This window comes from Peptoniphilus rachelemmaiella, assembly GCF_943169845.1.
In the GTDB taxonomy this organism is placed as follows: Bacteria; Bacillota; Clostridia; order Tissierellales; family Peptoniphilaceae; genus Aedoeadaptatus; species Aedoeadaptatus rachelemmaiella.
The window spans coordinates 1-57,671 of sequence record NZ_CALPBW010000013.1; the positions used below are offsets into that span (position 1 = coordinate 1).

The 57,671-nt window shown below is 48.2% G+C and carries 55 protein-coding genes; 9 read left to right on the forward strand and 46 right to left on the reverse strand.

The window, feature by feature from the left end; all coding sequences use genetic code 11:
- Window positions 1-182, reverse strand: a 182-nt coding sequence (locus KO087_RS06500) for a hypothetical protein (protein WP_215508111.1), incomplete at its 3' end; no start/stop codon positions are given.
- Window positions 183-287: 105 nt separating this feature from the next.
- On the opposite strand from KO087_RS06500, the gene miaB reads away from it, so the two are divergent.
- The 5 genes from miaB to KO087_RS06525 are packed head-to-tail and all read left to right on the forward strand — an operon-like array spanning window position 288 to window position 8,173.
- Window positions 288-1,664, forward strand: a complete 1,377-nt coding sequence (gene miaB, locus KO087_RS06505; RefSeq protein WP_215508494.1) for a tRNA (N6-isopentenyl adenosine(37)-C2)-methylthiotransferase MiaB — start codon at window positions 288-290, stop codon at window positions 1,662-1,664.
- Entirely contained in the window at window positions 1,651-4,212 is a 2,562-nt protein-coding gene (mutS, locus tag KO087_RS06510; RefSeq protein ID WP_215508495.1) for a DNA mismatch repair protein MutS, read from the forward strand. Before miaB ends, mutS begins: the two co-directional genes overlap by 14 nt.
- On the forward strand, window positions 4,205-6,046 hold the full coding sequence (gene mutL / locus KO087_RS06515) for a DNA mismatch repair endonuclease MutL (RefSeq protein WP_215508496.1): 1,842 nt from the start codon (window positions 4,205-4,207) through the stop codon (window positions 6,044-6,046). Before mutS ends, mutL begins: the two co-directional genes overlap by 8 nt.
- Window positions 6,043-6,981: a tRNA (adenosine(37)-N6)-dimethylallyltransferase MiaA gene (miaA, locus tag KO087_RS06520; protein ID WP_215508497.1), complete on the forward strand. Its 939-nt coding sequence runs from the start codon at window positions 6,043-6,045 to the stop codon at window positions 6,979-6,981. The genes mutL and miaA overlap by 4 nt, the downstream gene beginning before the upstream one ends.
- Complete coding sequence (locus KO087_RS06525) at window positions 6,950-8,173, forward strand: methionine gamma-lyase family protein (RefSeq protein ID WP_215508498.1); 1,224 nt, start codon at window positions 6,950-6,952, stop codon at window positions 8,171-8,173. The genes miaA and KO087_RS06525 overlap by 32 nt, the downstream gene beginning before the upstream one ends.
- Before the next feature lie 49 nt (window positions 8,174-8,222).
- Here KO087_RS06525 and KO087_RS06530 read toward each other — a convergent pair whose 3' ends face one another.
- From KO087_RS06530 to lexA, 5 genes are all read right to left on the reverse strand, one after another.
- Window positions 8,223-8,843 (reverse strand): hypothetical protein, encoded by a 621-nt coding sequence (locus tag KO087_RS06530; protein ID WP_215508499.1) that lies wholly within the window; start codon window positions 8,841-8,843, stop codon window positions 8,223-8,225.
- Window positions 8,844-9,077: a helix-turn-helix transcriptional regulator gene (locus KO087_RS06535; protein ID WP_215508500.1), complete on the reverse strand. Its 234-nt coding sequence runs from the start codon at window positions 9,075-9,077 to the stop codon at window positions 8,844-8,846.
- Window positions 9,078-9,399: 322 nt separating this feature from the next.
- Window positions 9,400-10,329, reverse strand: a complete 930-nt coding sequence (locus KO087_RS06540) for a hypothetical protein (RefSeq protein ID WP_215508501.1) — start codon at window positions 10,327-10,329, stop codon at window positions 9,400-9,402.
- Window positions 10,330-10,357: 28 nt separating this feature from the next.
- Window positions 10,358-10,966, reverse strand: a complete 609-nt coding sequence (locus KO087_RS06545; RefSeq protein ID WP_215508502.1) for a helix-turn-helix domain-containing protein — start codon at window positions 10,964-10,966, stop codon at window positions 10,358-10,360.
- Between the two features lie 127 nt (window positions 10,967-11,093).
- Window positions 11,094-11,717 (reverse strand): transcriptional repressor LexA, encoded by a 624-nt coding sequence (gene lexA, locus KO087_RS06550; protein WP_215508503.1) that lies wholly within the window; start codon window positions 11,715-11,717, stop codon window positions 11,094-11,096.
- A gap of 174 nt (window positions 11,718-11,891) precedes the next feature.
- Here lexA and KO087_RS06555 point away from each other — a divergent pair, with 174 nt between their 5' ends.
- On the forward strand, window positions 11,892-12,245 hold the full coding sequence (locus KO087_RS06555) for a LysM peptidoglycan-binding domain-containing protein (RefSeq protein WP_215508504.1): 354 nt from the start codon (window positions 11,892-11,894) through the stop codon (window positions 12,243-12,245).
- A gap of 832 nt (window positions 12,246-13,077) precedes the next feature.
- On the opposite strand, the gene KO087_RS06560 is transcribed toward KO087_RS06555, so the two are convergent.
- The 31 genes from KO087_RS06560 to rpsB all read right to left on the reverse strand — a co-directional run bounded on the left by KO087_RS06560 (window position 13,078) and on the right by rpsB (window position 47,024).
- The gene (locus tag KO087_RS06560) at window positions 13,078-14,082 is read right to left on the reverse strand and encodes a tyrosine recombinase XerC (RefSeq protein ID WP_215508505.1); all 1,005 of its coding nucleotides are present in this window, start codon (window positions 14,080-14,082) and stop codon (window positions 13,078-13,080) included.
- A 63-nt stretch (window positions 14,083-14,145) separates the two neighbouring features.
- On the reverse strand, window positions 14,146-15,693 hold the full coding sequence (rny, locus tag KO087_RS06565) for a ribonuclease Y (RefSeq protein WP_215508506.1): 1,548 nt from the start codon (window positions 15,691-15,693) through the stop codon (window positions 14,146-14,148).
- Window positions 15,694-15,840: 147 nt separating this feature from the next.
- A complete protein-coding gene (locus KO087_RS06570) occupies window positions 15,841-16,506 on the reverse strand; it encodes a P-loop NTPase family protein (RefSeq protein ID WP_215508507.1) in 666 nt (221 codons plus the stop codon).
- A complete protein-coding gene (locus KO087_RS06575; protein ID WP_215508508.1) occupies window positions 16,503-16,742 on the reverse strand; it encodes a hypothetical protein in 240 nt (79 codons plus the stop codon). Before KO087_RS06575 ends, KO087_RS06570 begins: the two co-directional genes overlap by 4 nt.
- A gap of 1 nt (window position 16,743) precedes the next feature.
- Entirely contained in the window at window positions 16,744-18,183 is a 1,440-nt protein-coding gene (locus KO087_RS06580; RefSeq protein WP_215508509.1) for an AAA family ATPase, read from the reverse strand.
- Complete coding sequence (locus KO087_RS06585) at window positions 18,180-19,160, reverse strand: metallophosphoesterase family protein (RefSeq protein ID WP_215508510.1); 981 nt, start codon at window positions 19,158-19,160, stop codon at window positions 18,180-18,182. Before KO087_RS06585 ends, KO087_RS06580 begins: the two co-directional genes overlap by 4 nt.
- Before the next feature lie 3 nt (window positions 19,161-19,163).
- Window positions 19,164-20,201 carry a recombinase RecA gene (gene recA, locus KO087_RS06590; protein WP_215508511.1) on the reverse strand — a complete coding sequence of 346 codons (1,038 nt, stop codon included), beginning with the start codon at window positions 20,199-20,201 and terminating at the stop codon, window positions 19,164-19,166.
- Window positions 20,188-21,444, reverse strand: a complete 1,257-nt coding sequence (locus KO087_RS06595) for a competence/damage-inducible protein A (RefSeq protein ID WP_215508512.1) — start codon at window positions 21,442-21,444, stop codon at window positions 20,188-20,190. Before KO087_RS06595 ends, recA begins: the two co-directional genes overlap by 14 nt.
- 8 nt (window positions 21,445-21,452) lie before the next feature.
- A complete protein-coding gene (gene pgsA / locus KO087_RS06600; RefSeq protein WP_215508513.1) occupies window positions 21,453-21,986 on the reverse strand; it encodes a CDP-diacylglycerol--glycerol-3-phosphate 3-phosphatidyltransferase in 534 nt (177 codons plus the stop codon).
- Window positions 21,970-23,295: a 30S ribosomal protein S12 methylthiotransferase RimO gene (rimO, locus tag KO087_RS06605; RefSeq protein WP_215508514.1), complete on the reverse strand. Its 1,326-nt coding sequence runs from the start codon at window positions 23,293-23,295 to the stop codon at window positions 21,970-21,972. Before rimO ends, pgsA begins: the two co-directional genes overlap by 17 nt.
- The gene (locus tag KO087_RS06610; RefSeq protein WP_215508515.1) at window positions 23,292-25,478 is read right to left on the reverse strand and encodes a DNA translocase FtsK; all 2,187 of its coding nucleotides are present in this window, start codon (window positions 25,476-25,478) and stop codon (window positions 23,292-23,294) included. Before KO087_RS06610 ends, rimO begins: the two co-directional genes overlap by 4 nt.
- A 132-nt stretch (window positions 25,479-25,610) precedes the next feature.
- Window positions 25,611-26,054, reverse strand: coding sequence for a dUTP diphosphatase (dut, locus tag KO087_RS06615; RefSeq protein ID WP_215508516.1), 444 nt, complete (start codon window positions 26,052-26,054; stop codon window positions 25,611-25,613).
- A gap of 44 nt (window positions 26,055-26,098) precedes the next feature.
- On the reverse strand, window positions 26,099-28,225 hold the full coding sequence (locus KO087_RS06620) for a polyribonucleotide nucleotidyltransferase (protein ID WP_215508517.1): 2,127 nt from the start codon (window positions 28,223-28,225) through the stop codon (window positions 26,099-26,101).
- A 56-nt stretch (window positions 28,226-28,281) separates the two neighbouring features.
- The gene (rpsO, locus tag KO087_RS06625) at window positions 28,282-28,548 is read right to left on the reverse strand and encodes a 30S ribosomal protein S15 (RefSeq protein WP_108831746.1); all 267 of its coding nucleotides are present in this window, start codon (window positions 28,546-28,548) and stop codon (window positions 28,282-28,284) included.
- Window positions 28,549-28,646: 98 nt separating this feature from the next.
- Window positions 28,647-29,585, reverse strand: coding sequence for a bifunctional riboflavin kinase/FAD synthetase (locus KO087_RS06630; protein ID WP_215508518.1), 939 nt, complete (start codon window positions 29,583-29,585; stop codon window positions 28,647-28,649).
- A gap of 7 nt (window positions 29,586-29,592) precedes the next feature.
- Entirely contained in the window at window positions 29,593-30,468 is an 876-nt protein-coding gene (gene truB / locus KO087_RS06635) for a tRNA pseudouridine(55) synthase TruB (RefSeq protein WP_215508519.1), read from the reverse strand.
- On the reverse strand, window positions 30,465-31,451 hold the full coding sequence (locus tag KO087_RS06640) for a DHH family phosphoesterase (RefSeq protein WP_215508520.1): 987 nt from the start codon (window positions 31,449-31,451) through the stop codon (window positions 30,465-30,467). The genes truB and KO087_RS06640 overlap by 4 nt, the downstream gene beginning before the upstream one ends.
- A complete protein-coding gene (gene rbfA / locus KO087_RS06645; protein WP_215508521.1) occupies window positions 31,444-31,806 on the reverse strand; it encodes a 30S ribosome-binding factor RbfA in 363 nt (120 codons plus the stop codon). The genes KO087_RS06640 and rbfA overlap by 8 nt, the downstream gene beginning before the upstream one ends.
- Window positions 31,807-31,808: 2 nt before the next feature.
- The gene (infB, locus tag KO087_RS06650; RefSeq protein WP_215508522.1) at window positions 31,809-34,238 is read right to left on the reverse strand and encodes a translation initiation factor IF-2; all 2,430 of its coding nucleotides are present in this window, start codon (window positions 34,236-34,238) and stop codon (window positions 31,809-31,811) included.
- Between the two features lie 26 nt (window positions 34,239-34,264).
- The gene (rnpM, locus tag KO087_RS06655) at window positions 34,265-34,534 is read right to left on the reverse strand and encodes an RNase P modulator RnpM (RefSeq protein WP_215508523.1); all 270 of its coding nucleotides are present in this window, start codon (window positions 34,532-34,534) and stop codon (window positions 34,265-34,267) included.
- A gap of 21 nt (window positions 34,535-34,555) precedes the next feature.
- Window positions 34,556-35,842: a transcription termination factor NusA gene (gene nusA / locus KO087_RS06660; protein ID WP_215508524.1), complete on the reverse strand. Its 1,287-nt coding sequence runs from the start codon at window positions 35,840-35,842 to the stop codon at window positions 34,556-34,558.
- Window positions 35,843-35,859: 17 nt separating this feature from the next.
- The gene (gene rimP / locus KO087_RS06665; RefSeq protein ID WP_215508525.1) at window positions 35,860-36,321 is read right to left on the reverse strand and encodes a ribosome maturation factor RimP; all 462 of its coding nucleotides are present in this window, start codon (window positions 36,319-36,321) and stop codon (window positions 35,860-35,862) included.
- 73 nt (window positions 36,322-36,394) lie between these two features.
- A complete protein-coding gene (locus KO087_RS06670) occupies window positions 36,395-40,570 on the reverse strand; it encodes a PolC-type DNA polymerase III (RefSeq protein ID WP_215508526.1) in 4,176 nt (1,391 codons plus the stop codon).
- 35 nt (window positions 40,571-40,605) lie between these two features.
- Window positions 40,606-41,664 (reverse strand): flavodoxin-dependent (E)-4-hydroxy-3-methylbut-2-enyl-diphosphate synthase, encoded by a 1,059-nt coding sequence (gene ispG, locus KO087_RS06675; RefSeq protein WP_215508527.1) that lies wholly within the window; start codon window positions 41,662-41,664, stop codon window positions 40,606-40,608.
- Between the two features lie 8 nt (window positions 41,665-41,672).
- The gene (rseP, locus tag KO087_RS06680) at window positions 41,673-42,671 is read right to left on the reverse strand and encodes an RIP metalloprotease RseP (RefSeq protein WP_215508528.1); all 999 of its coding nucleotides are present in this window, start codon (window positions 42,669-42,671) and stop codon (window positions 41,673-41,675) included.
- A gap of 8 nt (window positions 42,672-42,679) precedes the next feature.
- The gene (locus tag KO087_RS06685) at window positions 42,680-43,450 is read right to left on the reverse strand and encodes a phosphatidate cytidylyltransferase (protein WP_215508529.1); all 771 of its coding nucleotides are present in this window, start codon (window positions 43,448-43,450) and stop codon (window positions 42,680-42,682) included.
- Window positions 43,451-44,164, reverse strand: coding sequence for an undecaprenyl pyrophosphate synthase (uppS, locus tag KO087_RS06690; RefSeq protein ID WP_215508530.1), 714 nt, complete (start codon window positions 44,162-44,164; stop codon window positions 43,451-43,453).
- Window positions 44,165-44,214: 50 nt separating this feature from the next.
- The gene (gene frr / locus KO087_RS06695) at window positions 44,215-44,775 is read right to left on the reverse strand and encodes a ribosome recycling factor (RefSeq protein ID WP_215508531.1); all 561 of its coding nucleotides are present in this window, start codon (window positions 44,773-44,775) and stop codon (window positions 44,215-44,217) included.
- A 12-nt stretch (window positions 44,776-44,787) separates the two neighbouring features.
- Entirely contained in the window at window positions 44,788-45,495 is a 708-nt protein-coding gene (gene pyrH / locus KO087_RS06700) for a UMP kinase (RefSeq protein ID WP_215508532.1), read from the reverse strand.
- 13 nt (window positions 45,496-45,508) lie between these two features.
- Window positions 45,509-46,153 (reverse strand): translation elongation factor Ts, encoded by a 645-nt coding sequence (tsf, locus tag KO087_RS06705; RefSeq protein WP_215508533.1) that lies wholly within the window; start codon window positions 46,151-46,153, stop codon window positions 45,509-45,511.
- Window positions 46,154-46,232: 79 nt separating this feature from the next.
- A complete protein-coding gene (gene rpsB / locus KO087_RS06710; RefSeq protein ID WP_215508534.1) occupies window positions 46,233-47,024 on the reverse strand; it encodes a 30S ribosomal protein S2 in 792 nt (263 codons plus the stop codon).
- A 186-nt stretch (window positions 47,025-47,210) separates the two neighbouring features.
- Here rpsB and KO087_RS06715 point away from each other — a divergent pair, with 186 nt between their 5' ends.
- A complete protein-coding gene (locus KO087_RS06715; protein WP_215508535.1) occupies window positions 47,211-48,437 on the forward strand; it encodes an aminopeptidase in 1,227 nt (408 codons plus the stop codon).
- 94 nt (window positions 48,438-48,531) lie between these two features.
- Here KO087_RS06715 and rpmF read toward each other — a convergent pair whose 3' ends face one another.
- The 3 genes from rpmF to KO087_RS06730 all read right to left on the reverse strand — a co-directional run bounded on the left by rpmF (window position 48,532) and on the right by KO087_RS06730 (window position 50,502).
- The gene (gene rpmF, locus KO087_RS06720; protein WP_077075207.1) at window positions 48,532-48,720 is read right to left on the reverse strand and encodes a 50S ribosomal protein L32; all 189 of its coding nucleotides are present in this window, start codon (window positions 48,718-48,720) and stop codon (window positions 48,532-48,534) included.
- A gap of 17 nt (window positions 48,721-48,737) precedes the next feature.
- Window positions 48,738-49,181, reverse strand: a complete 444-nt coding sequence (locus tag KO087_RS06725; RefSeq protein ID WP_215508536.1) for a YceD family protein — start codon at window positions 49,179-49,181, stop codon at window positions 48,738-48,740.
- A 130-nt stretch (window positions 49,182-49,311) separates the two neighbouring features.
- Window positions 49,312-50,502: an acetate kinase gene (locus KO087_RS06730; RefSeq protein WP_215508537.1), complete on the reverse strand. Its 1,191-nt coding sequence runs from the start codon at window positions 50,500-50,502 to the stop codon at window positions 49,312-49,314.
- A 92-nt stretch (window positions 50,503-50,594) separates the two neighbouring features.
- Between KO087_RS06730 and KO087_RS06735 the strand changes: the two genes are divergently transcribed.
- Window positions 50,595-51,713, forward strand: a complete 1,119-nt coding sequence (locus KO087_RS06735) for a nucleotidyltransferase family protein (protein ID WP_215508538.1) — start codon at window positions 50,595-50,597, stop codon at window positions 51,711-51,713.
- A 30-nt stretch (window positions 51,714-51,743) separates the two neighbouring features.
- Here KO087_RS06735 and KO087_RS06740 read toward each other — a convergent pair whose 3' ends face one another.
- Genes KO087_RS06740 through KO087_RS06765 form a run of 6 tightly spaced genes read right to left on the reverse strand, consistent with a single transcriptional unit; the run spans window position 51,744 to window position 57,330 of the window.
- Window positions 51,744-52,178 carry an ATP synthase subunit B family protein gene (locus KO087_RS06740; RefSeq protein ID WP_215508539.1) on the reverse strand — a complete coding sequence of 145 codons (435 nt, stop codon included), beginning with the start codon at window positions 52,176-52,178 and terminating at the stop codon, window positions 51,744-51,746.
- Between the two features lie 3 nt (window positions 52,179-52,181).
- A complete protein-coding gene (gene coaD, locus KO087_RS06745; RefSeq protein ID WP_215508540.1) occupies window positions 52,182-52,661 on the reverse strand; it encodes a pantetheine-phosphate adenylyltransferase in 480 nt (159 codons plus the stop codon).
- Window positions 52,662-52,664: 3 nt separating this feature from the next.
- Entirely contained in the window at window positions 52,665-53,219 is a 555-nt protein-coding gene (gene rsmD / locus KO087_RS06750; RefSeq protein WP_215508541.1) for a 16S rRNA (guanine(966)-N(2))-methyltransferase RsmD, read from the reverse strand.
- A gap of 45 nt (window positions 53,220-53,264) precedes the next feature.
- Complete coding sequence (recG, locus tag KO087_RS06755) at window positions 53,265-55,295, reverse strand: ATP-dependent DNA helicase RecG (RefSeq protein WP_215508542.1); 2,031 nt, start codon at window positions 55,293-55,295, stop codon at window positions 53,265-53,267.
- Window positions 55,296-55,332: 37 nt separating this feature from the next.
- Window positions 55,333-56,967, reverse strand: coding sequence for a DAK2 domain-containing protein (locus KO087_RS06760; RefSeq protein ID WP_215508543.1), 1,635 nt, complete (start codon window positions 56,965-56,967; stop codon window positions 55,333-55,335).
- A gap of 9 nt (window positions 56,968-56,976) precedes the next feature.
- The gene (locus KO087_RS06765; RefSeq protein WP_215508544.1) at window positions 56,977-57,330 is read right to left on the reverse strand and encodes an Asp23/Gls24 family envelope stress response protein; all 354 of its coding nucleotides are present in this window, start codon (window positions 57,328-57,330) and stop codon (window positions 56,977-56,979) included.
- Window positions 57,331-57,470: 140 nt separating this feature from the next.
- On the opposite strand from KO087_RS06765, the gene rpmB reads away from it, so the two are divergent.
- Entirely contained in the window at window positions 57,471-57,662 is a 192-nt protein-coding gene (rpmB, locus tag KO087_RS06770; protein ID WP_215508545.1) for a 50S ribosomal protein L28, read from the forward strand.
- Window positions 57,663-57,671: the final 9 nt, after the last annotated feature.

A 57,671-nucleotide genomic window follows, 5' to 3' on the forward strand; every position in this document is an offset into this window, starting at 1 on the left:
TTGCAATCAATGGTAATCAGGCGTCTTTCTTCTGAAACACCGGTGACCTCGACATCTTGGATTCCTAAAAGTAATGTGGTAATATTGTTTTGCACTTGTTTGCCCCCCTTTATTATTTTGTGGTGATTTAATTTTAGGTGATTAGGAAAACAAGTGCTATCTTTTTGCACAAAAATATCCATTAAGGAGGTTACTCCCCAATGGATATTATAGAGCCTTTTTTCATGCCCGAAAATTCAATTTCAACTATGGTATAATGGGAAGAACTGTGAATTAAAGGAGTAAGCATGGAAGAAAAATTTCAACAATTAATCGATCGTGTGAAAGACATTCACGGCGGTCAAACCTACGTCATCACCACCCACGGATGCCAAATGAACGAACACGATTCGGAAAAAATAAAAACATTATTAAATACCATGGGCTTTAAAGAGATCGATGAGGAAGAAGATGCGGATTTAGCGATCATCAACACCTGTTCCGTTCGCCACAGCGCGGAAGACAAAGTCATCGGGCATATCGGGCGCTTAAAGCACATAAAAAAGAAAAATAAAGACTTGAAAGTAGCCGTCTGCGGCTGCATGATGCAGCGAAAAGAATCCAGAGATAATGTGCTGAACACGTTTAATCACGTGGATATCGTCTTCGGCACGAACAACATCTACCGCTTGCCTCAGCTGATTTTACAAAGCGACGACAAAAAAAACGCCGTGGTGGATATTGACGAAAGCTATACGAATTTCGACAATCAAATTTATTCCCGAACGTCGGGAAATGCCGCTTACGTGAATATCGTCTACGGTTGCAATAATTTCTGTACCTACTGCATCGTGCCCTACACCCGCGGCCGCGAGGTCTCCAGAGAGCCCGAAGATATTTTAGACGAAATTAAAAATCTCGTAGCGGACGGGGTCAACGAAGTAACCCTTTTGGGTCAAAATGTGAACTCCTACGGAAAAAACTTAAAGGAAAAAATCACATTTGCCGAGCTTCTGCGCATGGTGCACGACGTGGAGGGGATCGAGCGCATCCACTTTACCACATCCCACCCGAAGGATATGTCCGATGATTTAATTGCCTGCTACAGGGATCTGCCGAAGCTCGCAAATTACCTCCACCTTCCCGTGCAATCCGGTTCGAATCGCGTGTTGAAGATGATGAACCGTCACTACACCAGGGAAGATTACTTTACATTGATCGACAAAGTGCGCGCCGTTCGTCCGGACATTTCCCTTTCCACGGATATTATGGTGGGTTTTCCCGGCGAGACGGAAGAAGATTTCGAAGATACGTTGGATTTAGTGAAGCGGGTAAAATACGACAATGCCTTCACCTTTATCTACTCCAGACGGGAAGGCACCCGCGCCGATCAAATGGAAAATCAAATACCGAAGGAAGTGAAGGACGCCCGGTTTCAGCGCCTTTTAGATGCGGTTTATGCCATTCAACGGGAAAAGTATGAAGCCCTGCACGGCACGGTGCAAGAGGTGCTTTTTGAATCGGCGAGTAAAAACGATCCGACGAAAATGAGCGGCCGAACCGCCGGATTTAAATTGGTCCACGCGCCCTACGATGCCGCATCTATCGGCAAGATGGTGCCGGTCAAGATCACGGGAGGCAATACATTCTCTTTAGAAGGAGAAATTGTTCATGGAAAGCAGTGAATTTGAAAAATTAACGCCGGCCATGCGCCACTACGTTGAAACAAAAAATAAAAACCCCGATGCCTTTTTATTTTATCGCCTCGGGGATTTTTACGAGCTCTTTTTTAAGGATGCCATCGTCGTTTCTGATCTGCTGGATTTAACGCTTACGAAAAAAAGCGGCGGACTGGATGAAAAAATTCCCATGTGCGGCGTGCCCTATCGCGTGGCCAATCAATATGTGAAGCGCTTGGTAAAAATGGGCTATTCCGTGAGCATTTGCGATCAGGTGGAAGACCCGAAACTAGCCAAGGGCCTGGTTAAGAGAGAAATTACCAAGGTCGTCACTCCCGGGACGTTTATTGACGAAGATGAAGGGGATGAAACCCGCATTCTGACCAGCATCGCCCAAGAGGGAAAGATCGTAGAGTTGGCACATTGCGATTATCCGGCGGGAAAAGTATATATGGATCGAAAAGTCTGCTGGGACAAGCGGGAAATCGAAAGCTTTCTCGAAAAACAGTTTTCTCTTTACCGCCCGGCGGAAATTCTCTACAGCCATACTTTCTCAAATAAGGCGACGATTCGAAAACTGGCGAAGCGCTACGATGTCTTAAAAAGCAGCGAAGTGTCTCGCGAGCACAGAGAAATTTTGGCGTCCTATGAAGAGCTGAATCGGAGCATCGATTACGACAGCCTTGCCCTCGCCAATCTTCTCGATTATTTGGAGGCGACCCAGTATCATCAACAGACCCACCTCCATATCTCCGCACGAGAGGATCACGATGCGGCCATGGACCTCTCAGAGACGACCATTCGAAATTTAGAGCTTGTAAACAATAATCATGACAATCAAAAGGAACACTCCCTCTACGCCATCTTGGATCACTGCAAGACGAGAATGGGAAGTCGCTACTTGCGCACGTCTATTTTGCGTCCTTTAATGGATGAAAAAACATTAAATGAACGCTACGATCGCATCGATTCCCTTCACGACGATCGAATTTTATTCGACGATTTGCAGGAGCAGCTGTCGGGAATCTACGACATCGACCGCCTGTCCATTTACATTGCCAATGAAACCATGACGCCAAAACAGATTGAGCGACTCGTAAAGAGTTTGGAGGCGGTGCAGCTGATTGTTCGGCTTCTTAAGAAGGCAGAGAACAAAGCGCTACTTAAAATTTTTGACGGTGTGGATCTTATGGAAGACATCTCGGATCAGTTGCGGGAAATTTTTATCGACGAACTTCCGGCAAATTATCGGGAGCAGCGCTTCATTGCTCATGGCGTGGACGAGGAGCTGGATCGACTTTTCGCTCTTTCTGAAAGCGGCAAGCAATGGATTTTGCAGCTGGAAGAAAAGGAGCGGGAAGCCAGCGGCATTAAGAATCTGCGGATTAAGTACAATAAAATACTGGGTTACTTTTTCGAGGTGTCGAAATCCTATGTGGATCAAGCGCCGGAGTATTTTATACGAAAACAAACCCTCGTGGGAAGCGAACGATTTTTCACCGAAGAGCTGAAAAATAGGGAAGAGGAAATCCTCCACGGCAAAGAGCGCGCACTCGATCGCCAATTGGAGCTTTTGGAGGCCATTCAAAAGCGCATCGCATCAAAACTCTCCGCCATTCAACACTTGTCCGAAGCCATACAGAAACTGGATGTGGCCTGTGCCCTGGCAGAGGTGGCGGAGCGTTACAATTACCGTCGCCCCCGCTTTAACGACGGCGGCGTACTCTTTATTAAAGACGGACGCCATCCCGTAGTGGAGCGCACCATCGAAGAGCCCTATATTCCCAACGACACCTACTTAGACGACGAGAAAGTTCTTCTTCAGATTATCACCGGGCCCAATATGGCAGGTAAATCCACCTACATGCGCCAAGTGGCTTTGATTCAGATTATGGCTCAAATCGGCTCATTTGTCCCGGCGGAAGAGGCGAATCTGCCCATGGTGGATCAAATCTTTACGCGGATCGGCGCCTCCGATTACCTGACGCGGGGTCAGTCTACTTTTATGGTCGAGATGACGGAGGTGGCGGAAATTTTGCGCCTCGCCACGGCGCGTTCCCTGATTCTCTTCGACGAAGTGGGGAGGGGCACCAGCACCTACGACGGCCTTTCCATCGCCTGGTCCATTATCGAATATATTTATAAAGACGTTCGCGCGAAGACCCTTTTTGCCACCCACTATTTCGAGCTCACGGAACTGGAAAATCGCTACGACGGCATTTTAAATGTGACCGTGGCCACGGAAGAGGTAGACGACGAAATCCGATTCTTAAGAAAAATTATCGTCGGCCAAAGCAATTACTCCTTCGGTATCGACGTAGCGAAGCTTGCTGGCGTAAAAGAAGAAGTCATCGAGCGGGCGCGAAATGTTCTCGATCATTTGGAATCCGACGGTCGGGGCAAAGCCGTAGAATCTGTAGGAAACGAAATCGTCGTCGCCGACAACGGACCGGATCCCTTGCGGGAAAAAATCCGCTCCATCGACATTAATCAAACGACGCCTCTAGAAGCCCTCATGCTTCTCGAGTCCTTAAAGGAGGATGCCGATGCGTGAAATTTATGCATTAAGCGATCAGACCATTTCTCAAATCGCCGCCGGTGAAATTATCGAAAATCCCGCCTCCATCATTAAGGAGCTGGTCGAAAATGCCATCGACGCAAATGCCGATCGAATCAGCATTCGTCTGTCGGATAATCTTTTAGACGAAATTCGCATCGCCGACAATGGCGACGGCATCGAAAAAAGCCAGATTACCAAGGCATTTTCCCGCCACGCCACATCGAAGCTCCGCACCATCTCCGATTTGGATATGATCACGAGCTTAGGCTTTCGCGGCGAGGCCTTGGCGAGTATCGCCCATATCAGCCAAATGGAATGCGTAACCAAGACCGCCAATAGCGACTTCGCCTATCGATTCACTGTGGAAAAAGGTGTCGTATCCCGAGGGGAGCCCGTGGGCGCTCCTGTAGGCACGACGATGATCGTGCGGGATATTTTTTACAACACGCCGGTGAGGAAAAAGTTTTTAAACACTACGACAAAAGAAATTCGCCGCATCGTCGAAGTGGTGGAACTATTGGCTCTGAGCCATCAGGACGTCTCCATCCACCTGTCCCGCAATCAAAAGACCCTGCTGCATTCGAAAGTTTCCGACGACAAGATCAATCATATCTATTCCATTCTCGGCAAGGACATTGCGAAAAATCTCCTGCCTATTTCCTTCGATACGGAATCCTACAAAATCGAGGGCTTTATCGGCAATAACTTGCTTCACCGTGCCACGCCGGATCGTGAGTTTTTATTCGTAAACGGCCGCGGCGTCAAGAGCAACGACATCGCCCGAGCCATTCGAAAAGTGTACCGTTCTTTAATTCCTTTGAACCATTACCCGGTCTATGTTCTTTACATTACCATTGATCCCATATTAATCGATGTGAACATTCACCCGCAAAAGCAAACCATTCGACTGTCTAATGAAAATCAACTGACGACGATTTTGCAGCGTTTGGTGGAAGAGAAACTTCTGCCTAAGCGGGAGATCCCTTCGATCGATGCCCTAAATGAAAATACTAAAGAAGGGGAAGCGCAGGTACCGGAAAAAACAATCTTTGAGCTGAGCAGAGAACGGAAGATCGAGAGAGAAAAGCCGAAAACACCGACTTTTGATTTTTCTGATCTCGCGCCTCTTGCGGCGGAAGACAGAAGAACGTACGGGGATAAAACAGAGCCTTTGCTCCCGGAACCCTTCGCCGATACATCAGCAATCAATGTGGATATGGCGCCGGAAAAAGCGAGGCCGCTGGATGTGAGCCTCTACCAATTTTTAGCCGTGGTGTTCAAAACCTATGTCCTGTTTGAAAACAAAAGGGATCACCGCGTCCTTATGGTAGATCAACACGCGGCCCACGAACGAATCCTTTACGAGCGCTACAGCAAACAAATTCGCGACCGCGCCGTAGCGACACAACTCTTGCTTGCACCCTTGACCATTCACTTAAGTCCCGAGGAAATGCACGCCGTAAATACCCACATCGCCGATTACGAACAGCTGGGCATTTTTCCCGAAGTCTTCGGCGAGCAGGACATCGTGATCCGGGAGGTCCCGGAGCATTTATTAATCGACGATTTTCGGCAATTCTTTTTGGACTCCATTCATCTACTGGACGAGGGCGTCAATGTGAAGGAGCAGAACATTTATAAAATCATGCGCCTCGCCTGCAGAAGCGCCATTAAAGCCGGAGATAGGATTTCCGAAGAAGAAGCTTATGCTCTTCTCGAGGAATTAAACGACGCGGATACGCCCTTTACTTGTCCGCACGGGCGGCCCACCATGATTCACGTGGAAAAGCGCGCCTTCGAAAAACTGTTTTTAAGGGAGGGACTATGAAGCCTTTGATTTTAATTACCGGGCCCACGGGTTCGGGGAAATCGGATCTTTCCGTGGCCCTCGCAAAAAAACTTCAAACGGAAATTATTTCCGCGGATTCCGTCCAGGTCTACCGCGGTTTTACTATCGGTAGCGGAAAAATCATGCCTCGGGAGACGGTGGGCATCATCCATCATCTAATCGACATAAAAGAGCCCGAGGAATTTTATTCCGCCGCCGATTTTTACGAGGCCGCCGCGCCGATTTTCGAAGATCTATGGCAAAGGGGAAAAATACCCATCGTCTGCGGAGGAACGGCCCTTTACATTCACAGCTTGATTTACGATTTGAATTTTTCTGAAAAACCCTCTTCCGAAAGTCGGAATCAGCTTAATCGCCTTTATGAAAAACATGGCCTGAGCTACATGGTGGATTTGTTGAAAGAAAAAGACGTGACCATGGCGGAGGCTGTGGATCTAAACAATCCCCGCCGGGTGATTCGCGCCCTTGAGCGGATCGAATCCGGCCACGTGGAAACAGAGCAACTTCGGAAAAAACGCAAAGGCATCGATCCTCTGTATATCGTTTTGGATTGGGCGCGGGAGGACCTCTATACGCGCATTAACCGCCGCGTGCTGAAAATGGTGGATGCCGGACTCTTTGATGAGGTGGATGAGCTCTATAAGGCCTATGGTAGTGGTGTAAAGCCCATGGGATCCATCGGCTACAAAGAAGTAGTGAAGTATTTAAAAGGGGAGTGGGATAAGGCCACCGCCATCGAAAAAATCCAGCAGCATTCCAGAAATTTTGCCAAGCGGCAAATGACCTGGTTTCGCAAGGAAGAAGACGCGGTGTTCATTCCCATGTCTGAACTAACGAAAGATGCGGCACTTGAGAAGATTTTAGAACTGGAGAGAGAAAAATATGGTAGAGATTGCGGATTTAAAGGCGATTGAAGGGAGCCTTCAAGAACCTTTCGCTGTCCTTGACGAAATATGTCTGTTTAATCAAGAAAAAGTATTAAAGGCCCTGCAGTCCGTGCGCTTGGCGTCGACAGATTTCAACTGGGCGACGGGATACGGCTACGGCGACGTAGGCAGAGAAAAGGTGGAGGCCGTTTACGCCGCCCTTTTTCGTACGGAAGATGCATTGGTGCGGCCCAATATGGTATCCGGCACCCACGCCATTGCCCTGGCCATTAAAGCCCTCACGAAAGCGGGAGATACCATCGCCTCCGTGTCCGGCTCTCCCTACGACACCTTGCATAAAGTCCTTGGCACCGCAGGGGATGCGCCGGGGAATTTAAGATCCCGCGGCATCGACTACAGAGAGCTTCCCTTAAAAGACGGCGCCATGGATTACGAGGCCATAAGCGATTTTGTATCCCATGACGCGGATCTCGTGATCATGCAGCGCTCCACCGGCTATTCCAATCGACGGGCCTTTACCGTCGATGAAATTAAGCGGGCGGTGGAAGAAATAAGAAAGAGCTATGACGGCATTATTTTTCTAGACAATTGCTACGGAGAATTTACGGAAAAAATCGAGCCCACGGAAATCGGCGTCGATGTCATGGCGGGCTCCCTCATTAAAAATCCCGGCGGCGGCCTGAGCCTTTCCGGCGGCTACGTAGTGGGAAGTGAAGAGAACATCGAACGGGTGGCGGCGGACCTGACGGCGCCCGGAATAGGCAAGGAATGCGGTCTTTCCTTCGGGCAAACCCGAAACACCTTAATGGGCCTGTTTCTCGCGCCTCATCGCGTGGCACAGTGTATTAAAGGCGCCATGCTTTTCGCCAAAACCTTCGAGACCATGGGCTATGACTGCGTTCCCGCGGCCACAGACCCGAGAAGCGACATCGTACAATCCATCGCCTTAGAGACGCCGGAGAATCTGATTCGCTTTTGCCGCGCCATCCAGGCCGCATCGCCGGTGGATTCCCACGTCACGCCTTATCCCTGGGACATGCCCGGCTACGAAGATCAGGTGATTATGGCGGCGGGCGGCTTTATCGAAGGCAGCAGCATTGAATTGTCCGCCGACGGGCCTATGCGCCCGCCTTACCGCGTGTATTTCCAAGGCGGCCTTACTTACGAACACATTAAGCTCGCCCTGATTCAGGTGCTCCAAGCACTAGAAGAAGCATAAAAAAACCCCGAGAACTTCCGATGGAGGGGAAGCTCGGGGTCATTTTTTATTACGAATAAACGGCGAGTAAGCGCTTAGATTCCAATTCAGTTAAAGGATTGATAAATTTCTTATTTACTTCTAACTCAAATTCAATACAATTATGATTATTTAATTCAAGACCATGATCTTTTCTAGATTTTTTTCCTTCCGACTTTGTAGATATTATTTCTTTTCCCCTAAATAAATCTAGAAAAGAAATAGCATTTGATGCATTATCTTTAACGTAAATTCCATATTCTCCATCATCCGGAATAGTAAACTTTACCTCATCTTCTGGGCTTTCTACCCTCTTTTTTATAGGAGCACCATAATCATTATAGCCCCAGCCAGCGTTAATGTCTTCGGCAGGCAAAATACCTACTTCTAAATCGTTTCCTTTTAAAGACTTTAACTTAATGACTACGATATCACCTTTTTTCCACTTTTCTCTAGCAAAAGTAGCTACACTTTCTTTTAACAAGCGGATTTGAAAATCCGTAGATCCTTTTGTATCTCTAGATTCTACTAAAAAATTCTTGCTTGAAAAGCATTTTGCATCGTTGCTTTTTTTCGCAGCCATTACCACATTCGGATTAAAAACTAATGCAAAAAGCAAAAGTGCTATTGAAAATTTTTTTATATTCTTCATTTAATTTCCTCCTATGCCTTTATGACACTGTTCACACTCAAACTTATCAAAATCAAATAGTGTATAAATACATGTATTTAGTTTGTTTGCAATTTCAATTGCCACTGAAATTGTAGCTTGAGCCTCTCCACGTTCCAAAAGACTAATGTATTGTCTTGTTACACTTAACTCATAGGCTAATTCTTGTTGAGTTAATCCTTTTTCTTTCCTAACTTGTTTTATTCTATTTCCCAAAGTATTTTGAACCTACCTATCTAACATTCTCAATTTAACCTTAATATAGCATATTCCTTTTTATGATGCAATTATATTTGCAAAATTATTAGAATTTATCAAAGTCCTCTTGTATAGCTACTTACCAACACTTGAACTCGTTTTTCGAATCGGCATCATAGCCCTGTAATAAACATCCCCCGGCGTAGCCGGGGGATGTTTATTCATGCTAAAGCGCACAACAAAAAGGAGCCTAGTTTTCACTAGACTCCCCAATGGTTGACATAGAACCAAAAAAATCCCCGAGATCTTCCGATGAATGGGAAGCTCGGGGATTTTTGTATTACGAATAGATCGAAAGCAGGCGCTGAAATTCTAGAATATCTGTGTAGCCCTTTTTTGTGCCGGAGCCTAAGTTGTAGCCATGCTTTTTGAGCCTTATATCGCGGCATAAGAGCTGCAGCTCATGGGGCGAGGGCAGTTGACCAAAGGTATACACGGGGACACCTTCTTTGACAGATTCCACCATAAAGTCCGTAATGATTAAATCGTAGGGCAATTGCGTCAATTGATTCATGTCGATGCGGTAGCCGTCGTACAATTCGGCATGAATTAAATTCGACGATCCCTTGTTGATTAAGTGGACCAGCGATTCGCCGTAGAAGGCGTCGTTTTGACAGACCACCAGTGCCTTAAGGGGTTCGCGTCCGTAAAAAAGCTGGGAAAGAAGATCCGGCCACAAACTGTAAAAAGCCAAAGTCAATTCGTCGATTCGGTAATCGCCGAACTCCGGAAACTCTGAAACAAATTCTTTAAAAATAGCCGTGACCTCGGTGTGGAGCTCGGGATTTGCCAAAGAAACATAGGCGAGAAGATAGGTCGATCTCTTGAGGAAAAACTCCTTTTTCTTAAAATTAGACAGGCGGTAGGTAAAGTAAGCCGCCAAGGAACGATACAATCCGTCGCGATCCTCTAATTGCAAATGAAATTGATCCAAAAAGCCGGGTAAACGGGACTCAAAAAAGGCTTCGCAGCGTTTAATGGATTGCAGCCGTTCGTCTAAAAGATCCGTATCGTCGAAGAGCATGGGATTTTCTTCCGCGTAAAAGATAGATAAGACGCTGATTAGAAGATCCACGGTGGAATCCACTTGTTGCTTCGGCATAACATCCTTCGCCAAATCATTGATGACGCTGTCCGTGGCCAGTCCTTTTGCCTTGGCGACTAAATCATCGCGGAAATTCTCCGTATGGATCGGATGCCCATTAAGCAAACGGAAAAAAGAGACGGCAATCGCTACTTTAATGTAAATGTGTTGCGCACAGGGAAGGGGAGAAGTGGAGATAATTATACATGCGTTGGGCGAATGTTTCTACGACATCTTCCCGTATCGTTCCGGTAAAGGGCCAGTCTCTGGGATGCAACATGGTCTCCATAAACATGTTCACGTAAAATTTCTGAATCTCCTCTTCCTCGCCTTGCAGTTTGAAATCAGAATAGGAAAAAGTGAGGTCATAAACGTCGGGCAATAGCTCGTTAAACTGTTGTACGTGGCGGTAAATAGAGGTCTCGCTGAAGCCCAATTCAAAAGCGAGATCGTTTTTTTTAATATTAGGTTCAAAAAAAGAGTTGAGAAGAATCTTATAGAGCAAAGATTCGCGAAGCAGCAATTTTTTCATGCCGATCAGGCCAAAATTCGAACGGAATTGCACGTAGAGCATGGTGCCGCTATAGTAAAAATCGGCGTAATCCTTGAACTTTTCCTCTATAATCTGAACATAGTTGCGCATCGTCTTTTTGGTGACGCCGATGACGACGGCCAGATCAGCCAATTGAATCCATTTATTTTGCGCTTTATAAAGAATGGTCAGAAGATCCATTAAATTCTTTTCCTGGTTTAAAATTAACATAAAGCCCCCTGTTTAAAGAGATCCTAGTCGTATTTATTCATTATAATATAAGGTTTAATATACGAAAAGCCGTAAAAATCAGCTAAAAGAAAACCTGCCGCCGAGTCGGACCCGACAGCAGGTTTATTTAAAACAGGCGATAAAGGCCGATGACGCGGCCCAACACCTTGAGATCATCCACGTAAATAGGCGCCATGGTGCTGTTTTCCGGCTGGAGACGGAAGCGGTGATTTTCTTCATCGCGATAGAAGGTCTTGATGGTGGCCTCGTCTTCAATGAGGGCCAGGATAATTTCCCCCTCATTGGCAGAAGAAGTGGGCTCGATTAACACTTGATCGCCGTCCAAAATGCCGGCTTCAATCATGCTCTCGCCCTGAACGGTTAAGAAGAAGAGATTGCGGTCTTTTACAAAATCCGTAGCTAAAGGCACCGTATCCGAAATATTTTCCGAGGCTAAAATAGGCAACCCGGCGGCGACGCGGCCGAGAATGGGAATGTCGGTGGTTTTCTTTTTCGCAGAAAGAAAATCGTCGTCTTGATGAATCACCTCGATGGCCCGATTAATGGTGGCGCCGCGGCGAATATAATTTTTCAGCTCCAGCTTTTCTAAATTGGAGTGAACAGTCGAGGTGCTTTTAATATTGCAACCATTGCAGATTTCACGAATAGAAGGGGGGTAGCCGTTGGAATCGATAAAGCGTTTAATGTAAAAGAGAATTTCCATTTCCCTTTTTTCAAGATCTTCATACATAGTTTATAATCGCTCCTTTTCATGGGGTACATTTAGTATATCAGAGACGAACAAACATTTCAAACATACATTCAAAAAAGCTTGACAGGAAACAATTGTTCAGATACAATTGGAACAAACGTACGAACATAGATTCAAACATACGACCGAACATTTAGTTCATGGAGGCATGAAATGAATAAACGAAAAACCATGAATCATCCCTGTCAAATAAAAAAACGCCCTTCTGCACGGGCCATTAAAAATAGAAAGCGTCTTCGCTTGCTGCCCATCATTCTACTTTTGTTAATGAGCATTATGGGAACCACCGTTCCGAAGAGCATGGGAAGCTATCAGGTGCGGGAAGCCTATTGTGTGAAGCCGGGAGATACCCTGTGGTCCATCGCATCGTCTTACGCCGACGAGGGAGACGATTTGCGCCTCATGATCCATCGCATGGTAGAAGCCAACGACTTAGCGGACAACTGCACCCTGAAGCCCGGAGAGACGATTTACGTCGTGTTGGATGAGCGCGAATTGGGAAATTAATTGCCCCTTAAGGATGCATGCAAATTAAGTTCCGCACATTCAGAGACGATGCTTTCGACGAATCCCTAGGATATAAAAGCAAATGGTAAAAGGACCGATCTTTTGCCATTTGCTTTTTTCGTGCATTTCTTGTGAATGAAAGAAGACAGAAGAGGCCCGCATAAAAGGATGGCGTATTAAACCAACAAATATTTAGTCACAAAACATAAATTTTGTGACTAAAGCAGGCTATTCAAAACAGAAGGAGCCCGAAGTTCGCTTTAAGGCATTTAAAGCGGCCACGTGATGTCCCTATGCATCCCTATGAATTTTCGATTTAAAGGCTTTAAATTTGATGCTGCGACTTTATTTTAAGCTAAGGATGGATCCTTTAGTCAGCCTTGATTATACTATAAAATATTCGCGTGCGTCTGCCTCAGTATGATCCGACAAACTTTCGCCGGCAATCTTTATTCATAAAGAGCCTCGCTTTTTAAATCAATCTTACTTCTCGACATTGGCCATCATGAGATACTTAACAAATTTTAAAACCTCCTCTACTTTATTGCAGAGGAGGTTTTTGCTTGACTAATCTCAGTTCAACGACGTATTGGCTTATCGTTTAATGGATCCGGACAAGGATGTCGTCGTTTCTTGAAATTGACGCCGTAGGATCGAACTAGCGGGCTTTTTATTCGTAAGGCATATGGATATGCCCGGCTAATAATAAAAACCGCTATTCGTTACCTGTAGGCCATGAAAAAATAAGTTCTATATTTCAAAGAATCGTTTTGTTAAAAAACGAGGCACCGAAAATAGATCGAATGTTCGAACATATGATTCTCCCAAAAAGCTACATCTTTTCTTTTTTTGCGTCCTCAAGCATCTTTTCCACATCTTCGATATTGGCCAGCGGGTTTTGGCTCATGGTGTGGCGAATATCTTCCATATTGACGTGGGTGTAGATTTGCGTCGTGGAAATGGATTCGTGACCGAGGATTTCCTGAAGGGACTTCAGGTCTTCGTCGCCGAATTGATACATCAAGGTGGCCGCCGTGTGGCGCAGTTTATGCACGGTGTATTTTTTCGTATCGAATCCCGCGTTTTTTAAATGTTTTTCCAACATATGCTGAATGGAGCGATTGCTCATGCGGCTTTTGCGCATACTTAAAAAGAGGGCTTCCTCCACTTCCAAGCCTTCGGCCTTTCGTTGCGCCAAGTAAGCGTCGATGGCGCGCTTAACCGTGTCGTTTAAATAGACCAGCCGCTCCTTGGAACCTTTCCCCCAAATGCGCAGGGTGCGGTCTTTGTTTAGGTCTTCCACATTTAATGACGCGAGCTCGCTAAGGCGCAGGCCGCAGTTTAAAAATAGGGTGGCGATGGCGTAGTCCCGGCGGCGAAAGATTTCTTTCTGCTTAAAATTTTGAATAAAATGCAAAAGCCGTACGGCCTCTTCCAATGTTAAGTAGACGGGAAGAGAGCGTTCGATTTTCGGCATGTCGATATTTTCCGTCGGGTTTTTATCCAAGACATCCACTTTGTAGGTCAAGTAATCGAAAAAAGAGCGCACGGAAGAAATTTTTCGGAATTTCGTTCGGCTGCTGTTTTGCCTTTCCCGATCCAAGTAGGAAATGTAGGCGTAAACATCGCCCTTATCGATCTGTTCTAAAAGGGCCTTATCCACCCCATCGATGTCCACGTCGTCTAGGGAATCTACAGCGAGGCCTTCTTTTCGAACGCGCATATAGCGCAGAAACTGCCGTATGTCGTAGTAATATTCTTTAATCGTGCCGTCGCTGCGTCCCTTGGCGGCACGCAGGTAATTTAAGTAGTCGTCCAGTATATTCGAGCGAATCATGTCTCACCTCGTAACTATCATAGCAAAGAAAACAAGAAAAAACCCGCCCGTAGGCAGGTTTTTTTATTTGGCGTATTCGATGGCGCGGGTTTCGCGGATCACATTGACTTTGATCTGACCGGGGAAATCAAGCTGTGCTTCGATTTCGTTGGCGATGTTTCTAGCCGTGGTCACCATGTGGGCCTCGTCGATTTCCTTGGGTTTTACGATAATACGCAATTCCCGACCGGCTTGTACGGCGTAGGATTTTTCGATGCCGTCGAAACCGGTGGCGATTTCTTCCAATTGTTCCAATCGTTTAATGTAGTTTTCGATGGTTTCACGTCGTGCACCGGGTCGAGCCGCACTAATGGCGTCGGCCGCCTGGACTAAGACGGATTCCAGAGAATCGAATTCCACGTCGCCGTGATGGGCTTCGATGCCGTTGATAACGGCTTCAGGCTCCTTGTAGCGCCGCGCAAGTTCCACACCTAATTCCACGTGGGGTCCTTCCACTTCGTGGTCGATGGATTTTCCTAAATCGTGGAGCAATCCGGCACGTCTCGCCAGTTTCGAATCGATACCGATTTCTTCGGCTAAGTAGCCGGCAATTTTCGATACTTCAACGGAGTGGCGCAGACAGTTTTGTCCAAAGCTGGTACGGAATTTCAAACGGCCCAAGTACTTCACCAGTTCAGGGTGAAGGCCGTGAACACCGGCTTCAAATGCCGCTTCCTCGCCGCTTTCCTTGATAATATCATCCACTTCCTGTCTCGCCTTTTCCACCGTGTCTTCGATGCGCGTCGGGTGGATTCTCCCGTCAAGAACGAGTTTTTCCAGCGTCAGGCGTGCAATTTCTCGGCGAATAGGATTAAAGGAAGAGACGACGACCGCTTCCGGCGTATCGTCGATGATTAAATCGACGCCGGTTAACGCTTCGATGGCGCGAATGTTTCGGCCTTCTCGACCGATAATGCGGCCTTTCATCTCGTCGTTGGGCAAGTTGACCACGGAGACCGTGGACTCGGCAACCTCGTCGGCGGCGATCCGTTGAATGGCGTGTACGATAACGTCTTGGGCGATTTTTTTGCTTTCGTCTTTGACGTAGCGTTCGTATTCACGAATCTTCACTGCCGATTCCTGTGTCAACTCATTTTCCAATTCGTTGAGAAGGATTTGCTTGGCTTCTTCTTTCGATAAGCCGGAGATCCGTTGAATTTCTTCGGACTTTTTGTCCACCAATTCGTCGATCAAATCTTCCTTCTCTTGAATACGTGCTTGTTGATCGAAAATTTGGCTTTCCTTTTTTTCCAAGGTAGCACTTTTCGATTGAAGCAGGTCTTCTTTAGAATTCAAACGATCTTCATAGCGCTGCAGTTCGATTTTTCGAGCATCACTTTCCTGTTGGACCGTATCCCGAAGCTTGTGAATTTCCTCTTTCGCTTGGAATAAAATATCGCGTTTATTGTTTTCGGCTTCACGTTCCGCATCAATAATGATATTCTTCGCTAGTTCTTCCGCATGGTTGAGCTTTCCTTCAGCCAATGATTTGCGTAAAAAATAACCAATAGCTACTCCGAGGATTCCAATTACCAATAATGCCCCTATAAAGGGTACTAAATAGGCGGGCATATGGAACACCTCCTTATTTAATTTTCATGATTCAGATGGTATAAACCACTTGTTTATTATATCATAATTTGAATCTTTTGTTTTGCTGATTTATGTTTGCACCATTCTTTGCAGTAAAAAAGGACCGCAATGGGCAGTCCCTTTGTGTCATGACGACGCTTCGGCCTCGGCAATGAGCTCGACGACGTCGCTTGTGCCGTTTCGTATGTCGACGCGAAAGGCCTTGTCACAGATATTTGTCAGGTAATCGTTGTGGGTGACCATGATAATTTGTCTGGAAAATAGGCGGGAACATTCCTTCACGAATTCCCCCATGTTGAAAATGTAGTCGTCGCTGATGTGCTTGCCCGGCTCGTCGAGAAAAAGGGGCCCGTCCATTTTCGGCTGGTGATTCTCCAAAAAGGCGATGCGAAGGGCCAGGCTTACAATATCCACTACGCCCCCGCCTCGGCTCATTTCCGGTTTTGTCTTTACCTTATAGTCGCCGTAATCGGATTCCACGAAAAACTCGGCGATGGGAAGCCCGCGCTTTTCGGAGAGATCCACAATAAATCGGGAGCTGTTTTGCATAATGTAGGCGATGGATTGGGTGACGATGTCTTCGATTTGGTGTGTGGCCTGATTTCTCGAGAAGTCGGCTGCTTTTTGGAGGAGAAAGACTACGCCGTTGAGCTTTTTTTCCTCCGCTTCCACTTCTTTGATCGCCACTCGTTTTTTTTCAACCTGTTCGAGAATGGAATCGCGAATGCCCTCCCGTCGGCTGACTTCCTTTGAAAAGCGTTCAAAGCGTTGGCAGGCCTCTTCGTAGGTCATGCCTGTTCCTCGGGCAGAAGTTTTTCCGCCTCGTCGAGCAGGCGAAGGATTTCGGATTCCATGCGCTTAATTTCGTCTTCCAAAGTGTCCGGATCGAATCCAAGGGCCTTGATCTTTTCATTTAATTCCTTTTCTTCACGCTCCAGCTCTTCCATTCGCCACTCGGCGCGCTTGCGCGTATCCTTGGCCTGTTCGTAGCGCTGATTTAATTCGCTGATCCGTTGTTCTAAATTCATCCTAATCCTCCAAACTATGTCTAATGGCGTGTAGGGCATCCCCGTCGATTGGTTGCTTACATAAGGGACAGGTGCCGGCTCCGGAAAGGCCGTTTAAATACGCGTCCATGGCCCGTTTATCTTTATCGATGAAACCTTCGATGTCAACGGAAAGTTTTTCTTTTTCCGTATTGAGACTTTTTTGTTCCGCTAAAAGGACTCGAAGGGATCGATCCTTTTCCAAGGATTCGGTCATTTCCGTGCTCAATTTGTCCAGGGCGTCTAACTGCTTGAAGCGTGCCAGAAAAGCTTCGCCCATGTTTATCCGCCGGTTCAATTCAGAATAGGCAAGAAACAGCGCTCGGTAGTCGATAAGTTGATCGAATTTTTTTTGCAGATCCATGGCGTGAACGGCATCAACGCCCTTGGTCGAATCCAAAAGCTTTTCATTGATCTTGGCCGCGTTTCGAGCCGATGCAAGGGAATGGCACAGTGGGAGCATGGTGTCGTAAGTGCTTTTATAGGAAGCCATGTCGCGAATCTTCTCCTCAAGCAATCCCATGTTTTCATAAGTACGCAAGACCGATGCCGCCTGTTGCCGGTTGGCAGCGTTTTGCTTAAATAAATCCGAGAGCAGCCGCTCCCGGCCGTATTGATTTACCTTATTGTGCAGGGAATGAATGCTTTCCTCCAAAGCATCCAGTACAGCGTAGCGATTTGAAATTTCTTTCGCCTCACGGCGTGCCTTTTGTATAGCGCAAAGGGTTTCGCTATACGCCTTTGCCAATTCCACTTTTTCGCGATGGTCAGACACAGCAAAAAGAATCTCGTTTACCTTGTCCCTCACGGCAATCTTATCGTCTAAGTCAGAAAAGGCCTTGAGTGACTCTTCCGTCTCCTCTAAATCGCCTTGAAGCATCTCTCGTCGTATGGAAATCTGCTTCTTGTCCCGAAGGGTATCGCGCATGGTTTCGTCCAATAAATCGACGCCCACCATACGCCCGATGGCCTGGGCCTTGTAGGCGTCGGTTTCCTGCAAGAGAAAGGGCCCGTCCAGTTGATCGGAAAAGTTCAGAGGCAGAGACTTTTTATCATCCAACATGACTTTTTTTATGCCGATGGCCTCTTCGATTTCTGCCGGCACATTTTTGCCGAAGCCCTCAAAGATCAATTCCTCTTCACCCGGTTGACGCAAAATGTATTGATTCTTCGACCGGCTGCGCCGACGTTCCACTTCTACCTTGTTTTGGAAGCGAATGGTAACGGCGACTTCCGTTTCCCCTTCCCGTACAAACTCTACGCCGGAAGGATCGTTAAACATATTCCAGCGCAGGGCACGCATAATGGCAGTTTTTCCGCTGTCGGAGGGGCCTACAATGACATTGACGCCTTTAGAAAGAGAGAGCTCGGAGTAAACGTGGGATTGGAAATTCACGAGAATAATTTTTTCGATGGAATTCATACCGTGCTTCTCCTCTCCTGAACCTGGGCGATGCGCTTCATGGCCTCTTCTTTAATGGCGGGGTCCAATTTTTCGTTGGCGGATATGTCGGCCAAGAGGTCAAAAAAATTGATGCGATCGTAATTGCCCGAACGCTCGATGGATTCCTTAAACTCGGCCAGTTCCTGGCGCTTAAATTTGTGCATTTCGATTTCCGAGCGGTCCAATACTTCAGCACCCGGTAGGGCGGATTTCAGCTCCCTTACCTCGATACTCGCCCGGTCTTTTTCCACATCGATAAGAACAAACTTCGGCCGTCGCTTCAATTCGGTCATGGAATTGGAAATTCGCACCATGGCGCCGGGGTTAAGAAAGGCCTTGCCCTCCCTTTCAACCAACGGAAAGCCGTCGTGCAAGTGTCCGGACAGGGTAAGATCCGCCTTGGTGTGGATAATATCGTCGATGGTCGTGTGGGAAAACATAGCCTTTACTTCACCGGCCATTAAAAAGCCGTGCACCAAGTGAATGGCATAGTCCGCATCGGGATCTTTTTCCTCGACGATATAAAGATGACGGTTTTCCTCCCGATCCAGGCCGTAAATATAGGGGGAGCCGCTTAATTGCACCGTGGTATTTTCGTCTTTTAAGAGAATTTTCCGGTGGTTAATCAAATGAATGATGCCCAAGGTGTCCAAGAGCCCCATCATGGTCCTGGGCAAGGTGACGGGGTTGTGGCCGTAAATATCGTGATTGCCGCTAATGGCGTAGATGGGCGCGGAGAATCCCTTTAAAATGGGAATTATCTCATTCATGACGGAAATAGATACGTCGGGACGATCGAATAAATCGCCGCCGTGTAGAATATAATCCACGGATTCTTCCCGTGCCACGGATTGAATTTCCTGTAATTTAGTTTTAACCGTATGGAAAAACGAATCCGTTCTTGATTTCGGATTCGTCCCTCGAATATGACTATCTGTGAAGTACAGGAATTTCAACGACTATTCCTCCTCGGAAGGTTCGCCGGCCCCACTTTCGTTGACCTGTTTGTTGCCTAAATTGTAGTGGATACGCACTTTTTCATCGATTTCAGCCAAAAGATCGCTATTTTCGCTGAGATAGGCCTTGGAATTTTCCCGACCTTGGCCGAGCTTTGCATCGCCATAGCTAAACCAGGAGCCGGATTTTTCCACAATGCCCGCTTCAACGGCGGCATCCAGGACGGAGCCCACTTTGGAAATGCCCGTGCCGTACATGATGTCGAATTCCGCTTTTTTAAAGGGAGGGGCCACTTTATTTTTTACCACTTTTACACGGACGCGATTACCGATAATGTCATCGCCTTTTTTCAGGCTGTCGATGCGGCGAATATCCATGCGAACGGTGGTAAAGAATTTAAGAGCCCGACCGCCGGTTGTGGTTTCCGGATTGCCGAACATGACGCCGATTTTTTCGCGCAATTGATTGATGAAAATTACGGAGGCTTTGGATTTGCTGATGGCGCCGGTTAATTTTCTGAGCCCTTGGCTCATGAGACGGGCCTGAAGCCCCATGTGGCTGTCCCCCATTTCACCTTCGATTTCGGCTTTGGGCACCAATGCCGCCACGGAGTCAACGACGATGAGATCCACGGCATTGCTTCGAACCAAGCTTTCTGTAATCTCAAGGGCCTGTTCTCCCGTATCCGGTTGGGAAATAATTAAGTTTTCCGTGTCGACGCCTAAATTTTTGCTGTACTGGGGATCCAGGGCATGTTCCGCATCGATAAAGGCCGCCGTGCCGCCGAGCTTTTGCGCTTCCGCGATCATGTGCAGTGCCAGGGTGGTCTTACCGGAAGATTCGGGACCGTAAATTTCAATGATACGGCCTCTGGGAATGCCGCCGATTCCCAAGGCGATGTCGAGACTTAAGGAGCCTGTGGGAATGGATTCGATGTTTAAATTTGCGTTTTCGCCTAGACGCATAATGGCGCCTTTGCCGTATTCTTTTTCAATTTTCGCGATGGCATCGTCTAATGCTTTTTTTCTACTCTCGTCCATTTTCTTCTCCTAACTCATGTAATAAAATCCCTGCCAAAATGTATTTTGAACTACGATATTGAATCGTGGTGCGATCGCCTTTGTACATGCGGCTTTCTTTTAACACTTCTTCGCCGTCTTTTCGAATGGAGTAAATAACCGTACCCACTTCTTTTCCCGTGGCCGATTCCGGTCCGGCTTCTCCCGTGGTGGCCACACAGTAGCGGCTCTTTGTCTTTTCGTAGAGACCGCGACTCATCTCCGAAGCCACAGCTTCAGATACCACGGTATCTTTGGAAATTGTGGCGGGTTTCACGCCCAATAACTTTTCTTTTACCTCGTCGCTATAGGTGATGTAGCTTTCGTGGAGCACATTGCTTGCGCCGGCGACGGAGGTGATCATGTGGGCCATATTGCCCCCGGTGACGGATTCGGCAAAGCTGATGGTCAAATTCTTTTTTGTAAGACAATCTACCAAGGTTTCAAAGACATCGCTTTCGCCGTCGCCGTAAATAAACTCGGCGAATAATTCCCGAAGGGCGCGAAGGGCTTCTGCGTATTCCTTCTCGATAATTTCGGCTTCCCCTTCATCTTCCGCATGGGCGATGACTTTTATTTCCACTTCGCCGGTCTTGGCGAAGGTGTTGATTTCCACATTTTCCGTTTCGATCTTCGCTTCGCGGAACATGGACTCACACTTGGATTCACCGATATTAACCAGGCGCAAACTGGTGATAAAGTTTTTCCCATGCACCGGATTAAGGTAATTGGCGACAATGTCGTCGGCCATGGGCTCGAATTCTCGCGGGGGCCCGGGAAGCATAAAGAATTGCTTGCCCTCGTAGTCCAGCATACATCCCGGAGCCGTGCCTTTGGCATTGGGAATAACGACGGCGCCTTCCGGAAATTCCGCCTGGCGCTTGTTGTTTTCCGTAATATTTTTAGAAAAGCTCATGGATACATTGCGAATATAGTCCCATTGCTTCTCATCGAATATCAAGGGCAAATCCAATGCGTGGGCCAGGGCCTGCTTCGTCATGTCATCCTGGGTCGGCCCGAGTCCGCCGCAAAGAAAGATAACATTGGATCTTTCAAGGGCCGTCTCGATGGCGTCGCGAATGGCTTCATACTTGTCCCTTACCGAGGCGTGATACTCCACGTCGTAGCCGGCATCGGTGAGCTTTCGCGACAAATAGGGGCCATTGGTATTTAAAATGGATCCGATCAGTATTTCCGTTCCGATGGTGATAATTTCTGCTTTCATAGGTGCTCCTATATATTTTCTAAATCCAAGACACCCTTATTCTTCACCAAGTAGTCCACGCCGCTTAATACCGTGAGCAGGACAGCGACATAGAATAATACGATGCCGATGGTCGTGGGAATGGGAGGCGAAAATAATAAGGCGATTAAAGATGCCAATTGCGTAATGGTTTTAATCTTACCGAAGGGGCTAGCCGCTATGGTGATATTATCCGATGCGGCCAAAATGCGAAAGCCCGTAATGGCCAATTCTCTGGCGACGATAATAATTACGCCCCATGCGGGAATGACTCCTTCTTCTACCAGCATAATAAAGGCGGAGATCGTAAGCACCTTATCGGCTAAGGGATCGAGAAATTTTCCGAAGGTGGTCACTAAATGATACTTCCGCGCCAAATGCCCGTCGAGAAAATCCGTAAAGGCTGCCACGCAAAAGACGAAGGAGGCCATGAGGCGCGTTGCCGGGGTATTTATTAAAAACAAGATGACGAAGACAGGCACAAGAAATAGGCGCATAATCGTCAGTTTATTTGCAATGTTCAATATAATCACCACCTAAATCATATGCCGTCGACTCGGTAATTTCAACTTTTATAAAGTCGCCGACAGCTAAATTTTCATCTGTGTAAATCGAAACCATGCCGTCGATATCCGGCGCATCTAAATAGCTCCTACCGATGGCGCCTTCTTCGGTTATTTCTGTCACCAAAACTTCTAATGTGCGGCCCACTTGTTTTTCCATGAGGCGCTCCGATTGATCCATTTGCGCCGCCATAAAGGCATCTACGCGGGCTTCCTTTACATCATCGGCCACTTGATCCGCCATGGCGGCAGCCGGCGTGCCTTCCTCACGGGAATAGGCAAACGCCCCGGCACGCTCCAGAGGATAATCTTCTAAGAAATCAAGGACTTCTTGAAAATCTTCGTCCGTCTCGCCGGGAAAGCCCAGTAAAAAGGTGGAGCGAATGGCTATGTCAGGCATGGCGCTTCGCAAACGGGTAATTAAGGACTCGATGGCGCGGCGATCGGTCTTTCGATTCATCCCTTTTAATACGGGATCCGCCACGTGCTGAATGGGAATGTCGATGTAGGGAAGGATTTTCGGATTATTCTTCATTTCATCGATGAGGGCATCGTCGAAATGATCCGGGTAGGCGTAAAGGATTCGCACCCAACGCAGGCCCTCGATATCTCTCAATGCCTTTAACAGATCCACCAAGGCGTATCTTCCGTAAAGGTCGATGCCGTAGTCTGTGGAGTTTTGGCCGATAAGAATGACCTCGCGAGTGCCTCTTTCAACTAAGTGGCGAATTTCATCTAATATATGCTCCATGGTGCGGCTGCGGTTGTTTCCCTTTAGAAAGGGAATGATGCAGTAGGCGCAGCGATTGTTGCAGCCTTCTGAAATTTTTACGTATTCGGTAACGGAGACTTCTTCCCTGCGGGCCTCTTCAATATAGTCATTTTCAAGGGAAGCGGCAAAAATCGGTTTTTCGTGATTTTCCGCCTGTTCAATGGCTTCATTGATGGAGCGAATATGCCCCGGTCCTAAGATGCCGTCCGCTTCCGGGATGGATTCTAATAGTTCATCGGGGTAGCGTTGCGCCAGACAGCCGGCGAGAAGCAAGGTTTCCAGTTTGCCCGATTCCTTTAGCTTGGCCAGATCCAGAATGGTGTCGATGGATTCTTCCTTTGCCGCATCAATAAAACCGCAAGTATTGACGACGATTACCTCGGCATCTGTCACCTGATCGGTAAACAGAAAACGAGATTCGTCTAAGACCCCGCGCATTTGCCCTGAATCGATGTCGTTTTTGGAACACCCTAAAGTAACGATGGACACTTTTTTCATATATTCTCCTGATTTTTCTTCATTTCTTCGATTTGTTCTTTTGTCATGAGCAGCTTCCGCGGCTTCGTACCCTCGTTTGGCCCGACAATGCCCATTTCTTCGATTTGGTCCACAATGCGTGCGGCCCTGGCATAGCCCACTTTTAATTTCCGCTGAATAAAGGAAATGGAAGCCTGTTCTTGAGTCAGTACGATATCGACGGCGTCATACAAGAGAGGATCTTCATCGGTGACGGCCATTTGGACTTTCTTTTCCATGGTATCCAGGGCTTCTTCGTCGTATTCAGCAGCTTCCGTATGATTTTTTACGAATTCAAGCACATTTTCCACTTCTTGGTCTGAAACAAAGGCCCCTTGAAGGCGCTTCGGTTTCGGGAAGCTTGAAGGATAAAAGAGCATATCCCCTTTTCCTAAAAGTTTTTCCGCGCCGGACATATCTAAAATCGTGCGGGAATCGATGGAAGAGGACACGGAAAAAGCGATCCTCGAGGGAATGTTCGCCTTGATGGTTCCCGTAATGACGTCAACAGACGGGCGCTGGGTCGCGAGAATTAAATGGATTCCCGCCGCCCTGGCCATTTGTGCCAGTCGCGTAATATAGTCTTCCACTTCTTTTGCCGCCACCATCATTAAATCGCTTAACTCGTCGACGACGATGACGACTTTCGGCATGGTCTTTTCCCCTGCGGCCTTCATTTTTTCGTTGTAGCCGGATACGTCCCGTACCCCGGTTTCGGCAAACGCCTTGTAGCGTTTTTCCATTTCGTCCACGGCCCATGCCAAGGCAAAGGCCGCCTTCTTCGGATCCGTGACGACGGGAATCAAAAGATGGGGAATGCCGTTGTAAATCCCAAGTTCCACCACTTTCGGATCGATGAGAATTAAGCGCACATCTTCCGGTGCCGATTTGTACAAAATGCCCATTAAAATACTGTTAATACAGACGGATTTCCCCGAACCCGTTGCGCCGGCGATTAAAAGGTGGGGCATTTTATCGATGGATGAAACGATGGCATTGCCGCTAATATCTTTACCTAATGTAAGGGGCACCGTGGAATCCAAGGCGTCGAAAACATTGCTTTCGATGATCTCGCGAAGATTGACGCTGTCTTTTTCCTTATTGGGCACTTCGATCCCAATGGCACTTTTCCCCGGAATCGGCGCTTCAATGCGGATGCCCGGACTCGCCAAGGAAAGACTGAGATTATCGTGCAGGGAGACTATTTTTGAAATCTTCACGCCGGGAGAAGGTTCCAATTCGTAGGATGTAATGGTGGGGCCGCGGTTAATGGCGCGAACGCGACAATCCACGTTGAAATTATCCATGACTTCCTGGATAATTGCGGCATTTTTCCGAATGTCCTCGTCGCCGGCCACAGGTCCTGCACCGGGTTTTTTCAGTAATTTTATCGGCGGAAAATGATAGACCGATTCCTGAACTTCCGTCTGCATATCTTTCGCGAAGGCTTCTTTTTCCGTTTCATTCAGGGTTTCCGTGCGCTTCGGTTTTTCCTCGGCGGACGGTCGATAATCGCGAATTTCTACGGGCTCGGCTGCCTTTTGTTTCGGGGATTCAAATTCCTTAAAGGCCTCGGCGCCGGAGGAAATAACTTTCTTTGCTTTTTTGTTTTTCCCTGTCGGCTTCTTCTCTTCTTTCGGCTCGGCCTTTTCTTTTTCAATGCGCAGCTTTTCTCCGGCCTCTTTCTTCTCGCGGAAATACGCTGCCATTTTTTCTTTCATCATGGTGCGCCGCGCTTTCGACGGTAGGTGATAGATCGTAAAGAAGGTGATTAAAACCATGACCGTGATGCTTCCCACGGTACCCAGAAGACCGACAAATAAGCGGGCGAAGTTTTCACCTAAGAAGCCCGGATCCACATAAGGGCCCGTCAGGTTTAATCGCGCGTTCCAGCTTAAACTCGGGCGCGCGGGGTCGTAGGTAATTAAAATTGCCATGAGAAAAACAGTGATACCCAGGGCCAAAACTTTAAACTTCGTCTTTACGTCCCAATCGGTGATGAAAAAAAGGCCGATAACAAAAAGCAGGGCACAAAAAACAGGGCCGACTTTTCCAAATAAGACACCGATGACCGAAGAGGTGAGATCTCCGAATACGCCCATTTGCTCGCTATAAAGGCTCAACATGGAAAGGATGGCCAAAATGATTATGAAGCCCCCGATCATGTAAGCCTTTTGTTGGCTCTGAGCGACGGTCTTTTTTTTCGTGGTTTTTCTTTTTCTTGGCAAGGGAATCCTCATTTCATCAAATATATGTTCGGATTTATTATAACATAATTTACGTCCCTCTACCTAATTTTAACGGAGGCCCGTGTGGCCGAATCCACCTTCGCCTCGCTCAGTTTTCGAGAGTTCATCCAGGCTGTCCACCTGAATCCAGTCGGCTACCTTGTAGGCCATAAAGACCATTTGGGCGATGCGGTCTCCGTCTTCGAGGGTTACCGCTTCATCGGATAAATTCACAACGAGGATGCCCAGTTCCCCACGGTAGTCGCTGTCGATGGTTCCTATGCCGTTGATTAATGTAATGCCTTTTTTCAGGGAAAGACCACTTCTCGCCCGAACTTGCCCTTCGATGCCCTTTGGTATTTCAAAGTAAAGCCCCGTAGGGATCATGGCACGTTCCAAGGGTTTTAGGGTTTTCGGCGCATCTAAATTGGCGCGCAAGTCCATGCCGCAGGAACCTTCGGTTTTATAGGACGGAAGGGGATGATGGGATTTATTGACTACTTTGACCTTCATAGAATCTCCTTTTTATAAAAAAAACCGCCGAAGCGGTTTTCGTTTTATTTATTGTCTTTATCGTCGAACTTTTTTTCTCCGGAGTTTTGTTTCCGTTCCGGTTTCGGCAAAAGTGCTTTTCTGGAAAGGCCGATCTTCCCCCGCTCCAGATTCATAACTTTAACTTTCACCTTGTCTCCTTCTTTCAGGACATCATCCACTTTGGCGATGCGCTTGTGGTCGATGTTTGAAATGTGGAGCAGACCTTCGCGGCCCCAGAGGATCTTAACAAAGGCGCCGAAGTCCACGACTTTCGTAACCGTGCCTTCGAAGATTTCGCCCACTTCCAATTCGTGAACGATGTCTTCGATGATTTTCTTCGCCACGAGGGCGCCGTCGTCGTTGGCAATAATGGATACGCGGCCGTCGTCATCGATTTCGATTTGTGCGCCGGTTTGTTCCGTAATCTTGTGAATGACTTTGCCACCGCTACCGATGACTTCACCGATTTTATCGGGATCGATTTGAAGCCCGGTAATCTTCGGTGCATAGGGAGAAAGTTCTGCTCTCGGCGCTTCAATGGTGCCCTTCATATGGGCCAAGAGTTCCATGCGGGCGTCGTGCGCTTGTTTCAGTGCACGGGAGAGGATTTCTCTGGATACGCCGTCGATTTTAATGTCCATTTGAAGGGCGGTAATGCCTTCGGAGGTGCCGGCGACTTTAAAGTCCATGTCGCCGTAGTGGTCTTCCAGGCCTTGAATATCCGTTAAAATTACGGGATCGGCTCCGTTGTCGATAAGACCCATGGCAATACCGGCCACAGGTGCGTGAATGGGCACACCGGCGTCCATTAATGCCAAGGTGGATCCGCAAATACTTGCTTGCGAGGAAGAACCGTTGGATTCCAAAATTTCATTGACCACGCGAATGTAGTAGGGGAATTCATCTTCCGTGGGGAGCACGGGAATTAAGGCCCTCTCAGCTAAGTTTCCGTGGCCGATTTCGCGGCGACCCGGGCTTCTCGGCGGGCGCGTTTCCCCGACAGAATACGAGGGGAAATTGTAGTGATGGACGTAGCGCTTCGTGTATTCCGGATCCAAACCGTCGATAATTTGCCCTTCCGTTAAAGCCGCCAAGGTGACGGATGTGAGGGCCTGGGTTTGACCGCGAGTAAAGAGGGCGCTGCCGTGGACGCGAGGCAAAAGGCCGACTTCCGAAGAGAGGGGGCGAATTTCAGTGAAGCTTCTGCCGTCACTTCGTTTTCTGTCGACGAGAATTTGTTTTCTGAAGATTTCTTGGGTGAAGTCTTCAAAAATCGTATTGACCTGAACCTCTCTGTAATCTTCTTTTTCTTCCAAATCGGCGATAAGGGCGTCTTTGATCTTCGAAAGTGCGTGGCCTTGTTCCGTTTTATCGGCGATCCAAAGGGCTTCTTCCACTTTGTCGTAGACGGCATCATAAATGGCTTTCTTGTAGTCTTCGTCGATGACGAGGCGTTCGTATTCCATGTTTTCTTTGCCCACTTCGTCGACAATGGAGTCGATAAAGGCAACTAATTTTTTAATTTCTTCGTGGGCATAGAAGATGGCATCAAGTACGTCGCTTTCTTCCAGTAAATCCACTTCCGCTTCCACCATCATAATGGCATCGGCGGTGCCGGAAACGGCGAGATTTAAGCGGGAACGCTTTTGATCCTCCACCGAAGGATTCAGGACCAATTCACCGTCGATGTGGCCTACCCGCACGGATCCCGTGGGGCCTTGGAAGGGAATGTCCGAAATGGACAGGGCGACGGAAGATCCGATCATGGCTAAGATATCCGTGGGATAGTCGGGATCGTAACTGAGTACGGTGGCCGTCACTTGAATGCTGTGATGGTAATCCGACGGAAAAAGAGGGCGAATGGGCCGGTCGATGAGTCGACTCGTTAAAATGGCGTTGGTGCCGGGGCGACCTTCTCTTTTGTTAAAGCCGCCGGGGATTTTACCCGAGGAATAATATTTTTCTTCGTAATCGCAGCTTAAGGGAAGAAAATCCGCCCCTTCGCGAGCCTTTGTCGATGCCGTGGCCGTTACGAGAACGACGCTTTCGCCTTGTCTTACCCAACAGGCACCGTTGGCCTGCTTGGCGACCTTCCCGATCTCTATATGAAGAGGCTCGTTATTTAACATTGTCGTATATGTTTTATACATGTCACTCTCTTTTCTCTATAAAGAAAGAGCGGTCGCCCGCTCTTTAAAATACTGTCTTAACCTCTGATTTCCAAGCGTTCGATAAGGGATCTGTAACGTTCCACATCCTTGTTCTTTAAATAGCGGAGAAGGTTCCGTCTCTTACCGACCATTTTCAAAAGACCTCTACGAGAGTGGTGGTCTTTTTTATGTTCCTTTAAGTGTTCGTTCAGCGTATTAATGGTGTAGGTTAAAATTGCTACTTGAACTTCGGGAGAACCGGTGTCTCCTTCTTCTCTTTGATACGCTTTGATGATTTCTTGTTTCTTTTCTTTTGATAACATAATTTCCTCCTAATTTAAATTCGGTTTGACCAAGTAAGCGTCGAGGATCGACAAACTGAGCCAAACTAACAATACCTTGTTATTTTACCATTAACCGGCTACTTTGTAAATTCTTCTTGATGAATTTGTTCTTCAATGAACTTCAGATCCCGGTCCATGCGCGCTTTTAATTCTTCCACGCTATTGAAGGCGATCTCCGGTCGGATGAAATCCAAAAGAGCTACGTCCATGATTTTTCCGTAGAGACTCTCGCCTTTGTAGTCGTAAAGATAAGTTTCCACTTTTATCCCCTGCTCCGCAAAGGTGGGATTGGTGCCGATGTTGGTGGCGCCGTAGTAAAATTCCCCTTCGACGGTAACGCTGGTAAGATAAACGCCGTATTTCGGCACGACATAGTTGGCGTTGTAAAGGATATTTGCCGTGGGAATACCGATGGTGCGACCCAGTTGCTTTCCTGGGACCACTTTGCCTCGAATGGTAAATGGCCGCGTCAAAAGGGCTTCGGCGAGTTTAACATCCCCTTCTTTTACGGCGGACCGAATGCGCGTACTGGATACGGCTTCTCCGTCGTAGGTGACGGCTTTTTTTACAGCCAGATCCAGATTATGGGCCTTGCAAAGCGCATCCAGGGTATTCACATCACCGGAGGCCTTAAAGCCGAAGCGGTAATCGTAGCCGACCACCACGCCCTTGGCCTTCAAGTGACCGACTAAAAAATCGACGACGAAGGCTTCCGGACTCAGCCGCATGATGCGCTCGTTAAATTCAATTTCATAAATTACATCGATGCCCATTTCACGAAGAATGTCGTGTTTTTGTGAACGCGAGGTTAAAAGTTCTTGGGAAATGCCGTCAGTCATGTTTTTTGTGTGGGTCTTAAACATTAAAACGGAAGAGAGGCAATTTAATTTCTTTGCCATCGCTACGACTTCCTTGATTAATGTTTGGTGACCGCTGTGCAATCCATCGAAATTACCCAGGGCAATGGTCGCCTCACGGGAAATTTCAGAATCTAAATCGACTTGAATAACCTCCATAAACACCTCAAACTAAAACTTTTTTCATGCAAACATTCGTCGTGCCATCTTCTTCGTTCACGATGCCCAAGCCGATAAACACATCCCCGGCGTAAATGCGGTAAAGGGGAGATTTTTCCACGGGAAATGAAATTCGCGAAGACATTCCGTTGGTCATGGGCTTTAGCCGCTTTTTCGGCAAATGAATCGGCGGAAGATGGTCGAGAAGCCGGTCCATGGGAAGTAACAGGCTCTTTCGTTCATTGAGGCTCATGGCCTCCAACGCCTCGATGGTATAGGCGCTTTCGACGGTGGCGTTTCCCACAGACACTCGGCGAAGATCCGACATCGTTAAAAAACACTTTGCCGCCACACCGATATCGTCTAAAAGGGTGCGGATATACGTGCCGGAGGAGACTTCGGCCAGAAGGCTGATCTCCTCGTCGTCTTGTTCTAAGCAAGCAAGCTTCGTCACCGTAATGGGCCGCATTTCTCTCGGTACGCAAATGCCTTTGCGGGCGTACTCGTAAAGCTTTTTCCCCTTGTACTTCAGAGCCGAGTGCATAGGCGGCAGCTGCAGCTGCTCTCCCATAAAGCCTTGAAGTACATCGTCGAAATTCTCGGGAATCGGCGATTCGCTCTTGGCATAGATCACGCCCGTCGTATCTGCCGTGTCTGTGCGTATGCCCCTCACCGCCCGTGCGACATAGGCTTTTTTATCGTCGGAAATATACTCCGCCACCTTTGTCGCCTTTCCGATGCAGATAGGCAAAAGGCCCGTAGCCATGGGATCCAAAGTCCCCGTGTGTCCGACTTGCTTTGTCTCAAACAAACGACGCATTTTCTGTACGACGTCGTGGGAAGTCCAATCGGCGGGTTTATCCACTAATAAAATGCCGTTCATCGTTGTTGATTTTCTATTTTTTCCCGCACCAAGGATTCCACCTTGGCCAGAACATTTTCCAGCGAATCCCTTTGCGATGCACCGGAAGCGCGGATGTGGCCGCCGCCGCCGAAGACGGAGGCAAATTCCGTGCAGTCCAAATAACTTTTTGAGCGGAAAGACAGCTTCACTTCCTCGGCCTTTTCCTTCAGGAAAATGGCCATTTCGACGCCGTCGATGTTACGCGCCTTTTCCACAATGCCCTCAGTCGCATCCTTCGGCGCGCCGGTAACATTTGTATCTTCCAGGCGGCAAATCGCGATGGAGACTTTCCCGTCCGCCATAAATTTCAGATTGGAGAGCACACGAGCGTGAAGGGCCAGTTTTTCCTTTGACATAGACTGATACACCGATCGCACCATGATGTTGTGATCGCAGCCGGCATCGTAGAGAGCGGCTATAATGCGGTGGGTGTCTCCGGTGACGCTGTCGTATTGAAAGCTCCCCGTATCCGTGGACATGGCCGTGTAAAGCCCCGTGGCCATAGCCGGTGTGAGCTGGATATCCATGGCCTCAAAGATCCGAAAAAGCACTTCTCCCGTGGAGGTGGCTTTCGGCGAGACATAGTTTAAATCGGCGTAATGATCGTTGCTCATGTGGTGATCGATATTCACCGTGTAGGCCGCTTTTTTAAAGAGCGCTTCGCCTTCGGGTCCGAAGCGATGAACGTCGGAGGAATCTAAGGCGATTATAAGAGGTAGGGGCTCGTGAATGTCGTCGATGGCTACACGGGCTTTCGTGGAGGGCAAGAAGGTGAAATCTGCCGGCACATCGTCGTTGGAGATGTAGATCACCTTTTTATCCATGCCCATTAAACAGCCCCACATGGCTTCTAAGCTGCCCAGATTGTCGCCGTCGGGGCTCTTGTGGGAAAGGATGCCGACGACGTTCGCATCTTCAATTTTTTTCTTTAATTGATCGGCGAATACCTTGATCTCACTCACCGCGATGCTCCGATTCCATAACCTTATTAATGGTTTCTTCCAAGGCCATGCCTTTTTCGATACTCTCGTCAAGCTCCAAAATCAATTCCGGCATGGCTCTTAATTTCAATCGGCTGCCTAATTCCTTCTTCATGAAGCCTTTGGCACTTTCAAGGCCCTCCATGGCATCTTTTTTCGCCTCATCGTCGCCGAAAATGGAGATCCCCACGGTGGCGAAGGAAAGATCCCGCGTCACAGAGACGAAGGAGACGCTGGTCAAGGGAGGGATCCGAGGATCTTTCAATTTATTTTGAATGATGTCGGAGAGTTCCCTCTTCACTTCTTCTGAGATACGGTGAACTCGTTTATCCTTCATAATTAAATTTCCTTCTTAATTTCTTTTTCGATATAGCATTCCAACAAGTCGTTGACTTGAATGTCGTTGAAGTTTTCAACCATAAGGCCACCTTCGTAGCCTTGGGCGATTTCCTTGGCGTCATCTTGGAAGCGTTTCAAGGAGGAGATGGGGCCTTCGTGAATAATGACGTCGTCGCGCAGGACTTTGACAAATGCTTTTCGTGCAATTTTTCCCTTGAGGACGTAAATACCGGCGACGATGTCGTTGGAAGGAAGCTTGAAGGTTTCTCTTACTTCGCAGCGTCCCAAGACTTCTTCGGTAATTTCCGGCGTCATCATGCCGCTAATAGCATTTTTCACGTCGTTTAGAATATCGTAAATGACGCGGTAGGTGCGCACATCCACTTCTTCTTGCTTGGCCAGCTCGATGGCATTAATGTTCGGGCGAACATTGAAGCCGATGACCAAGGCGTTGGATGCGGAAGCCAGGTTAATGTCACTTTCATTAATCCCGCCGGTACCCGAGTGAATGATGTTGACTTGTACTTCGTCTACTTCTTCGTTGTCGTTTAATTTCAACAAAGATTGAGTCAGGGCTTCAACCGTACCCTTTACATCCGCCTTCACAACCAAGTTCAGATCCTTAAGCTCCCCTTCTTTAATCTTGTCAAAGAGGTTGTTCAAGGAGACTTTGTTCTTAGACGCCAGTTTTTCTTCTCTTTCGTGTGCGATGTTTCGCGCTGCGATTTCTCGTGCGGTCTTTTCGCCTTGAACGGCATAGACTGTATCCCCTGCATTGGGAACGCCGTCGAGACCTAATACCACAACCGGAGTCGCAGGGCCTGCCGTCTTCAAGCGTTTCTTCTTGTCGTCGGTCATGGCGCGTATGTGGCCGTAGCAGGTGCCGCTGACGATGTAGCTGTCGCCGGTTAAAGTACCTTTTTGCACGAGGATCGTGGCCATGGGGCCTTTGCCCTTGTCGAGGCGGGCTTCCACAATGGTGCCGATGGCTAAGCGATCGGGATTGGCCTTCAGCTCAAGCACTTCTGCCACGAGAAGCACCATGTCTAATAGCTCGGGAATCCCTTCCTTCGTCTTGGCGGATACTTCGACCATGATGGTGTCGCCACCCCAATCTTCGCAGACCAAGCCTTCTTCGGTGAGCTCTTGGCGCACGCGGTCGGGATTGGCGCCATCGCGGTCGATCTTATTAATGGCGACGATAATTGGTACGCCTGCAGCCTTTGCGTGGTGAATGGCTTCCCTCGTTTGAGGCATGACGCCGTCATCTGCAGCGACCACGAGGATGGCGATGTCCGTAATGGAAGCCCCTCTGGAGCGCATGGCCGTGAAGGCTTCGTGGCCCGGCGTATCCAGGAAAGTAATGAGCTTACCGTTTGCGGATACTTGGTAAGCACCGATGTGTTGCGTAATGCCGCCGGCTTCCGACGCCGTAACATGGCTCTTTTTAATGACGTCCAAAATCGAGGTCTTCCCGTGGTCGACGTGGCCCATAACCGTAACAACCGGCGGTCTTTCAACCAGGCTTTCCTCGGGATCTTCCTGATCCAAATTGTAGATTTCTTCGATGTTCGAATCCGATTCGGAAATAAATTCGATTTCGATGGCGAGTTCGTCGGCTAAAATTTCAATGACATCCCGATCGATGGATTCGTTTTGTGTCGCCATAACACCTAAACCGATTAACTTCGTTATAACTTGTGCCAAGCTGATGCCGACTGTGTCAGCAAATTCCTTCACCGTTAACGGTGCCTTGATCTTAATAGCCCCGTCCCCCTTTACATCTTCCTTTGCCATACGCTCTTTACGCTTCTGACTTCTCGACTTTTTCTTTGGCGCTTTCGGCTTCTCAAAATCTTGATTACGTGCGCCGCTTTGTTCGTTATTACGCGATTTTTTTGCTTCTTTTTGCTTTTTCTTCTTACTTTTCTTTTTATCCGAATGTTTTCCGCCCGTTCCGTCCATGAATTGTTTTTCTTCGTGAACGTCGGTAACAGGCGCACTCTTCGCAGGCTCTTTGCGTGTGGGCGCCGGCATATCATTCGCTTTTTCTTGTGCCGCTTTCTTATGAGATTCCGGTGCCTTGGGCTTTACTTCGGCTTTTTCCGGTTTCTTTTCTACTTTCTGCGGCTTCTTTTCACTCTTTACAGGCGCATCTTCTTTTTCAGACGACGCCTCCGCTTTTTTCTTTTTCTCCGGTCGTTCTTCTCTTTCGGGCTCTTTCTTTTCCGCTTTTTCTTCGCCGGGCTGTTGTGCACTTTGCGCATTTTGCGCCTTACGGATAAAGCTTAAAAGATCCTTCTGCTGCTCTTCAGTTAAAGTACTCATGTGACTTTTCACGTTTATATTTGCCTGCGCCAGAATTTCCATTAAATCCTTGCTGGCCATGCCAAATTCTTTAGCAACCGTATAAACTCTCTTGTTGGACATGAGAACACCTCCTTAGTATAAGGGGTCTATAGATCTGAAAGTGATTGACGGAGCGATTCTATTGCCTCTTCGGACAAGTCTTTACCCAATGCCTTGGCAATGGCCTTTGATTTAATCGCCTTATTTAAACACTTTATATCTTTACAAACATAAGCGCCTCTGCCGTTTGCTTTTCCTGTTTCATCTATAAAAACCTCTTGTTCTTTATTTTTTACGATTCTTGTGAGCTCGTTTTTCGGCTTCGATTCAGAACACCCGACGCATTTGCGCAAGGGAACTTTCTTCTGCTTGTTCATTGATGAATCCTCTTACTCATCTTACTCCACATCTTCCGCTTCAACCTCGCTGTCATCGGATGCCTCTTCCGGTGCCTTTTGCGCATCTTGGAACAATTCCGATAAATCCATGCCCGTTAAACCGCCGATACTGGCAAAATTATCTGCCTCATGGGCTTCGGGTTTTTCGTCGGCCGGATCATCGTTAATAACCGACTCTTCCGCTACAGAGGTTTGAGTGTTTTCAAAATATGTTTTAAAATCTTCCGCATCCATACCCAGGGAATCCAAGTATTCTTCGAATTGGGTTTCGGATTTTATATCGATTTTCCAATTGGTTAACTTCGCCGCTAATCGCGCGTTTTGTCCTTCTTTACCGATGGCCAGAGACAGTTGATAATCCGGCACCACCACCATGGCCGATTTTTCTCGCTGATTAATGAAGACCTCGACAACTTTTGACGGGCTCAGCGCATTGCCGATAAATGCCGCAATGTCCGATTCCCAAATGACGATATCGATTTTTTCATCGTGCAATTCGTCGACGATGGTCTTGACGCGGCTGCCTTTAAAGCCGACGCAGGCACCCAAGGGATCCACTTCATCGTCCTTACTGAACACGGCGATCTTCGTGCGGCTTCCCGCTTCTCTCGCGATGGAGAAAATTTCTACGATGCCGTCATGAATTTCAGGCACTTCCAGCTCAAAGAGGCGGCGTACCAAATTCGGATGGCTTCTTGAGAGCACGATTTGCGGCCCTTTCGGCTGCTTGTTGACTTCCAAGACCAGCATTTTGTAGCGATCGCCTTGGCGGTAGGTTTCTCCTTGAATTTGCTCCGATACGGGCAAAATCGCTTCGGTCTTTCCTAAATCCACGAAGACATTGCCTTTGGTGACTCTTTGTACGTCGCAGGTAATGATTTCATTTTCCCTATCGGCGTAGTCGTCGTAAATGACTTCTCGCTCGGCGTCTTTAATTCGCTGAATCACGACTTGTCTCGCCGTTTGTGCGGCAATTCGACCGAATTTTTCCGGATCGATTTTTTCGTAGTAAACATCGCCGATTTCAAGCCTTGGATTTTCTAATCGGGCATCTTCTACGGCAATTTCCGTGTTTTCGTCAAAAACTTCATCGACCACTTCTTTTTCGGCAGCCAGGGAAATTTCTCCCGTGTCGCGATTAATTTCAACAATCACATTTTGCGATGTGCCGAAATTCTTCTTGTAGCTGGACATCAGTGCCGTTTCCAATGCTTCGATAATGACTTCTTCCGGAATGCCTTTTTCGCTTTCTAATTGCTTCAGAGCTAAAATAAACTCTTCATTCATTGTTTTTTCTTTGCCTCCTAAAATTCAATGACCTGTCGCATTAATGAGATGGAGTTTGAATCAAAGGTGACAATTGTTCCATCTTCTGTGCGGATAGCCACGGTGTCATCGCCGTAATCCGCTAAAATACCTACATATTCTTTTTGGTCGTTTACTTTTTTGTACAGGTGAACCTCGACCTTTTTCCCCATATTCCTGCGGTAATCATCTTTCGTTCGAATGGGCCGATCCAATCCCGGAGATTGAACCTCCAGAGTGTACTTCCCTTCGAATAAATCCTTGTCGTCGATCATGTCTCCAACAGCCCGGGATATATCGGCGCAGTCGTCGATTTGCACCCCGTCGGGATGATACACCGTGATTATGATGCGCGACGGATTTTTATTGGTGATGTCGACTTCCACCACTTCATACTCTCGTTCGGTGGCCGCTTTTTCCGCCGCCTCCGATACAATCGCGCGTACCTGAGAATGTTTCAAGAACTCACCTCCCATAAAAAACTAGAGTGGTGGACCCACTCTAGTTCTACTCGTCTATCTTTTCTTTAGTATATCACATTTTGCCACTATCGCCAATAAGATCCAACAGGCTTAACTGGTTATCTTTCGGGATTCCGTCGAGGGCGCCGTGAGCCTTTAGGGTTTCCACGACGGTTTTCGACGCACCGCTTCGTTTAACCATGTCTTCTACGGAAAGAAAGGCTTGTTCGTTCATGGCCTTGTAGATTTCTTTGGCCACGGTGTGCCCGATTCCCTGAAGGGAGCTAATGGGCAAAAGGACTTTGCCTTCGTAGACGGAAAACTTCGAGTAGTGGGATGCGCCTAAATGGATGGGCTCGAATTCAAAGCCTCGCGCCATCATTTCCAGTACAACTTTTAAAATGGGAATTTCCGATAATTCCGCTTTTGTCGCCTCGTCATTTCCCTCGATCCATTCCACACGCTTATTGACGGCATCAAAGCCTTGAACCAAAATATCGCCGTTTAGATCCGAAAGTTTTGTGGTGAAGTAAGCGGCATAGAAAGCCAGAGGGTAGTGAACCTTGTACCAAGCAATGCGCAAACTGGTCATAACATAGGCCACAGCGTGGGCGCGGGGAAACATGTACTTGATCTTTTCGCAACTTTCGAAGTACCAACTCGGTACATCCAAGGTTTTTAACACGTCCATGTATTTTTCAGGAAGACCCCGCCCTTTACGCACGGCCTCCATAGTATCGAAGGCCACTTTATTTTCGGCACCGGCTACGATCAAGTAGTTCATAATATCTTCCCGCGTACTGATGACTTCGGAGATGGTCGCTTTGTTTGAGTGAACCAGGTCCTGTGCATTGCCCGTCCATACGTCGGTTCCGTGGGAAAGGCCTGAAATATTCACCAGCTCGCCGAAGGTAGAGGGCTTCGTGTCCATAAGCATGCGCACGACGAAGTCTGTGCCGAACTCGGGAATTCCCAAGGTGCCTGTTGGTGACGAGAACAAGGACTCGTCGACCTTTAAAGCGTCGGCGGATGTAAACAGACTCATAACGTCGGGATCATCCATGGGAATGTCTTCCATGGCTACGCCGGTTAAATCTTCCAACATGCGAAGAATCGTAGGTGCATCGTGGCCGAGAATGTCCAGCTTTAATATATTTTCACTAATGGAGTGGTAGTCGAAGTGCGTAGTGATGACATTCTTCTTCTTTTCATCCGCCGGGTACTGAATAGGCGTGAAGTGATGAATGTCCTCATCCTTCGGCACCACCATAATGCCGCCGGGGTGTTGGCCGCTTGTGCGCTTGACTCCTTCGATGCCCTTGGCCAGACGCAGGATCTCCACGGGATTTTTTTGAATATTATTTTCTTCGGTAAACTTTTTGACCAGCCCGAAGGCGGTCTTTTCCGCCAAGGTGCCGATGGTACCGGCGCGGAAGACAAAGCCTTCGCCAAAGTAATCTTCGATAAATTTGTGGGCGGTAGGCTGGTATTCCCCTGCGAAGTTTAAGTCGATGTCGGGCTCTTTATCGCCGTAAAAACCCAAAAAGACTTCGAATGGAATTTTATGGCCTTCGCGAATCAATGGCTCGCCGCAGACCGGGCAGTTTTTCATCGGTAAATCGAATCCGGTGCTCACTTTCCCGTCGTCGATAAATTCGCTGTGCTTGCATTTGCCGCAGACATAATGGGGCATGAGGGGATTGACTTCCGTAATGCCCGTCATGGTGGCGACAAAGGAAGAGCCTACGGAGCCCCGTGAGCCGACGTAATAGCCGTCGGCGTTGGATTTTTGCACCAGCTGCTGGGCGATTTTATACATGACGGCATAGCCGTTTCCGATAATACTTTCCAGCTCCGTGTTCAGACGATCTTCCACAATTTTCGGTAGGGGATCGCCGTAGATTTCCCGCGCCCGATTAAAGGCATCGGCCTTGAGATCCACATCGGCATTTTTAATTTTCGGCGGGTATTTTCCCGAAGGAATGGGCGGAAATACCTCGATGGCTTCTGCAATCTTCTTGGGATTGTCGATGACAATGGCCTCGGCATCGTCGCCTAAAAAAGAGAAGGCGTTAAGCATCTCTTCGGTGGTCATAAAATAGGCCTTACCATTTGTAAAGGGGCGGCCACGGAATTTCGAATATTCCAAAATTTCCAAGAACTCGGCATCTTCAGCATTCATATACCGAACGTCCGACGAGGCGACGACGGGAATGTCCAAGCTTTTGGCTAATTCCATTAGATCGCGGATCATGGCTTGTCCGTCTTCTTCGCTTCGCAACAGGCCGTCGGCAAAGGCCCGCTCGTAGCGCGCAACGGGCGCCACTTCAATATAATCCAAGGTCGATGCGATGTGCTTCAGTTCCTCATGGGAGGCGCCGCGCAGGTAGGCATCGATTAATTCACCCTCTTCTCCCCCGGATCCGAGAATAAAGTCCTCTTTCGATTTCATAATTTCCGACTTCAGCATTCGTGCCGTTCTGAAGAAATGGTCCATATGGGAGGCGGAAATTAAATGGTACATGGCCATAAGACCTTGTAGGTTTTTCGGGAAAATCGTGAGCTTGGTCGGGAAGGTTTTTTCCGGCGACTCAGGCTTTAAGCGGTTTAAATCTTCAGGCTTCTCCACGCCGACATTTGCCGCCAAAGCCTGAAGCTGAATAAACAATTCCGCCGTGGCCTCTGCGTCGTTCACGGCGCGGTGTGCACCCTGCAGATTAATGCCGAAGCGCTTTGCCAAGGTACCTAATTTATAATTTTTAACTTGAATGTCCAAAGACCTGGCCAAAAGCAGCGTGTCGATGGTGGCATAGGGCACTTTCCCCTTTCGTCTGAACTCGATAAATCTGGAGTCGAAGGAAGCATTGTGTGCCACTAAAATGCTGTCGCCGATAAATGCTTCAAAGCGCGGCAGCACCACATCGATGGGATCGGCGTCTGCCACCATGTCGTTTGTAATATGGGTCAACTCCACGACCCGCGGCGGAATCGGTTGCATGGGATTGACGAAGGTGGAAAAGCGATCCACGATGCGGCCGTCTTGAATTTTCACGGCCCCGATCTCAGTCACTTCGTCGAAACGTGGCGAAAAGCCGGTGGTCTCCAAGTCGAAAACCACATAGCTACTTCCGTATTGAGCCTCACCGGGATTTTTAAAGATGCACTCTCCGTCGTCGACCACATCGGCATCCACGCCGTAGAGAATGCGAATGTCGTGTTTTTTTGCCGCACTCATGGCATCGGGATAGCCTTGTACCACATTGTCGTCGGTAATGGCAATGGCCTCGTGGCCCCAGGCCTTGGCCTGCTTCGCAAATTCGTCGATGGTATTGGTGCCGTCCATATTGCTCATTTTCGTGTGAACGTGCAGTTCGATCCGCTTTCTTTCGCTTCGATCTTCCCGCTTTTGTGCGGCCGATGGCTTCATGTTTCGCGCCATAATGCTTTCTGTGCGATCGAAGCTGTCGAAATCATATTTCCCGTGGATGCAGACGGTCTTTCCCTTGGAGAAGGTGCGAGCAAAAGCTTCGGCTTCCTGATTTTTAACAAAGGCCTTTACCTTCGTGCTGTCCGTTCCGTCGTAAACGGAGAGGATAAAGAGGGTTTTGTCGTTTTTTACAGGTCGTTCGTCGAAGTCAAAAACCGATCCCATAATGGTTACCATCTCGCCGACGCGGCATTGTGCCAGAGGCGTCGGCGCTTCAAATTTATTTTTTCCGTAATGGTAGACCTCGTCGCCCTTATCCCTAGCTTTTACAGGAGGGGTTTCGATTTTTATACCGTCGCAAAAGACGGATTCCTCGCTTTCGATCATCTCCTCTAAAACCTTAAATTCACATTCCCCCGCCGCACAGTCGCATTCCAGAAAGTAGTGTGTACCGGTAAACTCCTCCAATCGATTTTCGATTTCCATAGACTGAAGGGTTTTTTCCACCGTGGCATTGGGGACTTTTAGGGTGATGCGGCTTTCATTCATCGAAAAACATGCCCTCTCCAGCCAGGCTTCCGACGAAATAATCGATGTCTTCAGAAAATGAAAGATCTCATCTTCAGAATACTCCTTCATCTCCCGCTTCTTCTCTAAGTAGTGCACTTCGATGGATAAGGTTGGATAACACGCCGTAAGAAGCGATTCAAATGACTCACGCCAATCTCCTGCTTCACAATCCATCTCCAAGGCCATACCGGACTTATCCCGCTGATAGACCACTTTTTTTACGGGCAGAGATTTTTCTAAAATAAAATCCATCAGGTTACGCTCTGATGGATGGTTGTTTTGTTCGATCACCGATGATCCCTTTCTATTAACTCGATTAAAGCATCTAAGAGTTTCGACTCTTCGACGGTTTTGACGATTTCGCCTTTTTTGAAGATCACGCCGCGGCCGTTGCCGCCGGTAATGCCGTAATCCGCTTCTCGTGCCTCACCGGGGCCGTTGACGCGGCAACCCATAATGGCGATTTTTCCTTCAAAATTTAAAGACTTAAAGCGGTCTTCAGCGGATTCAACCAAATGAATCAGATCGATTTCCGTGCGGCCGCAGGTGGGACAGGCGACGATGTCGATGCCTTCCTGCCTTAAGCCCAGACTTTGAAGGATGGCCTTGGCGCAGTACACTTCATCGACGGGATCCCCTGTTAAGGAGACGCGCATGGTATCGCCAATGCCTTCCTCAAGTAAGGTGCCCATTCCTACCGAGGATTTCACGATGCCGTTCATGCCGGCGCCGGCTTCGGTAATGCCAAGATGAAGTGGATAGTCGCTGACGCGGGAAAATTCCCGATAGCTTTCGATGGACTGACGCACGTCCGATGATTTTAAGGAGACCTTAATGGCGTCGAAACCGAATTTTTCCAGTGTGGCGATTTCATCGAGGGCCGATTCCACGATGGACTTCGGATTCACGCCCCTGTATTTTTCAATAAAAGCAGGCTTCACGGAACCGGAATTGACGCCGATACGAATGGAGACGTTCCGCGTCTTTGCCGCTTCCGCCACTTCTTTTGCCTTCCATGCCTCGCCGATGTTTCCCGGATTGATACGCAGGCCGTGGACGCCGTGTTCCAAGGCATAAAGGGCCAAGCGATGGTCGAATTGAATGTCGGCAATAACCGGAATGGAAATAGCGGGAATAATTCGGTCCAAAGCCTCGGCATCTTCCGAATCGTTGACCGCCACGCGAATAATGTCGCAACCGGCTTTTTCCAATCGATGAATTTGATCAATGGTGGAAACAGCATCCTTTGTTTTCGTATTGGTCATGGACTGAATGCTTACCGGAGCACCGCCGCCGATTAATACGTCTCCAACAGCAATCTGTCTCGTATGTTTAGACAAGTTCATCGTCCTTTCTAGTGTATAAATCGCGCAATATCGCCGAAAATCGTCACATAAATCATAAGGGCAAAAAGCAAAACGAAGCTCGCCACGGAAAGGCCTTGCTCGATTCGTTCATTTAAGGGCTTGCCGATGATTCCCTCGATCAAAAGGAACACGAGTTTTCCGCCGTCGAGGGCGGGAATGGGAAGCAGGTTCATAAAGCCCAGGTTCGCCGAAATATAAGCCGTAATAAAAAGAAGAGAGGCAAAACCGTATTTCGCCGAATCGCCGATGACTTTCACCACGCCGACGGGACCGGACAAATTATCGACGCTCAGGCTTCCCGTAAATAATTTACCTAAAACATCGAAGATCGTTACGATGACCTTACCCGTCATTTTAAATCCGTCGCCAATGGCCTTTGCCGGATGCTTTTCGCTGGTAGGCTGAATGCCAACAATGGAGCGGCCGTCTTTTTCCGCGGGCTTCACGGAAAAAGAGAGGTCTTTTCCTTGGCGATGAATGGTGATGGTTATGGGCCTTTTAGAAGCGGCCACGGTCTTTGAAAAATGATCCCAGTCTTCAATGGGCTTTCCGTCAATGGAGCGAATCTCATCCCCTTTTTGAATTCCGGCTGTAGCCGCCGGAGAGTCGGGAAGCACCTTGTCTACGGTTCGCGTGGGATAGCCGGTAATTAAGAGAAAAAGGGAAAAGGTGACGATGGCCAAGACAAAATTCATGCCGGCGCCGCTTACAATAACTGCCGCGCGCTTTAGAAGGCTTGCGTTATTAAACGACCGCGGGTCATCCGATGCCGACTCCTCCCCTTCCATGGCCACATAGCCGCCGATGGGCAGGGCCCGCAGGCTGTATTGTGTTTCTTCTGTCTCTTTTTTATAAATTAAAGGTCCCATGCCGATAGCGTACTCATTGACGCGAATACCCACGGCCTTTGCAACGGCAAAATGACCGAATTCGTGTATGGCGATAATCAGTACAAAGACAAATAGTGAACCGAAAAGGGTCGTCATATAACCTCCTAAAGTGCGAAGTGGTACAAAATATAAACCATGGGAATGATTAAGAGCATGCTGTCGAAGCGATCCATAAATCCGCCATGGCCCGGTAACAAGTTCCCGAAGTCTTTGATCCCCGTGGCGCGTTTGATTTTCGATGCAAATAAATCGCCGAGCTGTGACGTTACCGAAGCCAGTCCGATAAACAGACCGTGAAGGAAAGTAACCGGAATGTCGGCAACCGCACAGTAGATCAATCCGCAGGTCAACGCGCCGATAACGCCGCCCAATGCGCCTTCCACAGTTTTATTCGGACTGATGGAAGGACAGAGCTTGTGTTTTCCGAAGGCCATTCCCGTTAAATAAGCGAAGGTATCCGTGGCAATGGCTATGACAAAGACCAAGTACAGGTAATTTGTCTTATCCAATGACATGATGGGGAACAAAAAGGTGGGCACATAAATCAGGATTAAGGCTGAAATGCCCATGTCCTCGATGGTAAATTGATCTTCTTTTAAATAATAGAGAATGAGAAAAAATAAGGGAATGGTGAAGGCGACAAACCAAGGCCAACCGCGCTCAAAAACCACAAAGTGAAAGGCACAGGCCAAGAGAATGTAGTGTTCGGGAATTTCCTTCCCCTTGTGTTTAAAGGCGCCGATCAATTCGTGGCACAGCACCAATGAAAAAAACAGCACGGCAAAGTGCAGCACACGTCTGCCGAAAAAGAGAATCGTCCCTAAGAGGGCGAGTAGCACCAAACCCGTTATCGTTCGTTTTAACAGATTACTCAATTATACGCCTCCAAATCGCCGGTCCCTGGTCTGATAATCGTCGATGGCGGTCTTTAATGTGTCCTCCGTGAAATCCGGCCACAAAATATCCGAAAACCAAAATTCCGCGTAGGCCATTTGCCAAAGCATAAAATTGCTGACCCGAAGTTCGCCGCTGGGGCGAATCAATAAATCTAAAGGCGGTTGATTTTTCGTGTAAAGTTCCCTTTCGAATGCGTCTTTGTCGATGGCTTCAACGGCAATTTCGCCGTCTTTCACCTTTTGCGCCAATGCCTTTGCGGCACGAAGGATTTCATCTTGACCGCCGTAGTTTAAGCCAATATTTAATGTCAGCGCCTTATTGGATTCGGTGCGCCGTACGGCACCTAAGACCATGGCCTGCGTCTTTTCTCCCAAAGCCGAGGTGTCTCCCATAATATTAAGCTTCACGCCGTTTTCGTCCAATTCGTCGATGTATTGATCGATGAAGGTGCGCAAAAGAAACATTAAGTTGGATACTTCCTGCTCCGGTCGCTTCCAGTTTTCAGTTGAAAAAGCGTAGAGGGAAAGGTAGGGAATATTTAATTTGTAGCAGGCCCTCACCACTTCTAATACCCGCTTTACGCCCTCTTTATGACCGTAGGTTCGGGGCAAATTACGTTTTTTGGCCCAACGGCCGTTGCCGTCCATGATGATGCCCAGGTGTTTGGGCATGGCTTTTTTATCAGAATCCATAATTTCTCCTAAAAAGAAAGAACCCCCGCAGGGGCCCTATTCAGTTGTATTTAAATTTCAAGTAATTCGTCTTCCTTAGCTTTCGCAATGGCGTCGATAGTTTTGACCGCATCGTCGATGACCTTTTGAATTTCTTCTTCATAATTTTTTTGGTCATCTTCGGAAATTTCCTTGTTCTTTTCCGCTTTCTTAATCAAATCGATGGCTTCGCGACGAATGTTGCGAATGGCAACTTTCGATTGTTCGGCATCTTTTCCTACGACTTTAATCATGTCCTTGCGTCGCTCTTCCGTCAAAGCGGGAATCGCCAGGCGAATCAATTTTCCGTCGTTGGAGGGATTTAATCCAAGATCCGACTTTAAGATTTCCTTTTCAATGGCGGGAATCAACGAAGCATCCCACGGTTGAATGGTCAACAGACGCGCTTCCGGCGCCGTAATGCCGGCAACTTGATTTAAAGGCGTTTGTTGGCCGTAGGCTTCCACGGTAATCCGGTCTAAAAGAGAGGGATTGGCGCGGCCGGCACGAATGGATGCCAATTCTTCTTTTAAGCGATCGGCAGTCTTTTGCGTTTTGCTTTGAACCTCTTTTTTAATTTCGCTAAAATCCATACAAAATCCTCCTTATTCCACACGGGTCCCTAAATCCTTGCCCATGGCCGCATCGTAGAGATTGCTCGATTCATCGATGCCGAAAACAAGTAAGGGAATTTCATTATCCATGCATAGAGAAGTGGCTGTCGAATCCATAATTTTTAAATTCTTGCTTAAAATATCGAAATAAGACAAATTGTCGAATTTCACGGCGTCTTCGAAGAGGTTGGGGTCGGAATCGTAAATGCCGTCGACGCCTTTTTTCGCCAGCAGAATCACTTCGGCGTCGATTTCCGCTGCGCGAAGGGCTGCCGTGGTGTCCGTGGAAAAATAGGGATTGCCGATGCCGCCGGAGAAAATGACCACACGGCCTTTTTCCAAGTGGCGAATGGCGCGGCGACGAATGTAGGGCTCTGCCACCTGCTTCATTTCGATGGCCGTCATGACGCGGGTCACCACGTCCATTTGCTCAAGGGCATCTTGAAGGGCCAATGCATTCATCACCGTGCCCAGCATGCCCATGTAATCGGATGTGGCTCGGTCCATGTCCTTGCTGTCGCGACCACGCCAGAAATTGCCGCCGCCGACGACGATGCAGGTTTCCACACCGGCTTCGGAGATGCGTTTAATTTCCGAGGCGAAGAGCCTGACTACGGAAGAATCGATGCCGATTCCTTTTTCTCCCGCTATGGCTTCCCCACTGAGTTTTAAGACGATCCTCTTATATTTAGGTTCCATGGTCCGGTTCCGATTATTGCATTTGCTTTGCGACTTCTTCTGCAAAGTCTTCGGAGCGCTTTTCCATGCCTTCGCCGACTTCATAGCGGCAGAAGCGACGGATGCTGATCTTTTCGCCGATTTTTGCAATCAGTTCGGTTAATAATTCGTTAACGGTTTTGTCGCCGTCTTTAATGAAGGGTTGATCCAAAAGGACGATTTCTTTGTAGAATTTTTCCAAACGGCCTTCGACCATTTTTTCTACAATGTGTTCCGGTTTACCTTCGTTTAACGCTTGTTCCTTTAATACGGCACGTTCGTGTTCCAATTCAGCTTGGGGCACTTCGTCGCGAGTAACGTATTTCGGATTGACGGCAGCAACTTGCATGGCCATGTCGCGAACGAATTCTCTGAAGTCTTCGTTTTTAGCGACAAAGTCGGTTTCGGAGTTGACTTCGATGAGTACGCCGATGCGGTTGTTATGGATGTAGCTTTCGACAATCCCTTCAGCGGCGATGCGATCGCTCTTCTTAGCGACCTTGCTTAAGCCTTGTTCTCTGAGGATGTCGGCAGCGCGGTCGATGTCACCGTTGGATTCCTTTAATGCCTTTTTGCAGTCCATCATGCCTGCGCCGGATTTGTCTCTTAATTCTTTTACCATTTTTGCAGAAATTTCCATTTTACAGTCCCCTTTCAGATACGAGTTGCACTCTCAAAAAAATAAGAGTTCTAATGGCTCAGAACTCTTATAATTTACCTTATTCTTGTTCTTTTGTATCAGCCGCACTATCCGTGATTTGATTTTCAGTTTCTTCAGATGCTTCAGGCGCTTCCGCAACTTCAGCTTCTTCTTCAGCGTGGTCTTGAGCCCCTTGTTTACCTTCGAGAACGGCATTGGCCATGGTTTCCGTAATTAATTTTACGGCACGGATGGCGTCGTCGTTGCCGGGGATGGGGAAATCCAATTCATCGGGATCGCAGTTGGTATCGAGAATACCGACGATGGGAATACCGAGCTTTTGAGCTTCTTTAACGGCGATATTTTCTTTCTTCGGATCAACGACATACATGACATCGGGCAGACCGTTCATGTCTTTAATGCCGCCTAAGAATTTTTCAAGACGTTCTCTTTCGTGACGAAGGCCGATAACTTCCTTCTTGGGAAGAACGTCGAAGCGTCCGTCTGTTTCCATTTCTTCTAAATCTTTCAGACGGGCAATTCTTTTCTTTATGGTTTGATAGTTGGTGAGAAGACCGCCTAACCAACGTTGGTTAATGTAGAATTCTCCGCAACGCTTTGCTTCTTTTTCGATGGCATCTTGCGCTTGCTTTTTGGTACCGACAAATAATACTTGTCCGCCGTTTTGAGCGGTTTCACGAACGAAATCGTAGGCTTCTTCGATTTTGCCCACGGTTTTTTGTAAATCGATAATGTAAATACCGTTACGTTCGGTGAAGATGTATTTCTTCATCTTCGGGTTCCATCTTCTGGTTTGGTGACCAAAGTGTACGCCGGCTTCAAGCAGGCTCTTCATAGATACTACAGACATATTACCTCCAAATGTTTTTTCCTCCACAGCCCGTATGAGCAAGGCGACCCTTAGGCAACGGCCAAGTTCTGAGGCTGTGTGCGTATTTGTACCGATATATTATAACATGGCCATCAAGGCCTTGCAAGAATCCTTTCCTCTTTTTCGCCGCCGGATTGTGGTATACTTTCAGAAAAAGGAGGAACTATGAATTTCAACGAACAACTAAATGCTTATGCTGAATTATTAATAAAAACAGGCCTTGCTTTGCAAAAGGGACAGGATCTAGTGATCCGAAGCCCCATCGAGGGAAGGGACTTGGTCGTCGCCTGTACCGAAGCGGCCTACGCCCAAGGCGCTAACGATGTGCGCGTCATTTGGTCCGACGACGACCTCACTCTTTTAAAATACCAACACGCGCCCGATGATGTATTGAACACGGTACATGATTTCGATACGGCCTTGTACCGCCATTATATTACCGGCGGCGCCGCCTTTTTGTCCTTCACGGGATCGGATCCCGATTTATTAAAACAAATCGATCCCCACAAGCTTCAAGCAGCTTCTATGAGCCGTTCAAAAGCCATGCGCTTTTATTCCGAAGCCATTATGAAGGATGAAAATCCCTGGACGGTGGCCGGCATCGCCACCAAGGCATGGGCGAAGAAAGTGTATCCCGATGCCGACACAGAAGATGCCGTAAAAAATTTATGGCAGGCGATTTTCGACATGTCCCGCGTCTCTGAAACAACCATCGCCGATTGGAAAGAACACACGACGACGGTGGACGGCCAGGCCAAAAAGCTCACCGAGGCCGCGTACCGCTCCCTTCACTACAAAAACAGCTTGGGAACGGATTTAACGATCACGCTGCCCGAAGGCCATATTTGGGCCGGCGGCGGCTCTACTTTGCCCGACGGTCGCTACTTTGTGGCAAATATTCCTACGGAAGAAGTCTTTACCCTTCCCCTCCGCATGGGAGTCGACGGCATCGTCTACGCCTCCATGCCCCTGGCTTACAACGGCAATGTCATCGATCACTTCTGGTTACGATTTAAAGACGGGCAGGTCGTGGATTTCGATGCCGAAAAAGGAAAAGATGTGCTGGCACGGTTATTGGACACCGATGAAGGGGCTCGCCACTTAGGTGAGGTGGCCCTCGTTCCCTACGACTCGCCTATTTCCAATCGCAACCAATTGTTTTTCAACACCCTTTACGACGAAAATGCTTCCTGTCACTTGGCTCTTGGCAAGGCCTATCCCACCAATTTAAAGGGCGGCGGCGATTTAGATCGCGAGGCTCTTTTAGAGCGAGGCGCCAACGACAGTTTGATCCATGTTGACTTCATGGTAGGTACGTCGGATCTTTCGATTACGGCGACAACATTAGAAGGAGATGAAGTGCCCATATTTGTAGACGGCAATTGGGCATAAAAAGGACCCCGTAAGGTGCCCAAAACAAAACCCCCGGCTTAACCGGGGGCTTTTAAATACAAGAAAAGCTTCCGAAAAATCGGAAGCTTTTTTCTTATACTTCTTCAGAAGTTGCGATAACTTCTTTGCCATCGTAGTAACCACAGCTCGGGCAAATACGGTGGGGCAACTTCGCTTCGTGGCAATTGGGGCACTCAGCGACAGTCGTTTTATTCAGACGATAAGAAGATGCACGTCTCTTGTTTTTACGTTGTTTCGAAGTTTTACTCTTAGGTACTGCCATGTCTACACCTCCCTATCTTATGCTTTTTCATCGAATAGATTTTTCAAGGATTCAAAGGGGCTGATGCCTTCCGATTCACAATGGTGATCGGGATGTTCGTTTAAATCCTCACCACAGACCGGGCAAAGTCCCTTGCAATCATCATCACACAAAACCTTGATCGGCACGGATGTTATCACTTGCGAGAATACTATTTCCGCCAAAGGGAATTCATCCAGAGTACTGACGAGCAGAACATTTCCGTCGTCGTCCTCTTCCCCATTTGTGGTAACGACCACGCGGGATTCACTGTCGATGGTTTCTTCCACCGTCTTCAAACAGCGATCACAGGGGGTTTTAATGTCGTAGGTTACGCGAACATCGACTTCCAAATCGCCGTCGACTTTGTAAATGTCCATATCGTAGTCGACGGGATCCACGAAATCGAGACCGTCCAAATCAAGCGGACTGTCTTCTTTCATCAGCTGACCCTCGACGTGTTTGTGGATGTCACTTCCTTGTAAAAAATCAGAAAATTCTCTACGCAAAGGTATCACCTCTAAAACTGCTGCAAGCTATTATATGACAAGAAATGGTCTCCTGTCAAGGAAATTAAACGAGTTTAGCCGTTTCCATGGCGATTTTCAATTCTTCGTTGGTGGGAATGACCAAAACGGGAATGGAGGAATCGTCGCTTGAGACGACGGCTTCTTTGCCGCGCATGTTGTTTTTATCGTGATCGAGCTTAATGCCTAAGGAAGACAAGCCGTCGATAACCCGTTCTCTCGTGGAAATGGAGTTTTCGCCTACGCCGGCCGTAAAGATGATGCCGTCGCAGTGATCCATTTCAGTTAAATAAGCGCCGATGAATTTGCGGACGCGGTTTTCGAAAATATCCAGTGCCAATTGAGCGCGATCGTTGCCCTTTTCAGCTGCTTCTTCCAAGTCTCTGAAGTCGCTGGAGACGCCGCTGATGCCTAAAACACCGCTCTTTTTGTTCATCACATTGGACATTTCGTCGGTCGAGAGGTTTTCTTTGTCCATAATGAAGGGAACGATGGCCGGATCCATGTCGCCGGTACGGGTACCCATGGCCAAGCCTTCCAAGGGGGTGAAGCCCATGGTGGTGTCGTAGCATTTACCGCCGACGACGGCGCTGATGCTGGAGCCATTACCTAAGTGGCAGGTAATTAAGTTGACTTCATCGAGCTTTTTACCGAGCATTTCAGCGGCACGTCCTGTAATGTATTGGTGGCTGGTGCCGTGGAAGCCGTAGCGACGAACTTTGTATTTTTCGTAGTATTCGTAGGGAAGGGCATAAATGTAGTTTAATGCCGGAATGGTTTGGTGGAAAGCCGTGTCGAATACAGCGACCATGGGGATGTCGCCCATGATTTCTTTGCAGGCTTCGATACCGATAATGTTCGGCGGATTGTGCAAGGGTGCGATTTCTACATTGTCGTTAATGGCTTTCATAACCTTTTCGTCGATGATCACCGATTCGGCAAATGCTTCACCGCCGTGTACGACGCGGTGGCCGACGGCATCGATTTCGTCTAAGCTCTTAACGGCGCCGTATTCGGCGTGTTTGAGAGAATCTAAGACGATTTTAAGGGCTGCCTTGTGATCGGCGAGCATTTCTTCGATGACGATTTCATCTTTGCCGGCTGCTTCGTATTTTACGCGGCCGCCTTCAATGCCGATTCGTTCCGCTAAGCCTTTTGCGAGAACCTTCTTATCTTCCATATCGATTAACTGGTATTTCAAAGAAGAGCTGCCACAGTTAATGACTAAAATTTTCATGTGTTTCCTCCTTAAGCATTTTCATTTTGACCGCAGTTATTATATCATATAATCGTTCTCTATCGAAGAAAAGTGAAGAAAAGGATTGAATCATGCCCTATGCACTTATCGTGGCGGAGATCAACCCCCTCCATTACGGCCATACTTATTTAATCGAGCGGGCCAAAGAAAGCGGCTATGGCGTCGTGGTTTTAATGAGCGCCTCGTTCACGCAGAGGGGCCTACCTGTGGTGACCGACAAGTTTACCCGGGCCCGTGACCTTGTGGAAAACGGCGCCGATGTGGTAATTACCCACCCGGTGCAATCGGCCACTTCCGGCGGCGAGTATTTTTCCTACGGAGCCATGGCCGTGGCGAGTAAACTGCCCCTTGTGGACGCCGTGTTTTGCGGCACGGAGTTCGGCGACGAGACCACCTTTCACGACATTTACAACTACGAAAAAACCGAACAATTTCATACCCGGCTTAGGGCTTTCATGGAGAGCGGCGCATCCTACGCCGCAGCGTACAAGCAGGCCTTGGAAGTGGAAAAAACCTCTTGGGGACAGGTGTTTCAATCCAATGCCCTATTGGCCTACGGCTATTATAAAAGTTTGAAGCAGCTGGCACCGCAGATTCCCCTCGTCATGGTGAAGCGCGCCTGCGATAAGGACCGTATACGCACCGCATCGGCCATTCGCGCCATGAGCGATGTAAGGGAGATGACAGAATTTTGTGCCGGATCCCCGCCTCAGTACAGGGAAACGGAGTTGGCGGACGCTTTATACCGATTTTATCGGGGCCTGTGGCTTTTAACTCCCATGGATCTTTCGTCCATGGCCGGCTACGAAGTAGGATTAGACAAGCGCATACTAGCTTGTATGCGAAAGGCCGCGACTTTTCGCGAATTTACGGAGCTGGTGAAGACCCGTCGCTATTCCCGCTGGCGCATCGCTCGCCTTCTGCTCCACGCTTCTCTCGCTATGGATCAAGAATCCATCGAGGATGCCATGGCCAGTCAGCAGACCTTTCAGGTTTTGGCCTTTTCGGAGGCGGGCAAAAACTACCTTCGGTCTGCAAAACAATCCTCCGTTACTCTTCTTTCCAATTTCAAACAAGTGAAAAAGTCTTCCCCCGATGATCAAAAGTTTTTGGCCTATGAGGAAAAGGCCACGGATCTGTGGAGCCTTTTGACCGCCGGGAAAATGGGGCGGGACTTTCGGGGCTTTTAAGCAAAGAAAAAACGGCGCGAGGCCGTTTTTTTAAAGCTCTTTTCTGTTTTCGTTAATGGTTTTAATCATGTCGGACAAGTGAACTTGGGTGTTTTCCAACATGCTGTCCACGTAGTCGCGAGCCGAAAGACGAATTTGATCCGATTCCAGTTCGGCGCGGTTCATGATTTCTCTGGCTTGTTCTTGAGCGGCGAGGGTAATTTCGTCTTCATTTACAAGCTTTTGTGCTTCCACATGGGCCGCCTGAATGATTTGTTTTGCCTGCATATTGGCTTCGTTGACGATTTCATCCTTGCGATCGCGAATGCTTTGGGCTTCGGCTAAATCTTGAGGAAATTGAGATTCGATTTGGTTTAAAAGTTCATTGACTTCTTCCTTATCGACCATCACTTTTCCCGTCAACGGGATGGTGGAACTCACTTCCAATAAATCTTTCAAATCTTCGATGTAACGCATAACTTCCATAAGCTACCTTCCTCTCACTTTCCTCTTCATTGCTTCTCCTACCACTTCCGGCACAAAAAGCGACGTGTCTCCATTAAACAAAGCCACTTCCCTGGCGAGGGAAGAGCTGATAAACAAATGCTCCTGCGTCGTCAACAGAAAGACGGTCTCCAAATTGGTTCCGTAATTTTTGTTGGCCATGGCGACGGTGTATTCGTTTTCGAAATCCGAATTGGACCTTAAACCCCGAACCACAGTAGAAATGTTTCTCTTTTTCGCATAATCCACCAGGAGTCCTTCGAAGTGATCCACTTCGATGTCCGCCTCCCCGTTAAGCGTTTCTCGCAACAGCGCCAGCCGCTCGTCTACGGTGAAGAAGCCCGGCTTTTTCTTATTATCCAAAACGGCGACGACGACCTCTCCGAAAATGGCTTTTGCCCGTCGGATAATATCCAAGTGGCCGTAGGTGACCGGGTCGAAACTTCCGGCGTAAATAACTTTCAAATCCTAATCACAACTTTCATAAATCCAAATTTTTTTCTTACCATAGGTCTTTTCCCGCACCAAAGCCAAATGCTCGTAGTGGGAAAAAGTATATTCCTTCGGCGCCTCAAATACCAGGCGACCGCCTGAAGACAGTAGCCGATGCGCACCGATGGTTTGGGCTGCGCGGTCGTAAAAATCACGATTCGCATAGGGAGGATCGACGTATATGTAGTCGAATGCCATCTCTTCATTCACGGCAAGTTCGAGGCAGTGCTCGAATGATCCTTCCACTACCCTGCTCTTGTCATTATACCCTGTTATCTTTATATTTTCACGGGTAATTCGAATACTTTCTCGATGATTATCGCAAAACCACGCCGATGTTGCGCCGCGACTTAAAAACTCGATGCCCATATGACCGGTTCCGGAAAATAAATCCAAGACTGAAACCCCGCTAAAGGGGCCGTAGAGGAGATTAAACACATTTTCCTTAATGCGATCTTCCGTGGGCCGTATGCGATCGCCTTTCGGCGTCTTTAATCGTTGTCCTTTTTTCTCTCCCGCAATGACGCGCATGGCCACTTCCCTTCAAATTTTAGCATAATCTCTTTCCTATAACAATTATATCCCTTGGGTTCGCGCCTCGTAGGCCTCCACCGCCTTTAAAAGATCCGGTTCTTCCTCTGCATTGAGGTGTCCGCCCTGTAAGATGGCATCGGCCTCCACTTTGGCGTAGCGCATAATGTCCATGTTCTCGAACAGATCGCCGACGCGAAATTCCACGGTGCCGGATTGCCGTGTGCCGAAGAAATCGCCGCCGCCACGGAGCTTCATGTCTTCTTCGGCGATGTAGAAGCCGTCATTGGAGCGTTCCATAATGCGGAGCCGCTCGTCGGCCTTCAAGCTGTCGTTGGCACTGTGCAAAATGCAGTAAGCCGCCTGATCCCCGCGGCCCACACGGCCCCGAAGCTGATGCAGCGTGGCGAGGCCGAAGCGGTCGGCGTCGTAGACAAAGAGCAAATTGGCGTTGACCACATTGACGCCTACTTCGATCACCGTGGTGGAGATTAAAATCTGCACTTCATTTTTTTGGAAGGCTTCCATGACCCTGTTCTTTTCCTCGGAGGAAAGGGCGCCGTGCATCAGTCCGACGGCATACTTTTTAAAGCGATCCTCGGAAAAATACTTATAGATCGCCTCCGCCGCGTGAAGGGGGAAATCCGGGTTTTCTTCGATGAGCGGGCAGACCACGTAAATCTGTTGTCCGCTTTTTAAAAAGCGCTCCATAAAATCGTAGGCGTTTTTTAAACCCGATTCGTTAATCACCGTGGTCTGTACGGCTTTTCGCCCCTTCGGCATGGTTCGAATCGAGGAGATCTTCGTATTCCCGTACATGACAATGCCGAGGCTTCTGGGAATGGGCGTCGCCGTCATAATCAGACGGTCGCTTTTCGACTGCTTCTCTTGCAGGGCTTCTCGCTGCATGACGCCAAAGCGGTGTTGTTCATCGGTAATGGTGAGGCCGATGCGGTCGCTTTTCAAATCTTCGTTAAACAAGGCGTGGGTGCCGATAATCACGTCGCAGATTCCGCTTTCGAAGTTTTCGCGAATGGTTTTTTTCTTGCTTTCCTTGGTGCTCCCCGTCAAAAGCTCTACCCGCACGCCGAGAGGCATGAACAAATCGAAGGCCTCTTCGTAGTGCTGCTTGGCGAGAATTTCCGTCGGCGCCATAAAAAGGGCCTGATGGCCGGAGGCCACACAAGTGGCTATGGCGAGAAAGGCGATGACGGTTTTACCGCTTCCTACATCGCCCTGCACCAATCGCTCCATGCGGCTCGATGAAGCCATGTCCTTGCGGATATCGTCCCAAGCCTCTTTTTGCCCTCTCGTAAGCTCAAAGGGAAGCTTCGATAAAATCACTTCCGCCAAATCGGTTTTTGCCATGGAAAAGCCCGCTTCGCTCCTGCTTTGGTGGAAGCGTCCCAATGCCAATTGAAAACAGAGAAATTCCGAAAAAATCAAAGACTGCAGCGCCACTTTCGCATCCCTTAACTCTTTCGGTCCGTGAAGCACCTGAAGGGCTTCCGTCTCCGTCATAAGACCGTAGCGCTTCCGCAAGTACTCTGGCACCACCGACGGCAGGGCCACCTCTTTTAGAGCCTCTTGAATAAATTTTGCCGTGGCCTTTTGCCCCACGCCGCCTAATATGGGATAGATGGGAGAGATGGCCAGCGCTTCTTTTCGCTTCGTCTCATCGAAAAATTTCGGTGTGGTAAAGGACAGACGATTTTTGAAAAACTTTGGTTTTCCGAAAATATAGTAATCCCCTCCAAGGCGCAAACTCTTGTCCAAATAGGGCATATTGAAGAAGGTCATTTCCCCTTCCCGGGCCCCGTCGGTAATCACGAAGGTCTGCATGCTCAAGCCCTTTTTTAAATAGCGGCGAGGCTTTTTCTCCACGAGACGAACGTAATAGGTGGCGGGCTTGTCGAAATCCGGATGGGCAAAATCCCGCATCTCACTGCCGTCTTCGTAGCGAATCGGCAACGTGTACAGGAGGTCTTCCACCGTAAATAGGGATGCTTTATTTAATTTTTCCGCAATTTTCTTGCCGATTCCTTTGATCTCTAAAATACTCGAATGTGGTTCCATAGGGCCTCCAATGAAAAAGCAGGCCTGCGCCTGCTTCTCACTCGACTGAAATTAAATAATAATAAATTGGCTGCTCACCGCGCATGATCTCGATGTCCATGTCGGGGAAAGCTTCATCCAAGCGTTCCTCCAAGGCTTCAACGTCCTCGGCGCTTACGTCTTCTCCGGCGTAGAGAGAGACGAAGGCGGCGTCCTCATCCACCATTTTTTTGATCATTTCGATGGTGGTGTCGTTCACGGATTCGCCCTTTGCCAAGATTTTTTTACCGGAAAGGCCGATGTAGTCGCCCTTTTTAATGGCGATGCCGTCCATCTCCGTATCCCGTACGGCATAAGTGACTTGGCCGGTGGTTAAATCGTCTACGGCTTCCATCATGGTTTCGACATTTTCCTCTACGCTCTTGTCAGGCATAAAGTGAATGCAGGCATTGATTCCTTCCGGAATGGAGCGCGTCTTTAATACGGTAACTTCTTTTTCGGATATATCCGCCGCCGCTTCCGCCGCAAGGAAAATATTGCTGTTGTTAGGAAGCACGAAAATGTGTTTCGCATTGACGCGGTCGATGCCGGCCAAAATATCTTCTGTTGAAGGATTCATCGTTTGTCCGCCGGTGACCAAATAGTCTACGCCGACTTGTCGGAAAATTTCCTCGATGCCCTTGCCGGCACATATGGAGACAAAGCCGTAGGGCTTCATTTCTTCAGGTTCCTTCGCATTGGAAGCTTCCACTTCATAGTCGGTAAACAGTCGCTCGGAATGTTGCAGGCGCATATTATCGACTTTAATGTCTTTTAAAAAGCCGTAGTTCAGCGCACTTTGAATGGCGAGGCCGGGATCGTTGGTGTGAACGTGAACCTTAATCATGCTGTCGTCGCCAACGACGATGAGGCTGTCGCCACGGGGAATTAAGTCCGCTTTCAAATCATCGACGTGATTGGACTCGGTGTTCACGATAAATTCCGTGCAGTAGCCGAATTTAATGTCGTCAGTGGAAATTTCTCTCCGTTCGATTTTCTCCTTGCCTTGAGGGGATCCCTCTTCCATACCGCCTAAGACAGCCTCGCCTTTTAAGGCTTTCAGCGCACCTTCCATAATGGTCACCAGGCCTTGGCCCCCGGCATCGACGACGCCGGCTTCTTTTAAGACGGGAAGAAGATTCGGCGTGTTAGCCAAAGATTCCTTTGCCTTCTCCAAGACGGCCTCGCCGAATAAAATTAAATCGCTGTATTTCTTCGCGTGTTTCACGGCGAAATCGGCACTTTCGCGGCCCACTGTAAGGATGGTGCCTTCCGTGGGCTTCATGACGGCGAGATACGTCATTTCCGAAGCGCTTTTCATGGCTGCGGCAAGGACGGGCACGGTGAGGACGTCGTGGCCCTTCAGGCCTTCGGCAAATCCCCTGAAAAGCTGGGAAAGAATAACCCCGCTGTTGCCCCGAGCACCCATCAGTGCGCCGCGGCTCATTTCAGCGGCTAAGGCGCCCAGTTCCTTGGCGTCGGATTCGGTCACTTGTTTCACGGCACTTTTAATGGTCTTCGACATATTGGTGCCCGTGTCCCCGTCGGGTACGGGGAAGACATTGAGATCGTTGACGTGTTCTTTATTTATTTCTAAAAAATTCGAAGCACTGATCAGTGCTTCCTTAAATTCTGTAATCGTAATCTGATCCATACCCTACCTCTAGTTCATTCGTATACCTTCGACCAAAACCTCGATTTGATCGACTTCTAATCCCGTCATTGACTCGATATTAAATTGAACGGTGTCAATAATATTTTGTCCCACGGTAGAAATGCGAATGCCGTATTCGATGATGACGTGCAATTGAATGTGTACCCGTTCGTTTTCAGTGTACACTTCGATTCCTCTGGTTAAGTTTTCAAATTTAAGCAATTGGAAAATTCCGTCCGTGGCATTTTTGCTGGCCATGCCCACGACGCCGTAGCTTTCCATGGCGGAAACGCCCGCAATGGTGGCGATGACTTGATTATCTATGGTAATATTGCCCTTTTCGTTTGGGATCGTAATTTGCATGATTCGTCTCCTTTCCGCTATTGGGAATTACCGTCATTATATCACATAAGCCTCCCGGAAAAAACCGAAGCCTAATTGCATTTTATTTTTCTCTGTGGTAAAATAATTCGAGTTGAAAAAATGTCGGAGGAGGTGTAAGTATGGCAAAAAGATGTGAAATCTGCGGAAAAGAAAAAAAATTCGGTAACTCCATTTCCTTCTCCCATAAAAGAGGAAATAGATCTTGGTCCCCGAACCTTCAACGCGTCCGCGCCGTTGTTAACGGATCGAAGAAAAGAATTTACGTATGTACGCGTTGCCTGAGATCCGGCAAGGTTGAACGCGCCCTTTAATTACGAGTC

Bases quoted from the DNA above. Each gene is read 5' to 3' on its own strand.
- miaA (WP_215508497.1), top strand. From the start codon at position 6,043: ATGAAGCCTTTGATTTTAATTACCGGGCCCACGGGTTCGGGGAAATCG.
- uppS (WP_215508530.1), bottom strand. From the start codon at position 44,164: ATGGATTCTGATAAAAAAGCCATGCCCAAACACCTGGGCATCATCATG.
- mutS (WP_215508495.1), top strand. From the start codon at position 1,651: ATGGAAAGCAGTGAATTTGAAAAATTAACGCCGGCCATGCGCCACTAC.
- miaB (WP_215508494.1), top strand. From the start codon at position 288: ATGGAAGAAAAATTTCAACAATTAATCGATCGTGTGAAAGACATTCAC.
- infB (WP_215508522.1), bottom strand. From the start codon at position 34,238: ATGTCCAACAAGAGAGTTTATACGGTTGCTAAAGAATTTGGCATGGCC.
- recG (WP_215508542.1), bottom strand. From the start codon at position 55,295: ATGGAACCACATTCGAGTATTTTAGAGATCAAAGGAATCGGCAAGAAA.
- KO087_RS06670 (WP_215508526.1), bottom strand. From the start codon at position 40,570: ATGGATTTTATTTTAGAAAAATCTCTGCCCGTAAAAAAAGTGGTCTAT.
- KO087_RS06530 (WP_215508499.1), bottom strand. From the start codon at position 8,843: ATGAAGAATATAAAAAAATTTTCAATAGCACTTTTGCTTTTTGCATTA.
- rpmB (WP_215508545.1), top strand. From the start codon at position 57,471: ATGGCAAAAAGATGTGAAATCTGCGGAAAAGAAAAAAAATTCGGTAAC.
- rpmF (WP_077075207.1), bottom strand. From the start codon at position 48,720: ATGGCAGTACCTAAGAGTAAAACTTCGAAACAACGTAAAAACAAGAGA.
- frr (WP_215508531.1), bottom strand. From the start codon at position 44,775: ATGGATTTTAGCGAAATTAAAAAAGAGGTTCAAAGCAAAACGCAAAAG.
- rny (WP_215508506.1), bottom strand. From the start codon at position 15,693: ATGCCCGCCTATTTAGTACCCTTTATAGGGGCATTATTGGTAATTGGA.
- rbfA (WP_215508521.1), bottom strand. From the start codon at position 31,806: ATGAAGGATAAACGAGTTCACCGTATCTCAGAAGAAGTGAAGAGGGAA.
- KO087_RS06595 (WP_215508512.1), bottom strand. From the start codon at position 21,444: ATGAAAGCAGAAATTATCACCATCGGAACGGAAATACTGATCGGATCC.
- truB (WP_215508519.1), bottom strand. From the start codon at position 30,468: ATGAACGGCATTTTATTAGTGGATAAACCCGCCGATTGGACTTCCCAC.
- KO087_RS06610 (WP_215508515.1), bottom strand. From the start codon at position 25,478: ATGATCGGGGGCTTCATAATCATTTTGGCCATCCTTTCCATGTTGAGC.
- KO087_RS06570 (WP_215508507.1), bottom strand. From the start codon at position 16,506: ATGACCTACGAAGAGGCCTGCCAACGCTTTGAACGCTTTTCAAAGGAA.
- rsmD (WP_215508541.1), bottom strand. From the start codon at position 53,219: ATGCGCGTCATTGCGGGAGAGAAAAAAGGACAACGATTAAAGACGCCG.
- KO087_RS06555 (WP_215508504.1), top strand. From the start codon at position 11,892: ATGAATAAACGAAAAACCATGAATCATCCCTGTCAAATAAAAAAACGC.
- mutL (WP_215508496.1), top strand. From the start codon at position 4,205: ATGCGTGAAATTTATGCATTAAGCGATCAGACCATTTCTCAAATCGCC.
- KO087_RS06725 (WP_215508536.1), bottom strand. From the start codon at position 49,181: ATGAAAGAAGACAGTCCGCTTGATTTGGACGGTCTCGATTTCGTGGAT.
- rnpM (WP_215508523.1), bottom strand. From the start codon at position 34,534: ATGAACAAGCAGAAGAAAGTTCCCTTGCGCAAATGCGTCGGGTGTTCT.
- dut (WP_215508516.1), bottom strand. From the start codon at position 26,054: ATGAAGGTCAAAGTAGTCAATAAATCCCATCATCCCCTTCCGTCCTAT.
- tsf (WP_215508533.1), bottom strand. From the start codon at position 46,153: ATGGAAATTTCTGCAAAAATGGTAAAAGAATTAAGAGACAAATCCGGC.
- KO087_RS06560 (WP_215508505.1), bottom strand. From the start codon at position 14,082: ATGATTCGCTCGAATATACTGGACGACTACTTAAATTACCTGCGTGCC.
- KO087_RS06575 (WP_215508508.1), bottom strand. From the start codon at position 16,742: ATGAATTTAGAACAACGGATCAGCGAATTAAATCAGCGCTACGAACAG.
- nusA (WP_215508524.1), bottom strand. From the start codon at position 35,842: ATGAATGAAGAGTTTATTTTAGCTCTGAAGCAATTAGAAAGCGAAAAA.
- KO087_RS06735 (WP_215508538.1), top strand. From the start codon at position 50,595: ATGCCCTATGCACTTATCGTGGCGGAGATCAACCCCCTCCATTACGGC.
- KO087_RS06525 (WP_215508498.1), top strand. From the start codon at position 6,950: ATGGTAGAGATTGCGGATTTAAAGGCGATTGAAGGGAGCCTTCAAGAA.
- rseP (WP_215508528.1), bottom strand. From the start codon at position 42,671: ATGACGACCCTTTTCGGTTCACTATTTGTCTTTGTACTGATTATCGCC.
- KO087_RS06760 (WP_215508543.1), bottom strand. From the start codon at position 56,967: ATGGATCAGATTACGATTACAGAATTTAAGGAAGCACTGATCAGTGCT.
- KO087_RS06580 (WP_215508509.1), bottom strand. From the start codon at position 18,183: ATGAATTCCATCGAAAAAATTATTCTCGTGAATTTCCAATCCCACGTT.
- KO087_RS06730 (WP_215508537.1), bottom strand. From the start codon at position 50,502: ATGAAAATTTTAGTCATTAACTGTGGCAGCTCTTCTTTGAAATACCAG.
- ispG (WP_215508527.1), bottom strand. From the start codon at position 41,664: ATGAACTTGTCTAAACATACGAGACAGATTGCTGTTGGAGACGTATTA.
- KO087_RS06545 (WP_215508502.1), bottom strand. From the start codon at position 10,966: ATGTTAATTTTAAACCAGGAAAAGAATTTAATGGATCTTCTGACCATT.
- pyrH (WP_215508532.1), bottom strand. From the start codon at position 45,495: ATGGAACCTAAATATAAGAGGATCGTCTTAAAACTCAGTGGGGAAGCC.
- recA (WP_215508511.1), bottom strand. From the start codon at position 20,201: ATGGACGAGAGTAGAAAAAAAGCATTAGACGATGCCATCGCGAAAATT.
- rpsO (WP_108831746.1), bottom strand. From the start codon at position 28,548: ATGTTATCAAAAGAAAAGAAACAAGAAATCATCAAAGCGTATCAAAGA.
- rpsB (WP_215508534.1), bottom strand. From the start codon at position 47,024: ATGTCTGTAGTATCTATGAAGAGCCTGCTTGAAGCCGGCGTACACTTT.
- KO087_RS06630 (WP_215508518.1), bottom strand. From the start codon at position 29,585: ATGGAGGTTATTCAAGTCGATTTAGATTCTGAAATTTCCCGTGAGGCG.
- lexA (WP_215508503.1), bottom strand. From the start codon at position 11,717: ATGTATGAAGATCTTGAAAAAAGGGAAATGGAAATTCTCTTTTACATT.
- KO087_RS06620 (WP_215508517.1), bottom strand. From the start codon at position 28,225: ATGTATAAAACATATACGACAATGTTAAATAACGAGCCTCTTCATATA.
- rimO (WP_215508514.1), bottom strand. From the start codon at position 23,295: ATGAAAAAAGTGTCCATCGTTACTTTAGGGTGTTCCAAAAACGACATC.
- KO087_RS06715 (WP_215508535.1), top strand. From the start codon at position 47,211: ATGAATTTCAACGAACAACTAAATGCTTATGCTGAATTATTAATAAAA.
- KO087_RS06740 (WP_215508539.1), bottom strand. From the start codon at position 52,178: ATGGAAGTTATGCGTTACATCGAAGATTTGAAAGATTTATTGGAAGTG.
- KO087_RS06765 (WP_215508544.1), bottom strand. From the start codon at position 57,330: ATGCAAATTACGATCCCAAACGAAAAGGGCAATATTACCATAGATAAT.